This is a genomic window from Kocuria rhizosphaerae, from assembly GCF_044462265.1.
GTDB classification, from domain to species: Bacteria; Actinomycetota; Actinomycetes; order Actinomycetales; family Micrococcaceae; genus Kocuria; species Kocuria rhizosphaerae.
Window position 1 is genome coordinate 1 of sequence record NZ_JBISWL010000142.1, and the last position, 57671, is coordinate 57671.

The following is a 57671-nucleotide window of genomic DNA, read 5'->3' on the forward strand; positions in this document are numbered from 1 at the left end:
GCCGGGGACCGTCCCGGTCCCCGGCCCCTCGTGCACGTCTCAGTCGGTGGAGGGGGCCTTCGCCTCCGCCTCCTCGGCGGACTCGTAGTGGGACTGCTGGAAGCGCTCGCGGGCCTCGGCCACGAGGCGCTCGGCGGTCTCCCGGCCCTCCCAGCCCTCGCCCTTGACCCACTTGTTGGGCTCGAGGTCCTTGTAGCGCTCGAAGAAGTGCTGGATCTCCTTGAGCTTGAACTCGTCGACGTCGTCCAGACCCTGGATGTGGTCGTAGCGCTTGTCCGTGGACACGCACAGGATCTTCGCGTCCCCGCCGGCCTCGTCGTTCATGTTGAACACGGCGATCGGGCGGGACTCCACGAGCACGCCCGGGACGATCGCGAAGTCGAGCAGGACCAGGGCGTCCAGGGGATCGCCGTCCTCGCCCAGGCTGTCCTCGAAGTAGCCGTAGTGCGCCGGGTACTGCATCGACGTGAACAGGACGCGGTCCAGGCGCAGGCGGCCGGTCTCGTGGTCGATCTCGTACTTCACGCGGGACCCGCTGGGGATCTCGATGGTGACGTCCAACTCCATGGTGTTCTCCTCGTGCTGGGGTGGGCTCGTGCCGGGCAGGCCGCGGAGCGCTGGCAGTGGCCGGCGGGGGCCGGGCACGGCCGCCGCCGGCCGCGCGGGTGGGCCGGATCCGGGCACCACGATAGCCGTGGCGCACTGGGCGGCGGTAACCACGGGCCCGCAGCGGGTTCCCGGGCACGGCCCCGGGTCCTCCGGGGTCGCTCTGTGACCGGCCGCGGCGCCCGGCGTCCGGGGGTGTGGTTGCATGAGGGCATGAGCGCAGCACAGAGCACCCCGGACGCGCCGGGAATCGTCCGGTGGGACCTCGCGGCCACGGCCGCCGCCCGGTTCACCCCGGCGGGTCCCGCGATCTCCGCCCGGGCCATGCGCCTCGCGGTGGCGTCCCTGCGCCGCCACGCCGAGTCCTCGGTGGACCACGTCCACCGGATCAGCGGGCTGGACGCGGCCCGGGACCTGCGGGACTCCACGGTCCTGGTGGTGGACCGGGCCGGCTGGTCGAAGGCCAACGCCCAGAGCTTCGAGGTGCTCATGGAGCCCGCGGTCGAGGCCCTCCGCAGGAGGCGGCCCGAGCAGTTCGGCGCGGCCGCCACGGCGCTGGGCGGAACGGCCGCCGCGATGGAGATGGCCGCGGTGCTCGGCTTCCTGTCGGCGAAGGTCCTGGGCCAGTACGACCCGTACGCGGGTCTGGTCTCCGCGGTGGCCGCGCAGCGCCACCCCGGCGGCCGGCTCATGCTCGTGGCCCCCAACATCCTCACCGTGGAGCGGGAGCTCAACGTGGAGCCGGAGGACTTCCGGCTCTGGGTCTGCCTGCACGAGCAGACGCACCGCGTCCAGTTCGCCGCCGCACCCTGGCTGCGCGAGCACATGCTGGCGCAGATCACCGAGCTCGCGGACTCCCTCATGGGGCAGCCCGACACCCTGCGCGCCCGCCTCGCCGAGGCCGTCCGCTCCCTGCCCGGACGGGCGACGGAGGGGCCGAGGCCGCCCCTCGGCGTCGTCGGCCTGCTCATGGGCCGGCGCGAGAAGGAGGTCCTCTCCCACCTGACCGCCGTCATGAGCCTGCTCGAGGGCCACGCGAACTTCGTGATGGACGGTGTGGACGCCTCGGTGGTTCCGTCCGTGAAGACCATCCGCCGCCGCTTCGAGCGGCGTTCCGAGCTGCAGGGGGCGCTGGACCGGTTCGTCCGGCGGCTGCTCGGCATGGACGCCAAGATGCGCCAGTACCGTGACGGGCAACGCTTCGTCGAGCACGTGGTGGGCGCCGTGGGCCTGGGCCGCTTCAACAGGGTCTGGGACGCTCCGGAGAACCTGCCCACGGAGGCCGAGATCCACGACCCGGCGGCGTGGATCGCCCGGGTCCTCGGCGGCGGAGCACCCCCCGCCTGAGGGCCCGCGCCCGCCGCGGCGAGAAATGTGGTACACGTCTCACACCCCCCTCTGACATGCATTTTCATGTACTTTGCGGGGTGTCCGGCCGTGCCCCGGGATTCCGGTCACGACGCGACACGCGATAGGTCGGATCACTTTTGTGTGACAGAATTTTTACGTGAGCACAGAGAACATCGATCAGCAGGTCAAGCTGTACGGCCGCCCCCTGTCGGAGCGCTTCGGCAGCGTGGTCCAGGCCTACGGCATCACCCAGCGGCGCCTGGCCGAGGTCCTCGGCCTGTCCGCCCCCATGCTGTCGCAGCTCAACAGCGGCCGCCGGATCAAGATCGGCAACCCCGCGGTCTACGAGCGCCTGGTCATGCTGGAGCAGCGCATCGGCACCCCGGACATCGAGGAGACGCTCTCGGCGGTCGAGGCGTCCCAGCCGGTGCTGTCGACCACGCAGATCGAGGCGGGCATCCACAGCGAGACCAACGCCGTGGCCGCGCTGGCGCACGTGGTCCCCTCGCACGAGCTCGAGGCCGCCCTGGACCTGCTGGGCGAGACCGCGCCCACCCTCGCGAAGGTCGTGCGACTGGCCGTGCGCGAGGCCCGCAACCAGGCAGGAACTCGCGAGGACGCCCGGCGGTGACCCAGTTCGCCCGTCGCGGCCGGCTGTCCCCGGACGTCGCCGCGGGGCGGCGGCGCGTGCTCGACAGCGTCCGCCGGGACGTCGGTCCCACCGGCTCCGAGCCGCCGCTCGTCCTGGTGGCCTGCAGCGGCGGCCCCGACTCGCTGGCACTGGCGGCCGTCGCGGCGCACTGGGGCCGGCGCGGGACCCTGCGCGTGGGCGGCGTCGTGGTGGACCACGGGCTCCAGCCGGGGTCCGCGGAGGTGGCGCGGCGCACCGCCCACGGGCTCGAGGAGCTCGGCCTGGCGCCCGTGGCCGTCACGGCCGTGGAGGTCCGCCGCGAGGCCGGCGGGCCGGAGATGGCCGCTCGGGACGCCCGGTACGCGGGGATCTCCCGCGTGGTGGAGCGCACCGGCGCGGCCGCCGTGCTGCTCGGGCACACCCTCGACGACCAGGCGGAGTCGGTGCTGCTGGGCCTGGCCCGCGGCTCCGGCACCCGCTCCCTGGCCGGCATGCCCCCGGCGCGGGAGCTGGACGGCGTCACCTACCTCCGTCCTTTCCTGGACCTCTCCCGCGAGCAGACGCTGCGGATCTGCGCCGCCGAGCAGCTCGAGCCGTGGCACGACCCCACCAACGCGGACACGACCCTCATGCGCTCCCGCGTCCGCCACCGGGTGCTGCCGGTGCTCGAGGCCGAGCTGGGGCCCGGGGTGGCCCGCGCCCTGGCCCGTTCCGCGGCCATCCTCGGCCCGGACGCCGACTACCTCGACGACGCCGCGCAGGAGCTGCTGTGCCGCGCCCGGGGCGCCGCTCCGGAGCGCTCCGGAGCGGTGGTCCTCGACCTGGAGACGCTGCGGGCGGCCCACCCCGCGCTGCGCCGCCGCGCGCTCTCCGCCGCGGTGGTCGCGGCCGGCGGGGAGACCCCCGCCCACGAACGGCTCGGCGCGCTCGACGCGTTCGCCTCGGGGCACGGCGCCGCGGGGCCTGTGCAGATGGCGGGTAGGGTGTCCGTGTGGCGCCGCCGCCCGCCGGCCGGCACCCGTGGCACGGGGCACCTGGAGCTCGTCCGCCCGTGTCCTGCGGGTCCGGAGCGCGACGCCGAACGCCCATCCGTTTCCGCATCGCACGAGGAGCGCCGTGAAGGCTGAGGACGTCCAGGGAGACCTCACCGAGGTCCTGTTCACCAAGGAAGAGATCGAGGCGAGGATCGCCGAGCTGGCGGCCGCCGTGGACGCCGACTACCAGGGGCGCGACGTCCTGCTCGTGGGTGTGCTCAAGGGCGCGGTGATGGTCATGGCGGACCTGTGCCGCGCGCTCAAGGGCCAGTACCCCATGGACTGGATGGCGGTGTCCTCCTACGGCTCGGGGACCAAGTCCTCCGGGGTCGTGCGCATCCTCAAGGACCTCGACACCGACCTCACCGGGCGTGACGTGCTCATCGTCGAGGACATCATCGACTCCGGTCTGACCCTGTCGTGGCTGCGCGCGAACCTGGTGTCACGCCACGCCGCCTCCGTGGAGATCTGCACGCTGCTGCGCAAGCCCGAGGCCGCCAAGACCTCGATCGACGTCCGGTACGTCGGGTGGGACATCCCCAACGAGTTCGTCGTCGGCTACGGGCTCGACTACGCCGAGAAGTACCGCAACCTGGACTGCATCGCGACGCTGTCCCCGCACGTCTACCAGTGAGGGCGCCGGCCCGCGCGGAGCCTCCGCCGGGAGCCGGGCCTCCCGCCGGTCCGGCCCCGCTGTCCGCTGACAGGGAACTCCGGGCTCCCTCCGGGTGAGCCCGCGAGCGCGGGCGGTACATTGAAGTCCTGCGTCCTGCGGACCGGCGGCTCCGGGCGGGCTCCGGGCCGGGGCAGCGGACAACCATCCACGGGAGGATCAGCGGCTTGGCCACGGCGAAAAAACCCAACAACTTCTTCAAGGGACCCTGGTTCTGGATCCTGCTGGCCGTCCTCGTCCTCTTCCCCGTCGTGGGGTCCCTCACCACGGGCTCCTCGGGGCGCGTGGACACCAACGTCGGCCTCGAGCTGCTCGCGGACGGCAAGGTCTCCGAGGCGAAGATCTACGACGGCCAGCAGAAGGTCGAGCTCCAGCTCGAGGAGGACCTGTCCCTCGACGGCCAGGAGCTCGGGCGCAGCGTCGAGTTCTACTACGTGACCCCCCGCGGCGACGAGGTCGTCGAGGCCATGAACGCGGCCGACCTCGAAGGGTTCACGGACCAGCCCGTGGAGAACAACTGGTTCACCAACCTCCTGGGCTTCCTCCTGCCGTTCCTGATCATCCTGGCGATCTTCTGGTTCGTCCTCTCCCGCATGCAGGGCGGGGGCTCGCAGGTGATGCGCTTCGGCCGGTCGCGGGCGAAGATGTTCGACAAGGACAATCCCACGGTCACCTTCGCCGACGTCGCCGGCGCGGACGAGGCCGTCCAGGAGCTGGACGAGATCAAGCAGTTCCTCGTGGAGCGGGACCGGTTCACGGCCCTCGGCGCGAAGGTGCCCAAGGGCGTGCTGCTCTACGGCCCCCCGGGCACGGGCAAGACCCTGCTCGCGCGCGCGGTCGCCGGTGAGGCGGGTGTCCCGTTCTTCTCGATCTCCGGCTCGGACTTCGTGGAGATGTTCGTGGGCGTGGGGGCCTCCCGGGTGCGCGACCTCTTCCAGCAGGCCAAGGAGAACGCCCCCGCGATCATCTTCGTGGACGAGATCGACGCCGTGGGCCGCCAGCGCGGCGCCGGCATGGGAGGCGGCAACGACGAGCGCGAGCAGACCCTCAACCAGCTCCTCGTCGAGATGGACGGCTTCGACGCCACGACCAACGTGATCCTCATCGCGGCGACCAACCGCCCCGACGTCCTGGACCCCGCCCTGCTGCGTCCCGGCCGCTTCGACCGCCAGATCGGCGTGGACGCCCCGGACATGAAGGGGCGCCTGCAGATCCTGCGGGTGCACGCCCAGGGCAAGCCGCTCGCCGGCAACGTGGACCTCGCCGCCGTGGCCAAGCGCACCCCGGGCTTCACGGGCGCGGAGCTGGCGAACGTGATGAACGAGGCGGCGCTGCTCACGGCGCGCTCCCATGCCCAGCTCGTCGACGACCGCGCGGTGGACGAGGCCATCGACCGGGTGATCGCCGGCCCGCAGAAGCGCAGCCGGATCATGAAGGAGCTGGAGCGCAAGGTCACGGCCTACCACGAGGGCGGTCACGCGCTCGTGGCGGCCGCGCTGCGCAACACGGACCCGGTCACCAAGATCACGATCCTGCCCCGCGGCCGGGCCCTCGGCTACACCATGGTCATGCCCCTGGACGACAAGTACTCCACGACCCGCAACGAGCTGCTCGACCAGATGGCCTACGCCATGGGCGGGCGCGCCGCCGAGGAGATCGTCTTCCGGGACCCCTCCACCGGGGCGTCCAACGACATCCAGAAGGCCACGGACACGGCCCGCAAGATGGTCACCCAGTACGGCATGAGCGCCCGGGTGGGCTCCATCAAGCTGGGCGGCGACCACTCGGAGCCGTTCCTCGGCAGGGACGCGGCCGGCAGCGGGCGGGAGTACTCCGAGCGCACGGCCGCGATCGTCGACGAGGAGGTGCGGGCGCTGCTGGACCAGGCGCACGACGAGGCCTACGCGATCCTCATGGACAACCGGGACGTGCTCGACCGGCTGGCCCTCGAGCTGCTCGAGCGCGAGACGCTCAACGAGGCCGAGATCGCGGACCTGTTCCGCGACGTCCGCCAGCGCGAGCTCCGGCCGGTGTGGCTGTCCAAGGACACCCGTCCCGTCTCCGAGGTCCCGCCCGTGGTCACCCAGGCCGAACGCGAGGAGGCCCGTCGACTCCACGCCGAGGACCCGTCGAACCTGGCGCCCCAGGACCAGGCGGCCGCGGCCCGGCCCGAGCACCCGCTCGAGGTCCCCGAGCGCGGCCACTCGGAACCGCCGGGGGAGGGCCCCGGCGCCTCGGGCGCGGCCCAGCGCGATCCCCGTGAACCGGGGGAGCGCGGCGCCGGGAGCGCCACGGACTGAGCCCGGCCTAGGATGGAGCGACAGCCGGCCGGAGGAACGGGGACCCGTTCCGTCCCGCAGGACCGCAGACCCCGAAGGAGGCGTGGTGCCCCACGAGGCCCCCACGAACGAGACGAGCACGCACGACCCGTGCCTGGACGCCTTCGAGGCGCCGTACCCGGACCCCGCCCCCGAACTGGCTGCCGGCGCCGGCGCGGTCGACCAGGCCCGCGTCGCCGCGGCGGTGCGGGAGCTGCTCCTGGCCGTCGGTGAGGACCCCGACCGGGACGGCCTGCGAGGCACGCCGGGACGGGTGGCCCGGGCCTTCGCGGAGATGTTCGCGGGCCTGCACCAGGACCCGTCGGAGGTGCTCGGGACGACCTTCGACATCGGCCACTCCGAGATGGTCCTCGTCAAGGACATCCCCTTCTACTCCACGTGCGAGCACCACCTCGTGCCCTTCCACGGCCACGCCCACGTCGGCTACATCCCCGGCCACGACGGGATGGTCACGGGCCTGAGCAAGCTCGCCCGGCTCGTGGACCTCTACGCGCGCCGGCCCCAGGTGCAGGAACGGCTCACCACGCAGATCGTCGAGGCGATCGTGGAGCACCTCGCCCCGGCCGGGGTGATCGTCGTGATCGAGTGCGAGCACCTGTGCATGTCCATGCGCGGGGTGCGCAAGCCCGGGGCGAGGACCGTCACGTCCGCCGTCCGGGGGCAGCTGCGCGAGCCGGCCACCCGCGCCGAGGCCATGAGCCTCATCCTGGGGCGCTGAGCCCGTGCGGACGCCACCGCGCACCGGGCAGGGCCCCACCGGGTGGGGCTCCTTCGAGGCGCTGCCCACCGGCCGGACCCTCGTGATGGGCATCCTCAACGTCACTCCCGACTCCTTCAGCGACGGCGGCCTGCACGCCGGCCACGACGCCGCGATCGACCGGGGCCTGCAGATGATGGCCGAGGGCGCCGACATCGTGGACGTCGGCGGGGAGTCCACCCGTCCGGGCTCGGAACGCCTCGAGCCCGCGGAGGAGCAGCGCCGGATCCTGCCCGTCGTCGAGGCCCTCGCCACCGCGGGCGCCGTGCTCAGCGTGGACACCTACCACCCCGCCACGGCCGAGGCGGCCCTCGACGCCGGGGCGCACATCGTCAACGACGTCTCGGGCCTGTCCGTCTCCCCGGAGATGATCGACCTGGTCGCGCGGCGGCAGGCTCCCTACGTCCTCATGCACGCCCGCGGCACCCCGGCGACCATGGACGCGCTCGCCGACTACGACGACGTCGCCGGTGAGGTCCTGGCCGAGCTCGAGGGCCTGCGCGGCCGGCTCGTGGGCGCGGGGCTCGCGCCCGAGCGGATCGTGCTGGACCCGGGACTGGGCTTCGCCAAGCGGGGCGCCCAGAACTGGGAGCTGCTGCGCGCCCTGCCGCGCTTCACCGCCACCGGCCACCGGGTGCTCGTGGCCGCCTCCCGCAAGCGATTCCTCGGCACGCTCCTCGAGGAGGACGGCACGCCGCGGCCGGCCGGGCAGCGGGACGCCGCGACCGCCGCGGTCAGCGCGCTCGCCGCGCAGGGCGGGGCGTGGGCCGTGCGCGTGCACGACGTCCGCGCCGGCGCCGACGCGGTCGCGGCCGCGCACGCGTGGTGCGGCGTGGAGCCGGCGGTCCTGCGCCCGGGCCAGGCGCGGACCGGGGCACCGACCGGGGCGGTGCCGCGATGAACCGGGTGCCGCGCCCGGACGAGCGGGCAGGACGCCACCACGTCGCACCCACCCCCGACCGCCGGGACCGGATCAACCTGCTCGGCATCGGCGCGGTCGGCTACCACGGCGTCTTCGAGCAGGAGAAGCGCAGCGGGCAGCCGTTCTTCGTGGACCTCGTGATGTACCTGGACCTGGCCGCCGCGGGGGCCGCGGACGACGTCACCCTGACGGCGAACTACGGGGAGGTCGCCGAGGAGGTCCGGGACATCGTCATCGGCCCGAGCGTGAACCTCCTGGAGACCCTCGCCGACCGGATCGCGCGGCGCCTGCTCGAGCGCTTCCCCCTCGAGGCCGTGGAGGTCACGGTGCACAAGCCCAAGGCCCCCATCGAGGTGACGTTCTCCGACGTGTCGGTCACGATCTACCGGGAGCGCTGAGATGGGAACCGTGGCGGTCCTCGCGCTCGGCGCGAACCTCGGGGACCGGGAGGCCACCCTGCGCAGCGCGGCCGCGGACCTGGCGGAGGCCCCGAGGATCACGCTCACCCGCACCTCGCCCATCGTGCGCTCCAGGCCCGTCGGCGGGCCCCCCGGCCAGGACGACTACTTCAACGCGGTCGTGGAGGTGGACACGGAGCTGAGCCCCTTCGGGCTGCTGCGGGCCTGCCAGCAGATCGAGGAGCGCCACCACCGGGTCCGCTCCGAGCGCTGGGGGCCGCGCACCCTGGACATCGACATCGTCGTCTACGGCGGTCTGCGCCTCGACGAGCCCGACCTCACCGTCCCGCACCTGCACGCGGCCACCCGCGCGTTCGTGCTGGTGCCCTGGGCCCTGATGGACCCGGACGCCGTGCTGGAGGGGAGGCCGGTGGCCGAGCTCGCGCGCCGGGCCCCCGACCTCGGCGGCCTCGGCCCCGACACCGTCCCCCTGCTGCCGGCCGGGCCACCCGCGGCCGGCGGCGCGGACTGAGGGGCGGCGCCGTGCACGTGCTCACCGTCCCGGCGCTGCTGATGTGCGCCGCCGCCGCCGGCGCCGTCGGGTGGAGCGCCAACCGGCTGTCCACGGGTGCCGCGGGTCCGCTGCTGGTCCTGCCGTGGGTCTCGCTCGCGGCGTCCGGCGCCGTCGCGCTCGCGGTCCTGGTGCTCGGCCTGCGGGTCAAGAAGTACCAGGAGGGGGTGCGGCCCGAGCGCTTCGACCCCCTCGTCGCGGCCCGCACCGCGGCCGGGGCGCAGGCCGCGGCCTGGGCCGGCGCCATGCTGGGCGGGTGGCACGCCACCATCGCCGTCGAGCAGCTCTCCCTGCTGTCCGTGCGCTCGGAGCACGAGCCGCTGTGGGCGAGTCTGTCCCATGTCGCCTCGGGCGTCGTGCTCGTCGTCGTGGGCTGGGTCGTGGAGGGGTTCTGCAAGCTGCCCCCGGACGATCCCGAGGCCGAGGAGAGCGCCGAGTACCGTAGGCGGCGGGACAAGGAGCTCCCCGAGGGAGAAGGTGGATATGCCCGTGAGATCGGCGAACGAGCCCGCGCGCGGCCCCGCGGCCGGGGCGCGCGGTGACCGCCCGCCCCTGAGCAACCGTGCGATCGACCCGGAGGGCCTGGTCTGGAGCCGGGTCTCCCCGCGCCACGTCACGGTGGTCCTGCTCTCGACGCTGTTCGGCACCCTCTTCTGGACGGCGGCCCTGGGCTGGCCCGCGGTGCTGGCCGCCACGGGCGTGTGGCCCGCCGCGCCGCAGGCCCTGCTTCTCCTCCCGCCCGCCCTCGCCGTGACGCTGGGCACCGTCTCCGCGCTCCTGGCCCCCCGGCGGGTCCGGGCGATCGGCTACGCGGAGCGTGGCGAGGACCTCCTCGTCCGCAGGGGCCTGCTCTACCAGCGGGTCCTCGTCATCCCCTACGGGCGGATGCAGTACGTGGACGTGTCGGTCTCCCCGCTGCAGCGCACCTTCGGGCTGGCGACCGTGAAGCTGCACACGGCCGCCGTGGGCAGCCACGCCGAGATCCCGGGGGTGGACCATGCCGAGGCCTCTCGCCTGCGCGAGCGGCTCACCGCGCGCGGCCAGGCACTCCTGGCGGGCCTGTGAGCGCTGCGCCCGGGCCGGACGGCGCGCCCAGCAGCCCGCCGTGGCGCCGTGTCCACCCCCTGACCCCCGTGGTCAAGGGGTGGCTGGCGATCCTCGTGCTCGCGGGCGCCTTCGTCAACATCGTGCTCGACGACCTCGTGAGCGTCTACCTGGGCGGGGAGCGGCCGTCCCGGGATCTGGACCCGGGGCAGCTGGGCGGGCTGTTCTGGTGGTTACTGGCCGGGCTCGTCATGCTCGTGCTCCTCGCGGCGACGGCCGTGGTGCTCGTCTCGTGGTGGTTCACCCGGTACCAGGTGACCGCCGAGCACGTGCGAGTACGCTCCGGGGTGCTCTTCCGCCAGGAGCGCCAGGCCCGCCTGGACCGGGTCCAGGCCATCGACATCCACCGTCCCTTCCTGCCGAGGCTGCTGGGCCTGGCCCAGCTCACCTTCGAGGTCGCCGACGCGGGCCAGTCCGCGGTGGCCCTGTCCTACCTCACGCACGCCCAGGCCCGAGCCCTGCGCACCGAGCTCCTGGGCCGGCTCGGGCCGGGCACCCGCGGGCCGGCGCCGGCTGCGCCGGCCGGGATGCCGGCCGGGATGCCCGGGACCGGGCCCGTCCGGCGGCCCGCGCCCTGGGCCGCGGCCGGCGACGACGAGCAGCCGGTGCTCGCGGTGCCCGTGGACCGGCTGCTCGGCTCCGTGCTGGCCTCCGGCTCCGCCGTCGTGCTCGCCGTGCTCCTGGCCGCCGCGCCCGTCGCGGTCGTGCTGGACCCCGTCTCCGGGCCGGCGCTGCTGGCCGCCTGGCTCCCCGGCCTGCTCAGCTTCGGGGCCGTCGCCTACCGCCGGTTCGAGCAGGGCTACCGGTTCCGGCTGCTGCGCATCCCGGAGGGCATGCGGGTGCGCTACGGGCTGTTCAGCGTCCGTTCGCAGACGGTGCCGGCGGGCCGGATCCAGGCGGTCGGCGTGGACCACCCGCTGCTGTGGCGCCCGTTCGGGTGGTGCCGGGTGCGGGTCAACGTGGCCGGCTACGGCCCCGGGGCCGGTGAGAACGACGCCATGCGCTCGACCCTGCTCCCGGTCGGCACCCTCGCCGAGGTCCGCACGGTGCTGCGGCTGGCCCTGCCGCGGGCCTCGGAGGCCGACCTCGCGGTGCTGCTGGGAGAGGGCCTGCACGGCATCGGGGCGCACGGCCGCTACACCACGTCCCCGCGTCGGGCCCGGTGGCTGGACCCGCTCGTGCACCGTCGCACGGGCTTCGCCGCCACGGAGCAGCTGCTGGCCGTGCGGTCGGGGCGGCTGACCCGGCGCACGGCCGTGCTGCCCCACGAGAAGACGCAGTCCGTGGCGGTGCACCAGGGTCCGCTCGAGCGCGCCCTGGGTCTGGCCGACGTCCACCTGCACTCGACGCCGGGCCCCGTCCTCGTGGGCGTCCCGCACCTGGACACCGGTGTCGCGCGGGCGCTCGCCGCCGCGCAGTCGGCGCACGCCGCCGGCGCCCGTAGACTGGCCGACGCCCCGCCCCGACCCCAGGAGGACGCATGACGCACCCTTCCGCCCGACCGGGACGCCTCGGGGTGGGCGTCGTCAGCGCGGGAAAGGTCGGCGCCGTCCTGGGCGCCGCCCTGCGCGCGGCCGGCCACGCCGTGGTCGGGGTGAACGCGGTCTCCGAGGCCAGCCGCGACCGCGCCGGGGCCCTCCTGCCGGACGTGCCCGTCCTCGACGTCCCCGCCGTGCTCGAGCGCGCCGAGCTCGTGCTCCTGGCCGTGCCCGACGACGAGCTGCCCGGCCTCGTGCAGGGCCTCGCGGACGCCGGGCTGTGGCAGGCCGGCCAGCTGGTCGTGCACACGGCCGGGCGCTGGGGCACCGGCATCCTCGACCCCGCCCGCGCCGGCGGGGTCATCCCCCTGGCGATCCATCCCGCGATGACCTTCACCGGGATGAGCCTGGACCTCGCACGGCTGAGCGACTGCTCGTTCGGGATCACCGCCCCGGCGCCCGTGCTGCCCATCGCCCAGGCCCTCGTGGTCGAGATGGGGGCCGAGCCCGTGGTCGTCGCCGAGGCGGACCGCCCGCTGTACCACGCGGCGCTGGCCCACGGCTCCAACCACCTCATGACCGTCGCGGGTCAGTCCCTGCAGGTGCTGCGCGACATCGGCGTCGAGCACCCGGACCGCATGGTCGGCCCGCTGCTGCGCGCCACCCTGGACAACGCCCTCGCCGCGGGGGAGTCCGCCCTGACCGGGCCCGTCGCCCGCGGGGACGCCGGGACCGTGAGCGCCCACCGGAACGCCCTGGACGAGTACGCGCACGACCACGGCGGCGACGACGTCCTGCTGGCCTACCTCGACCTGGCCCGGGTCACCGCCCGCCGGGCGCTGGACCGCGGCCTGCTCGACCGCCCCCGCTACGAGGCCGTGCTCGCGGCCCTCGAGCTCACCGACGGGGAGGACGCCCCGTGAGCCCCGCCCCGCTGGTCTGCCGCGGCATCGGCGAGTTCCGCGAGGCGCTGGCCGATCGGCTCGGCGCGGCCTCCGGCGCCGTGTCGCTCGGCCTGGTCCCCACCATGGGCGCCCTGCACGAGGGCCACGGGCACCTCGTGCGGCTCGCCCGGCAGGAGAACGCGGTCGTCGCCGTGTCCGTCTTCGTCAACCCCCTGCAGTTCGGCCCGGACGAGGACTACGAGCGCTACCCGCGCGCGCTGGACGCAGACGTCGAGCTGCTCACCCGCCACGGGGCCGACCTCGTCCTCGCCCCGGCCCTCGAGCAGATGTACCCCGACGGCGAGCCGCTCGTGCGCGTCACCGCCGGCCGGCTCGGCGCCGTGCTCGACGGCGCGAGCCGCCCGGGCCACTTCGACGGGGCCCTGACCGTGGTCAACAAGCTGCTCAACATCGCCCGCCCGCCGGTGCCGGCCCGTTTCCGGGCCTACTTCGGGGAGAAGGACGCCCAGCAGCTGCTCCTGGTGCGGCGGATGGTCGCCGACTTCGACCTGCCCGTCGAGATCCGCCCCGTGCCGATCGTGCGCGACGACGACGGCCTGGCCCTCTCCTCCCGCAACCGCTACCTGGACCCGGCGCAGCGTCGCTCGGCCCTCGTCCTCTCCCGCGCGCTCCGGGAGCTGGCCGCGGGGCAGGTCGGCCTCGAGGCCGCGCGCGCCCGGATCGACGCCGAGGACGGCGTCCGGCTGGACTACCTGGTGGTCGTGGACCCGCGCACGCTGGAGCCCGCCGAGCCCGCACCGGGAGCGCTGGCCCTCGTGGCCGCCCACGTGGGGAGCACCCGGCTGATCGACAACCTGGCGCTCTGATCCTTCGGTCGGCGGCCGTGCGCCCGGTCGCCGACGGAGGGGGATTTGACCCCTCCGGTTATCCTGGACAACTGTGACCAACGCGCAGAACCCCGCCCCGACCGTCCAGGACCAGGCCGCCGAGCGGAGGGCCGCCGAACAGGCGGAGCTCTCCGACCAGATGCAGTTCCGGCTCGCCAAGCGGGCCCGCCTGCTGGACTCGGGGCGGGAGGCCTACCCGGTGGGCGTCGAGCGCACGCACACCCTCGCGCAGGTCCGGGAGGCCCACGGCCACCTGGAGCCGGGTCAGGAGACCGGGGAGGACGTCGGCGTGGCCGGCCGTGTGGTCTTCGTGCGCAACACCGGCAAGCTGTGCTTCGCGACCCTCCAGGAGGGGGACGGCACCCGGTTGCAGGTCATGCTCTCCCTCGCCAAGGTCGGCGAGGAGTCGCTGGGGGAGTGGAAGGCCCTCGTGGACCTCGGCGACTTCGTGGCGGTGCACGGCGAGGTCGTCGCCTCCCGCCGCGGGGAGCTGTCCGTCATGGCCGACGCGTGGTCCATGGCCGCCAAGGCCCTGCGCCCCCTGCCCACGCTGCACCACGAGCTCAGCGAGGAGACCCGCGTGCGGCGGCGCTACCTGGACCTGATCGTGCGGCCCGAGGCGCGCGAGGTCGTCCTCCAGCGGGCCGCCATCATCCGCACGGTGCGTGACGTCCTGGCCTCGCACGGCTACGTGGAGATCGAGACGCCCATGCTGCAGCTCGTGCACGGCGGAGCGACCGCCCGTCCGTTCCGCACGCACCTCAACGCCTTCGACCAGGACATGACCCTGCGCATCGCCACGGAGCTCTACCTCAAGAAGGCCGTGGTCGGAGGGATCGAGCGGGTCTTCGAGATCGGCAAGGTGTTCCGCAACGAGGGCGTCGACTCCTCGCACAGCCCGGAGTTCACCACGCTGGAGGCGTACGAGGCCTACGGGGACCAGTTCACGATGGCGGAGCGGATCCGGGAGGTCGTCCTCGCCTGCGCGGACGCCCTGGGCGTGGACACGGTCGAGACGGAGCGCGGCACGATCGACCTGCGGGGCGAGTGGCGCTGGCTGTCCGTGTACCCGGGGCTGTCCGAGGCCGTGGGGGAGCAGATCACGCCCGGGACCCCGGTGGACGTCCTGCGGCGGGTGGCCGAACGGCACGAGGTGCCGGTGGACCCCGCCTGGGGCGCGGAGACCCTCGTCCTGGAGCTGTTCGGCGAGATCGTGGAGCCCACGCTGATCCAGCCGACGTTCGTGTGCGACTACCCGCCCTCGGCGCAGCCGCTGGCCCGTCCGCACCGGTCCGAGGAGGGGGTGATCGAGGCGTGGGACCTGATCATCGGCGGCATGGAGCGGGGCACGGCCTTCTCCGAGCTGATCGACCCGGTCGTCCAGCGGGAGCGCCTCACCGAGCAGTCCCGCCGTGCCGCGGCGGGGGACGACGAGGCCATGCAGCTGGACGAGGACTTCCTGCGCGCCCTGGAGCACGGCGCCCCGCCCATGGGCGGCCTGGGCCTCGGCCTGGACCGGCTGATCATGCTCTTCACCGATCTGGGGATCCGGGAGACCATCCTCTTCCCTCTCATGAAGCCGGAACAGGACTGATCGCGGCCGCCGCGGTCCCAGCCTCCGCCCAGACCCTTCCGGGAGAATCGCACCCATGGAGTACATCGCCGTCCTGCTGCCCTCGATCTGCGTGGGAATCATCTTCTGGTTCGTGCTGCGGGGGATCCTCCGCGGGGACCGCACGGAGCGCAATGTGCAGTCCCGCTCGCAGGACGACGCGCGGCGCTGGTACGAGGAGCTCAAGGAGCGCGACGGGGACGACCTCCCCTTCGGCCGTCCCTCCCGCAGGGACCGCCGGACCGGACGCTGACCGACCGACCCGCGCCGCGGCAGGTCGGTGGGGCGCCGAAAAGACCCCGCCATATCCATGAATTCGAATCCGGGATCTTCTCGCGTTCTTTCCCCGCGTCTTTGCCGGGGCGTCTTTGCCGGGACGAATTCCTTCCCCACCGGAAGTGGTGACGAATTGCCGTCGATAAATGTAGGATAAACTCATCGGCATCGGGAGCGCGGGTAACCGGCGCAGGACAGTAATTCCGGATCCACGGACCCCGGCCGATACAGGGGGGATTCCGCAGCACCTGTGGGCGCGCCGTTCCGGCGTGCCCCGGACAAGACGAGCGCCGAGAGGCGGAGGAGAGTTCGCACCATGGCCCAGACCGTGAAGATCATTCTCGAGGACGACCTCGACGGCGGTCCCGCAGAGGAGACCGTCCGGTTCGGCCTCGACGGCGCGCAGTACGAGATCGACCTCTCGGACGAGAACGCCGCGCGCCTGCGCGACGCCGTGCGGCCGTTCATCGCCAAGGCGCGGCGTGCCCCGGCGAAGCCGGCGGGCAAGCAGGCGCGCTCGGGCGCGGCCCGTCCCACCGGCAAGTCCAACCCGGACACGGCCGCCATCCGGAAATGGGCCCGTGAGCACGGCCACCCGGTCTCCGACCGGGGCCGGATCCACCAGGACGTCCAGAAGGCGTACTACGAAGCGCACCAGTGATTCCGCACCGCCGGTGATGAATCACGGGGGAGGGGCCTGACGGTCCCTCCCCCTTTCTCGTCGGATCGGTCCGGGGGAAGAACCGGCCGCGGCCGGTCCGCTTCTCGGTGGGACACCTGTGGGCCGGTGCGGGGACAATTCCCGGATTACTTTTTCCTGACCTGGGACTCCGCCGCGGGGGACGGGAATTCCCGGAATGTCCGGATCCTTTTCCGGGGTGCGCAGGGGCCGCCCGGCGTCCCCGTCTCGCCGGTGGCGAACAGGCGCCCACCGGCCCTGTGGGGTGCGTAGCATCGGGTGCAGATCATCGACGGAGGAGTATCCACATGTTCGAGCGTTTCACCGATCGCGCCCGCCGGGTCGTGGTGCTGGCCCAGGAAGAGGCCAGGATGCTCAACCACAACTACATCGGCACCGAGCACCTGCTGCTGGGACTGATCCACGAGGGAGAGGGAGTGGCCGCCAAGGCGCTCGACTCGATGGGCATCACCCTCACCGGAGCCCGGGAGCAGGTCCAGGACATCATCGGCCCGGGCCAGCAGGCGCCGTCCGGGCACATCCCGTTCACACCGCGGGCCAAGAAGGTGCTCGAGCTCTCGCTGCGGGAGGCGCTGCAGCTCGGGCACAACTACATCGGCACCGAGCACATCCTCCTCGGCATCATCCGCGCGGGCGAGGGCGTGGCGGCGCAGGTGCTGACCAAGCTCGGCGCGGAGCCCCAGAAGGTGCGCTCCACGGTGCTGGAGCTGATCTCCGGCTACCAGGGCGGCGGCACCCCCGAGAAGGAGGGCGCTGGCGTGCGCTCGGCGGGGCAGTCCGAGGGCACTCCCGCCGGCTCCGCCGTGCTGGACCAGTTCGGCCGCAACCTCACCGCCGCCGCGCGCGAGGGCAAGCTGGACCCGGTCATCGGCCGCTTCCGCGAGATGGAGCGGGTCATGCAGATCCTCTCCCGCCGCACCAAGAACAACCCCGTGCTGATCGGTGAGCCCGGCGTCGGCAAGACCGCCGTCGTCGAGGGTCTGGCGCAGCAGATCGTGCGCGGGGACGTCCCGGAGACCCTCAAGGACAAGCACCTCTACACCCTGGACCTCGGGTCCCTGGTGGCCGGTTCCCGCTACCGCGGCGACTTCGAGGAACGGCTCAAGAAGGTGCTCAAGGAGATCCGCACCCGCGGGGACATCATCCTGTTCATCGACGAGATCCACACCCTCGTGGGCGCGGGCGCCGCGGAGGGCGCGATCGACGCCGCGTCGATCCTCAAGCCCATGCTGGCCCGGGGCGAGCTCCAGACGATCGGCGCCACGACGCTCGACGAGTACCGCAAGCACATCGAGAAGGACGCGGCGCTGGAGCGGCGGTTCCAGCCCATCCAGGTGGACGAGCCCTCCGAGGCCCACGCCGTCGAGATCCTCAAGGGCCTGCGGGACAAGTACGAGGCGCACCACCGCGTGTCGATCTCCGACGAGGCGCTCGAGGCGGCCGTGCACATGTCGGCGCGCTACGTCTCCGACCGGTTCCTCCCGGACAAGGCCATCGACCTGATCGACGAGGCCGGGGCCCGGCTGCGCATCAAGCGGATGACCGCCCCGCCGGAGATCAAGGAGCTCGACGACCGCATCACCGAGGTGAAGCGGCTCAAGGAGGCCGCGATCGACGGTCAGGACTACGAGAAGGCCGCCTCCCTGCGCGACACCGAGCAGAAGCTCATCACCGAGCGGGAGGCCAAGGACCGGGCCTGGCGCGAGGGTGGCGACGAGCTCGCGGAGGTGACCCCGGAGGTCATCTCCGACGTGCTCTCCGCGTCCACCGGTGTGCCCGTGTACAAGCTCACGGAGGAGGAGACCGGGCGGCTGCTCCACATGGAGGACGAGCTGCACAAGCGCATCATCGGCCAGGACGACGCCATCAAGGCGCTGTCCCGATCCATGCGGCGCACCCGGGCGGGCCTGAAGGACCCCAAGCGGCCGGGCGGGTCGTTCATCTTCGCCGGCCCCACCGGGGTGGGCAAGACCGAGCTCGCGAAGGCGCTGGCCGAGTTCCTGTTCGGGGACGAGGACGCCCTCATCACCCTGGACATGTCCGAGTACCAGGAGAAGCACACCGTCTCGCGGCTCTTCGGCGCCCCTCCGGGCTACGTGGGCTACGAGGAGGGCGGACAGCTCACGGAGAAGGTGCGCCGGAAGCCGTTCTCCGTCGTGCTCTTCGACGAGGTCGAGAAGGCGCACCAGGACCTGTTCAACTCCCTGCTGCAGATCCTCGAGGACGGCCGGCTGACCGACTCGCAGGGCCGGGTCGTGGACTTCAAGAACACCGTGATCATCATGACCACGAACCTGGGCACCAAGGACATCTCCCGGGCCGTGCCCGTGGGATTCCAGGCCGGGGTGGACGCCGCGTCCAGCTACGAGCGGATGCAGGCCAAGGTGCAGGACGAGCTCAAGGAGCACTTCCGCCCCGAGTTCCTCAACCGCGTGGACGAGATCATCGTCTTCCCGCAGCTGACCGAGGCCGAGATCGTGCAGATCGTGGACCTGTTCGTCGCCCGGCTGCAGGAGCGGCTGCGGGACCAGGACATGTCGATCGAGCTGTCGGACACGGCGAAGGTGTGGGTGAGCCGCAAGGGCTACGACCCGGCGATGGGCGCCCGTCCCCTGCGCCGGACCATGCAGCGGGAGATCGAGGACAAGCTGTCCGAGAAGATCCTCTTCGGCGAGATCAGCGCCGGTGAGAAGATCTCGGTGGACACGGAGGGCGAGGGCGACCAGCAGGTGCTCGTGTTCTCCTCGACCCCGATGTCCGATCTGACGAGCGACGGCATGGCCGACCCGATGGCCGGGTTCGAGGACGTCGTCCGCGGGGAGCACGACCGCGGCTCGGAGGGCTGACGCCGGGCGGTCCCGGCTGCCGGGGAGACACCGAAGGACCCGCCGCGCTCCGCGCGGCGGGTCCTTCCGCATTCCCGGGGCCCGTCCTCGTCCCCAGAAGTGGGGGCTGTCGCATGCCGCCCCGGAACCGGGCCTTCGCGTTCGCGAGCGTACACTTGCGGCGTGACCGACCTTCTCCTGCGCCCCGCGCGCACCTCCGACGTCCCAGCGATCAAGGAGCTGGTGGCGCCGCTGGCCAGGGCCGGAGTGCTGATCAACAAGGACACGGTCGCCTACTACGAGGGCATCCAGGAGTTCCTGGTCGTCGAGGCGCCCGACGACGACGGCGGTCCGTCCCGGCTCGTCGGCTGCGGCGCCCTGCATGTCATGTGGGAGGACCTGGGCGAGGTGCGGACCCTCGCCACCTCGGAGGCGTGGCGCGGTTGCGGGGTGGGGCGCATGCTCCTGGCCGGTCTCGTCGAGCGGGCCCGGGCCGTGGGGATCTCCCGCGTGTTCTGCCTGACGTTCGAGGTCGAGTTCTTCAGCCGGCAGGGCTTCGAGGTGATGCCCAACCAGGAGCAGCTGGACCCGGACGTGTTCGCCGAGCTGCTGCGCTCCCACGACGAAGGGGTGGCCGAGTACCTCGACCTCGCGCGGGTCAAACCGAACACCCTGGGCAACACCAGGATGATCCTCCAGCTCAGCCCGGAAGACTGACCCCCGCGGGCCCCTCCACCGCGAGCCCGTCGCTCAGCAGCCCCTCGAGGGCGCGCCGACGCTGCTCCTCGGGGGCGTCCAGCCCGTGCAGGGCGTCCAGCGCGCGCAGGGCCCCCGGGTCGAGGACCGTGGTGAGGTCCGGGGCGCCGACGGTGACGTCCACCGGGCCGGTGAGGTGCCGTGACGGCACGGGCGCGGCCCCGGCCCGGAGCACCGCCATGATCGCCCCGCGCACCTGCCGGTCGGTGCCGTGCCACGTCTGGCCCGGCGGGGCCTCCTCGGGAGCGGGCCGGCCCGCCGCGACCCAGGCGCACGCGTTCCGCACGGGGCACCGCTCGCAACGAGGAGCGCGGGCCGTGCAGATCAGCGCCCCGAGCTCCATCACGGCCTGGTTCCACCGCACGGACAGGGCGTCGTCGGCGGGCATCAGCTCCTCGGCCAGCCGGGTCTCCGCGGCGGTCAGCGACCGGGAGGGCAGGGCCCGGCCCGTCACGACCCGTGCGTGGACGCGGCGGATGTTGGTGTCCACCACGGTGCGGCGGTCCCCGAAGGCGAACACGGCGATCGCGGCCGCCGTGTAGGCGCCCACGCCGGGCAGGTCCAGCAGCTCGTCGTGCCGGGCCGGGACCGCCCCGCCGTGGCGTCCGGTGATCTCGGCGGCAGTCGCGTGCAGGCGCAGCGCACGCCGCGGGTAGCCGAGCCGTCCCCACGCCCGGACCGCCTCGCCGGCGGTCGCGGCGGCGAGGTCCTCCGGGCGGGGCCAGCGCTGCATCCAGGCCCGCCACACGGGCAGCACGCGCACCACGGGGGTCTGCTGGAGCATGAACTCGCTGACCATGACCTCCCACGGTGTGCGCTCCGGGCGGCGCCACGGCAGGTCCCGGGCGGCGTCGTCGAACCACCGGGTCACGGACTCGTGGAAGGCGGGCACGTCGAGGCCCGGGACGGGGCCGGCGGGAACGGAGCTCATCGTGCTCCACTGTAGCCTTGGGGGCATGGTGCAGAAGGGTGCGGGCGGTACGCCGCGGGGCGGTTCTCACGACGGGGACGACCGGCGGCCCCCGCGGCGGGAGAGCCCGGAGGTGTACCGGCGCCGCCGGATCATGGCCGCCCTGGCCGCCGGCGTCCTGCTCGTCCTCGTGGCCGTGGGCGTGGTCCAGGCGGTGGCGTCCATGCTGGGCTCCGACGAGCCCGAGCCCACCCCCGCGGCGGCCTCGCCGGCACCGTCCGCCGCCCCGACCACGCCGGAGCCCTTCGCGGACTTCACGCCCCGCCCGGACCCGGACGCGTCGGCCACCGCGTCGTCCACCGCGTCGGCGTCGGCACGGCCGGAGGAGCCGGTCGAGGAGTGCGGGTCCGAGCTGCTCGTCCGCGCGTCCACGGACCGGGACACCTACACCCAGGACGCCGAGCCCGTCCTGGTGCTCACGCTGGAGAACACGGGAGAGGACCCGTGCCGGGTCGATGCGGGCACGTCGCAGATGGTCTACGAGGTCAGCTCGGGCTCGGACTCCGTCTTCGACAGCCGGCACTGCCAGGCAGGGTCCGAGGACCGCGAGGTGACCGTCGAGCCGGAACAGGAGCTCAGTGCCCGGCTGACGTGGAACGGCGCGCGCAGCGCCGAGGGCTGCCCGGCGGACGGGGAACAGGCGATGCCCGGGTACTACCGCCTGGTGGTCTCCCTGGGGGAGCGCTCGAGCGAGCCGGCCCCCTTCGTCCTGGAGTGAGGCCCTCCGGCGGTGTCGCCGTCCTGCGGTCCGGACCGGCCCGCGGCGCCGGTCGCGCTCACATGAAGCGTTCGAGCAGACTGGTCTCGGCCATGCGGGACAGGGACTCGCGCACCGTGCGCGCCCGCTGCTCGCCGATGCCCTCCACCGCCTTGAGATCCTCGAGATTGGCCGCCATGAGGGACTGCAGGCCGTCGAACTGGCGGACCAGACGGTTCGCCACGGCCCGCGGCATCGACTTGATGCCCTCGAGCAACCGGTAGCCGTGGGGGTGCAGCTCGGTCTCGAGACTGCTGTGGGGCTCGATCAGGCCCACCGAGACCGCGATGCGCTGCAGGTCGATGAGTTCCGCGGGCGTGAGCTCCGCGAGCCGCTCCAGTCCGCCCTGGATGCCCTGCGCCGGTGTGTCGTCCGGCAGGTAGTCGCGCAGGACGACATCGGGCCCGGGGCCGGTGCCCGCGGTGAGCTCCTCGAGCTGCAGGGCGATGAGCCGGCCGTCCACGCCCAGCTCGAGCACGTACCAGCCGATCTCCGAGGAGATCCTCCGCACCATCTCCATGCGCTGCATGGTCAAGGCCACGTCCCGCACGGTCACGGACGCCTCGATCTCGAGGGACGACAGGTTGCCGAGCACCTGCTCCATGCGGTGGCTGTAGTGCTCCAGGGTCTGCAGGGCCTGGTTGGCGCGGGCCATGATCGACTGGGAGCCCTCGATCGCGTAGCGGGTGCCGCCCACGTAGATGGTGATGACGCTCATGGACTGGCTCACGGAGATGACGGGCACGTCCGTCTCCTTGGCGGTGCGCTCCGCGGAGCGGTGCCGGGTGCCCGACTCCATGGTCGTGATCGAGGGGTCCGGGACGAGCTGGACACCCGCCTTGAGGATGCGGGTGGCATCCCGGTCGCAGATGATCGCGCCGTCCATCTTGGCCAGCTCGCGCAGTTTGGGCGCGGAGAAATCGGTGTTGATGTCGAAGCCGCCGGAACAGATGGATTCCACGGAACGGTCGAACCCCAGGACCAGCAGCCCACCGGTGCGCCCGCGCAGGATCCGCTCGAGACCCGTGCGCAGCTCGGTGCCCGGCGCGATGCGGGCCAGCGTCTTGCGCAGTGCGTCCTCAGGGGTCTTCGCCACGGTCACATCATACGGCCGCCGCGGTCTGCCGCCTCGGCGCCGGACCGGCGGAGGACCGGGGGAAGAGCAGCTCCATGGCGTCGCCGATGGTGGTCACCTCCCGGACGGTGAAGCCGGGTGGTACGGGTCCGGGGCCGGTCGAGCTCGCGGGCACGACGGCGTGCGTGAAGCCCAGGCGGGCCACTTCCTGGATGCGGCGCCCGATTCCCGGGACGGGACGCACCTCCCCGGCCAGGCCGACCTCCCCGAAGCAGACGAGGCGTTGCGGCAGCGGGCGGTCCTGGGCCGCGGAGGCCAGCGCCATGGCCACGGCCAGGTCCGTGGACGGCTCGGTGAGCTTCACCCCGCCGACCGTGGAGACGTAGCAGTCCAGCCCGGCCAGGTTCACTCCGGCCCGCCGCTGCAGCACGGCCAGCAGCATGGCCACCCGGGACGAGTCGAGGCCGGCCGTGGCGCGGCGGGGCTGGGCCGTGGAGGAACGGTCCAGCAGCGCCTGGACCTCGGCGAGCAGCGGGCGGCGGCCCTCGAGGGTCACGGTCAGGCACGTCCCGGACACGGGCATGGCCGTGCGCGAGACGAAGAGCCCGGACGGATCCTCGACGCTCGTGATCCCGGTCTCGGTCAGGTCGAAGCAGCCGACCTCGTCCGTGGGCCCGTAGCGGTTCTTCACCGCGCGGAGCAACCGGATCCGGGAGTGCTTCTCGCCCTCGAACTGGCACACGACGTCCACCAGGTGCTCGAGCAGGCGGGGTCCGGCGATCGAGCCGTCCTTGGTCACGTGGCCCACGAGCAGGGTGGTCATGTTCCGCTTCTTGGCGGCGGCGATCAGGGAGGCGGCCACTTCGCGGACCTGGGTGACGCCGCCCGCGGAGCCCTCGACCTCGGCGCTGCCCAGGGTCTGCACGGAGTCGACGACGAGCAGACGGGGCGAGACCTTCTCGACGTGCCCGAGAGCGGTGGCGAGGTCCGTCTCGGCGGTGAGGTAGAGGGTGGGAGCCACGGCGCCGATCCGGTCGGCGCGCAGCTTCACCTGAGCCGCGGACTCCTCGCCCGTGACGTAGAGGACGTCGCGGGGGCCCTCCGCGGCACCTTCGGCGAACCGCGCCGCGACGTCGAGCAGGAGGGTCGACTTCCCGACCCCCGGCTCTCCCGCCATCAGCACGACCGCCCCCGGCACCAGGCCACCGCCCAGCACCCGGTCCAGCTCGGGCACGCCGGTCGGCGCCGAGGTCGCCACCGTGGCGTCCACCTGCGCGATCGGCCGGGCCGGCTCGGCGGCCGAGCGTGCGGCCGTGGTGCGGGTCCGATGCTCCCCGATCTCCTCGACGGTGCCCCAGGCCTGGCACTCCCCGCACCGGCCCACCCACTTGGCGGTGCTCCAGCCGCACTCGGTGCAGCGGTAGGCGGGGGAGTTGCGGCGGGTGCGGGTGCTCATGCCGTCCAGGCTAGCGGCCGCCCCGGACGTCGTACGGATCGCTGGGGCAGGGGATGCGGACGTCGGCTCCACCGGGCTCAAGACGTGGTGCGGAGACCGTGCAGCGAGCGCAGCACTGCGCCGGGCGACCCCGTCCCGGCGGCGCGGGGAGGGCACCTGACCGTACCCAGGATCCCTGCCGCAGAGCCGTCCACGTCCGCCGCGAGCCGGCCGGCCTTGTACTTCCGGATCCGGGCCGGGGGTCTCGTGGACGCCGACCTCCGCGACGGCCAGGGGTGGTGTTCCTGTGACTGACACCACGTCTTACGGTGTCGGAGCTGGTGGGGATCATGGAGCATGACCACCACCGTTGAGGGTCCGCGGGAGCCGGAGGAGCCTTTCCCGGGGGATCCCCTGTCGGGGGAGTTGTTGCCGGAGGATCCGTTCCTGGCGGTCCTGGAGCAGGACTACGCGCAGGCGGCGGTGGAGCTGCTGGGCCAGGCGAGGGCGGAGGCGGAGGCGGCGGGCCGGCAGGTGCGGGTGATCCACCGGATGTGGGTGCTGCAGGAGGCCGCCCACGCCCGCCATCGGGCCGCTCGGGCCCGGTGGCTGAATGCCCGCGCCCGCCGGCTCGGGCGCCGTTTGCCGGAGCTGGAGAACCGGACGCTGCTGGAGGTGGCCGAGGAGATCGGTCCGGGGCTGAACCTGCCGGCGGTGACCGCGATCCGGCGGGTGGAGCAGGCGATCATCCTGGTCGTGTCCCTGCCGGATGTCCTGGCCGCCCTGGAGGCCGGGACGATCGGGGTGCGTCAGGCCGAGGTCATCGCCGAGCTGTGGCGGGAGCTGGTGGGTGGGCAGCTGAGCCGGGCCCCGGATCCGGGGCCGCCGGTGGGGGCCGTGCGCGAGGTCGTGGGGCAGCTGCTGGAGCGGGCGCCGGTGAGCACGGTGGCCCAGTTGAAGGCCGCGGCCCGGCGGCTGCGCGACGGCCTGCCCGGTGGCACCGGGGCCGCCCGGCACCGGGCGGCGCTGGGCCGGCGCCGGGTGTGGGTGGAGGCCGAGGAGGACGGGATGGCCCGGTTGTGCGCGATCCTGGACGCGGCCACCGCCCACGCGGCCCATCACCGGTTGAGCGTCATCGCCGCCCGGGTGCACCCCCAGGACTCCCCGGAGCCGGTCCCCGCCCCGGCCGGCACCCGGCCCCCGATCCCGGCCGGCACCCGGCCCCCGATCCCGGCCGGCCCCGGTCCGGACCTGGGCTCGGGCCCCGGCGGCGGCTGGGGCGAGGACCTGGACGAGGGCGCGGGGGCGCGGACCGCGGGGCAGCTGCGCGCCGACGTGCTGGCGGACCTCCTGCTGGCCGGGGAGCCGGCGCAGATGCCCGAGCACCTGCGCGGGATCCGCGGCCACGTGACGCTCACCGTGCCCGCCCTGGCCCTGCTCGCCCACACCACCCCCGCACCCCACCCCGGAGCCCCGGCCGGAGAACCGGCGCCCGGGGCATCCGCACCCGGGGGCGCCGATCCCACCGGGCTCCCCGGCACCACGAACTCCGGCACCACGAACTCCGGCCCCCCGACGTCCGGTACGGAGGGGTCCAGCACGGCGGACTCCGGCCCCCCGAAGTCCGGCCCCCCGAACTCCGGCACGGCGGGGTCCGGCACGGCGGGGTCCCAGGGCGCGGTCTCCGGCGGCGCGGTCTCCGGTGGTGCGGATTCGGGTGGTGCGGGGGCGTGGCCGGCGGGTCTGCCGGTGGCCACCGGCTGTGCGGAGCTGGCCGGGCACGGGCCGATCCCGATGGAGGTGGCCGCGCGGATCGCCGCCACCGCCCCGACCTGGACCCGGGTCCTCACCCACCCCGTCACCGGCACCGTCCTGGAGCACGACCGCACCACCTACACCGTGCCCGCCGACCTCCGGCGCCGGCTGCGCCTGCGCGACGGCACCTGCCGCTTCCCCGGCTGCCGCCGCGCCGCCGAAAGCTGCGACCTCGACCACACCATCGCCTGGGCCCAGGGCGGGACCACCGACGCGGGCAACCTCGCCCACCTGTGCCGGGCCCACCACCTGCTCAAGCACCGCCACGGCCCCCTCGGACGCTGGCGCGTCGTCCACCGCGACCCGGCCACACCCGAAGGCGTCCTGGAGTGGACCTCCCCGGCCGGACGCATCCACGTCACCTACCCCCAGCACCACCACCACCCCCTGCTGAGCCCGGTGAGGATCCACGACCCGCTCTCCCCCGACCGGTTCAGCGAGGACCCGCCCCCGCCGGAGGACCTGCCACCCCTGCCCCCCGGCCCGCTGCCCCTGGACGAACCACCACCCTTCTGAACCGACCAGCCGGCGGCACGGCCCGGTCCGCCGTCGCGGGTGATGGGGCCGGGACGCGGTCTCGTCCTTCGGCCCTGCGGCCCGCGGCGTCGATGTGTTCCCCCACGGGTGGCCGACAGCGACTCGTTCGCGGACCGGCTCGCAGGTTCAGACCCGGTCCCCGTCCTCCAGACGCGGCAGCTGGGCGAGCGCCTCCTCGTGCGTCATCCCGGCCGCCTCCAGCAGGTCGACGACCATCGGCCGCATGTCCAGCACCAGAGCCTCGCCCTCCATGGTTCGGACGCCCATCGTCCGGGGGTGCAGGCGGCGGGCCACATCGGCCAGCTCATTGCGGGTCTGGCGCAGGTAGCTCTCACGGGATCCGGGCGCCGAGACGGCCAGCGCGTTGCCGAGAGTGGTGACTGCGTCCGCCAGGTTGTCGAGGGCCTCGGTCAGGGAGTCCACGGCCCGGTCGGAGAGCGTCACGTGGCTGAGCACCGAGGCGAGCCGACGCGTGAGGACCCGGGCGTTGCGCACCGCGAGGTCCAGGTACCGGGTGGAGTGCCCGATCTCCTCGATCTCCGCGCGACTGCCGCGGTAGAGGGGAGAGACGCTGGCGATCTCGAGGGACGCCTTGAGCCCTGTCGTCACGGAGTCCACGAGCGGCTGCGTCTGACGGGAGCGCACGAGTGCGTGCCACGCCGCGGTGGAGTCGTGGTTCTCCACGGCACGCCCGGCCTCGCTCAGCACCGCGGAGAACTCGTCGACGAGCGCCCTGAGGTCGTCCCGCGGCTGGCGCCGCGGATCCGTGGGGACGAAATAGGCCATCGCGAGCGCGCACAGACCGCCCACCACGGCGTCCGAGGACCGGGCGAACACGCCGTCCGTGGAGGGCGGCAGAAGCACCACGAGCACCGCCTGCAATCCCATCTGCGTGGTGAACAGTGCCCCGTTGTCCAGGAAGCGGGCGAGCAGGATCGAGGTCATGAGCACGACGGCGGCCTGCCACACCCCGGCGCCGAGGACGTGGATGAGGCCGTCGCCCACGGCTATGCCGAGCGTGACCCCGATCGAGACCTCGAGGACCCTCCGGTACCGCAGACCGCCCTTCGCGAAGCCCAGGGACACCAGGGCAGCGGTGGCGGCGAAGATCGGTCCGTGGTGGCCCAGCAGCTGCTCGGCGATCACGTAGGCGCCGACGGCGGCGACCGTCATCTGGAAGCTCTGCAGGATCCCGGTGCGCACGCGGGTCAGGCCCACCCGGCTGCGGCTGCCCAACGCACGGGCCGCGGCTCGCGCGCGGTTGCCTGGCTGCATGGGATCATCCTAGGCGAGTCCCGCACGAAGCCCCTCCGCGGTGCGGACCGGCGGTCCGGGCCGGTGTCACGGCCGGAGCGGGCGGGGCGGCCCCGGCGGCCCGGGACGGCCGGGGCTCCGATGTGAGATCCGCTACTCCGCCGCCGCCGGCCCGGTCGTGTTCACCCTGCGTTCACCTCGGCGGGTCAATCTGGCTACCTGCGGTCCCTAGCGTCTCTGTCCGAGAGGTTCGCGACCGCACCGCAGATCCACCTCTTGTGCCGGCCCGGGGACTCCCCGGCCCGCGTTGGACCACGGCCCGTCGACGGGCCGCCACAGTGAATTTCGAAGGGGCTTACAAGTGAAGGTTTCCCACCTCGGCCGTTCCGCCGCCGTCCTGGCCATCGGCACGCTCGCGCTCACCGCGTGCGGTTCCGACAATGCCACCGGAGAGGGCTCCGGCACGGAGAACGGCTCCGGTTCGGGCGTCTCCGGCACCCTGACCGGCAGCGGTTCGTCGGCCCAGAACGCCGCCATGACCGCGTGGATCAACGGCTTCCAGGAGGCCAACCCCGAGGCCACGGTGCAGTACTCCCCGGACGGGTCCGGGGCCGGGCGCGAGGCATTCGTGGCCGGCGGCACGAACTTCGCCGGCTCGGACGCCTACCTCGACGACGAGGAGTACGAGGCCTCCAAGGAGGTCTGCGGCCCCGAGGGCGCGTTCCACGTCCCGGCCTACATCTCCCCGATCGCCATCGCCTTCAACCTGCCCGGCGTCGACACGGTGAACATGGACGGCGAGACCGTCGCCAAGGTCTTCACCGGCGAGATCAGCACCTGGAACGACCCGGCGATCGCCGAGCAGAACCCCGAGGCCGACCTGCCGGACACCCCGATCACCGTGGTGCACCGCAACGACGAGTCCGGCACCACCGAGAACTTCCAGGAGTACCTCGCCGCGGCCGCGCCCGAGGTGTGGACCGAGGAGGTCTCCGGCAACTGGCCGTCCCAGTGGGCCGCGGAGAACAACAAGGGCAACGCCGGTGTCGTCCAGTCGACGAGCTCGACCGAAGGCGCGATCACCTACGCCGACGCCTCCGTGGTGGGCGATCTGGGCACGGTGGCGGTGAAGGTCGGCGAGGAGTACGTCGAGTACTCCCCGGAGGCCGCGTCGGCGGCCGTGGAGGCCTCGACCCCGGTCGAGGGCCGCGCGGAGTACGACATGGCCATGGACCTGGCCCGTGACACCACCGAGTCGGGTTCCTACCCGGTCGTCCTCGTCTCGTACGAGATCTTCTGCCCGCAGTACGACTCCCAGGAGACCGCCGACCTGGCGAAGGCCTTCGGCGAGTACGTGATCAGCGAGGAGGGCCAGCAGACGGCCGCCGAGGCGGCCGGATCCGCTCCGATGTCCGAGGAGCTGCGCACCCGGGCGCAGGAGGCGATCGACCAGATCACCGTGGCCGGCTGATCAGGATCCGCTGATCCCGTCCGGCGCGGGAAGGGGCTCTCGAGCCCCCTCCCGCGCCGGACGGGACATTTCTGTGTGTGGCGCCTGTAGCGTGAGGCGCGTCACCGGACCACCGCGCCGGGCCTGATCCCGTCCGGCGCGGCTCGTTCCAGGCAATCGAAGGGGCCCACGACATGTCCACGAACGTCACCACCCGGAAGTCCGCCGGGCTCACCACGGACGCCTCGGCCGGCGGCCGGGCCGGGGACTCCGTCTTCTCCGGGCTCAGCCTCGGGGCGGGGGTGCTGATCCTCGCGTCGCTCGCGGCCGTCGCACTGTTCCTCCTGATGGAGGCCCTGCCCACGTTCCAGGCTCCGGCGGAGGAGATCACGGGCGGGGCCGGCTTCTGGTCCTACATCTGGCCCATGGTCCTCGGCACGGTCGTCGCGGCGGTGATCGCCCTCGTGATCGCCACGCCGATCGGAGTGCTCGTGGCCCTGTACATCTCGCACTACGCGCCGGCACGGATCGCCAAGCCCGTCGGCTACGTGATCGACCTGCTGGCGGCCATCCCCTCGGTCATCTACGGCGCCTGGGGCACGACGGTCCTGGCTTCCGCCCTGGTGCCGTTCTACGCCTGGGCCTCCACGAACCTCGGCTTCATCCCCATATTCAGCGGGCCCGCCTCCCAAACCGGCAAGACCATGCTCACGGTGGGGATCGTCCTGGCCATCATGATCCTCCCGATCATCACGGCGATGTCCCGGGAGATCTTCATCCAGACGCCCAAGCTCCACGAGGAGGCCGCCCTGGCCCTGGGCGCGACCCGGTGGGAGATGATCCGGATGACGGTGCTGCCGTTCGCCCGCCCCGGGATCATCTCCTCGGTGATGCTGGCCCTCGGCCGGGCGCTGGGCGAGACCATGGCCGTGGCCCTCGTCCTGTCGGGCGGCCCGCTCACCGCGTCCCTCATCCGCTCCGGCAACCAGACGATCGCCGCGGAGATCGCGCTCAACTTCCCGGAGGCCTACGGCCTGCGGCTCTCCGAGCTGATCGCGGCCGGCCTGATCCTGTTCCTCATCACCCTCGTGGTGAACATGATCGCCCGCGCCATCATCGCCCGCTACAAGGAATTCTCGGGAGCCAACTGATGCCGACCGCAGCCCTCCGTCCACAGACCTCCGCACCGGGCCCGTCGAGCCGGCGGCCCACCCTGACCCGCAACCAGAAGCCCGCGTGGCTGGTTCCCGTGATCGCCGGCGCCGCCGTCGTCGTGGGCGCGGCCCTGGCCGCCCTGATCGGATTCTCCACGGCCCTGTGGGCCGTCCTGGCTGCGGGCCTTTTCCTGGTGGCCGCCCCGGTCGCCGTGACCGCGGTCGAGGGCGGGCGCAAGGGCGCCGACTCCCTCATGACCTACCTCGTGCACACGGCCTTCGTCCTCGCCGTGGTCCCGCTCGTCTCGGTGATCTGGACCGTGCTCGCCAACGGGCTCCCGGGCATGACCTCCAACCTGCTGCTGACCTCCATGAACGGGGTGACCGGTGCCACGGACAACGCCGCGGCGGCCGGTGAGGGGCCCGTGCTGGGCGGGGCCTACCACGCGATCGTCGGGACCGTGTCGATCACCTTCTGGGCCACGCTCATGTCGGTGCCGATCGGACTGCTCACCGCGATCTACCTCGTGGAGTACTCGCGGGGCGGCTGGCTCGGCAGGGCGATCACGTTCTTCGTGGACGTCATGACCGGGATCCCCTCGATCGTGGCGGGTCTCTTCGCGGCCGCGCTCTTCGGGCTGCTCCTGGGCCCGTCCGCCCGGTTCGGCTTCGTGGCGGCCGTGGCGCTGACGGTGCTGATGATCCCCACGGTCGTGAAGAACACCGAGGAGATGCTCAAGATCGTCCCCAACGAGCTGCGCGAGGCCTCCTACGCCCTGGGCGTGCGCAAGTGGCGGACGATCCTCAAGGTCGTGATCCCCACGGCGATCTCCGGGATCGCCTCCGGGGTCACGCTGGCGATCGCCCGCGTGATCGGCGAGACCGCGCCGCTGCTCGTGACCGCGGGATTCGCGACCTCCATCAACTGGAACTCGTTCTCCGGATGGATGACGACCCTGCCGACGTTCATCTACTACCAGATCCTCACGCCGACGTCCCCGACCAACCCTGATCCCTCCCAGCAGCGCGCGTGGGCGGCCGCGCTGATCCTCATCCTCATCGTGATGCTGCTCAACCTGCTCGCCCGGCTGGTGGCCCGGGCCTTCGCCCCGAAGACCGGGGGCCGCTGAGCAGGGCCCCGGCTCATCCCGCACCGACTCCCCGCAAGCACCCGCGCGTGCACGCCCGCGAGAAAGAAGCAAGGAACCCAACATGTCCAAGCGAATCGACGTCGAGAACCTCAACGTCTACTACGGCGACTTCCTGGCGGTCGAGGACGTCAGCATGGGGATCGACGCCCGGTCGGTGACCGCGTTCATCGGCCCGTCCGGCTGCGGCAAGTCCACCTTCCTGCGCACCCTCAACCGGATGCACGAGGTCATCCCCGGCGCCCGGGCGGAGGGCAAGGTCCTCCTCGACGACGAGGACCTCTACGGCCCCGGCGTGGACCCCGTGGTGGTGCGCTCGATGATCGGGATGGTCTTCCAGCGGCCCAACCCCTTCCCCACCATGTCCATCCGGGACAACGTGCTCGCGGGCGTGAAGCTCAACAGCAAGCGCATCTCCCGCTCGGACGCCGACGCGCTGGTGGAGAGCTCCCTGAAGGGCGCGAACCTCTGGAACGAGGTCAAGGACCGGCTGGACAAGCCGGGCTCGAGCCTCTCCGGCGGGCAGCAGCAGCGCCTCTGCATCGCCCGTGCCATCGCCGTCAAGCCCGAGGTCATCCTGATGGACGAGCCGGCCTCCGCGCTCGACCCGATCTCCACGCTGGCGATCGAGGACCTGATCAACGAGCTGAAGCAGGACTACACGGTGGTCATCGTGACCCACAACATGCAGCAGGCCGCCCGCATCTCGGACCGCACGGCGTTCTTCAACATCGCGGGCACCGGCAAGCCCGGCAAGCTCATCGAGTACGGTGCCACCTCGGAGATCTTCAGCAACCCCCGGGAGAAGCAGACCGAGGACTACGTGTCCGGCCGCTTCGGCTGAGCAGTCCCTCCGCACGACGACGGGCGCACCCGCTGCCGGCGGCGCGTCCGGGCCGGGCCCCCGGGCCCGGGCTACAGCAGGGGGGAGATCGCCAGCAGCAGCGTCGCGGAGATCAGTCCGCACGCCGGCACGGTGAGCGCCCACACGCCGAGGACGCGCAGGACGACCCGCATGTGCACGGTGTGGAAGCGTTGCTGCCGTCCGGCCCCCAGGATCGCCGCGGCGGTGGTCTGGGACGTGGACATCGCCACGGGGACGAGGGTCCCGCCCAGGAAGAGGAGGGTTCCGGCGACGCCCTGGGCCACCGCGCCGCGGAAGGGGTCGATGGTCACCATGCGCGAGGAGAGGGTGTAGGCGATCCGCCATCCGCCACCCAGGGTGCCCAGGGCCAGTCCCGCCGCGACCAGCGCCAGGATCCACGGGGCCGTGCGCCCGGCCGCCACCGGCGCCCCGGCGCAGAGCAGCAGGGTGGCGTAGATCCACGCGGCCCGGCGGCCGTGGTGGATGCCGTGGCCGAAGGCGATGGCCGCGGCACCGGTGGCCTGGACCAGCTGGGAACGGAAGGTCGTGGTCGCCGGCTCGGAGTGGCGCAGGACGTGCAGGAGGAGCAGCACCAGCGTCCAGGCGACGGCGTAGGCCACCAGCGGCGCCACCAGGAGGGGGACCCCGATCTGGGCGAGCACCCCGGACACGGGCGGATCGTGCGCGTACAGGTCCACGGCGCGGGCCCCCAGCAGCGCGCCGAGCAGCCCGCCCGCCAGCGCCGTGGTCGACGACGACGGCATGCCGAACCACCACGTCAGCAGGTTCCACCCGATGGTGCTCAGCAGCGAGCACACCAGCACGGCGGAGCCCACCACGTTCAGAGGCACGGGTGCCGAGGTGAGCACCCAGTCGGTGAGCAGCCAGCCGGCCGCGAAGACCCCTGCCGCGTTCATGAGCGCGGTGAACACCAGCCCGACCTTCGGGGTCAGTGCCCTCGAGCGCACGGGCAGCGCCAGGGCGTTGGGCGCGTCGTGGAAACCGTTCACCACGGTGTGGGCGGCGGCCAGGAGAAGGCCCAGGACCGTGAGCAGCACCAGCACCGCGGCTCAGGACTCCGCCACGACGATGCGGCCCACCTCGGTGGAGACGCGCGTGAGGGCCCGGGCCGCCGCCGCGAACCGCTCGACGGCGCGCTCGCGGCGCAGGGCGGCGAGGGCCTTGTGGTTCTCCAGCAGGTGGGCCATGTGCAGCTGGTAGATGCGCTCGGACTGCTTGCCGAGCCGGAGCATCTCGTACCAGTAGTCGTCGAGGCCCTCGAAGCTGCTGAGGTTCCGCATGGCCCGCGTGGTCAGCTCGGACATCCGCACGATCACCGCCAGCTGGTCGGTGGCGTAGGAGGGCGGCCGGGAGAGCCCGTAGGCGACGTGGGCCTCCGCGAGGGCCAGCAGCTCCTCCGCGGCCTTGTTGAGCCAGTGCCCCAGCACGTACACGTCCTGGCGGGGAATGGGGATCACGAACGTGGAGCGGACGGTCGTCATGACCGAGAAGTAGAGGTCCGTCGAGCGCGCCTCGCACTCGCGCACCGCGTCGAGCGTCGCGCTGTCGGCCTCCGGGGCACCGAGCATCTCGGCGAGCAGCCGCACGGACTCGGTGACCTGCGCCGACATGTCGGCCAGCAGGTCGAGGACGAGCCCGTCCTCGGGGAAGATGCGAAGCGCCATCTGTTGACCATCCTGGGCGTCGGGACGAGCTCCGCGGAGCACGGCGAGTTCACGGCGGCGGGCACGGGCCGCCCCCTGGCGCACGCACGGCGCCGGATCAGGACACGGAGGGCGGTGCCGGACCGGGAGCGCCTCTCGGCGGAAGGCCGCTCGTAGCGGCTTTGAGATGGAGCCCGGGGCTGCCGCGGCCCGGCACCTGCGTCCATGGTAGTCGACGTCTCCCGGAGGCCAAGTCCGGGGCCGGGCACCGTGCCCGGGGACGCGACGGGACGGCCGGGGGCTCCGGGAGGTGCGGGAGCTCAGTCCAGGTGGCCGTGGCGCCAGGCCAGGGCCGCGGCCTCGAGCTCCTCGGCAGTGCGCTCGAGGCGCTGGGTGAGGGCCACGGTGCCCGCCCCGGGATGCCCGCCAGGAGCGACGGCGGGCATCCGGCCGGTGTCGGCGGTGCGGATCCGGCCCAGGGCGATCACCCGGCAGAACGCCGCGAACCGGTCCAGGGCGATGTCGAACTCCCCGTTGAACGCCCCCGACAGGATCGCGTCCGCCATCGTGGTGATCTCCTCCGCCCCGGGAGGCTCGGCCACGCCGGCGACCACGTGGGAGACCTGGGCGGTGCCGCGGCCCGCCGCGAAGTACCGGCCCATGCGCACCGGGTCCTTGCGGACCGCGGCCCGCAGGGCGTAGAGCCGCCACAGCGCGCCGGGCAGGGACACCGCGGGGGCCTCGGCCCACATCTCGGCGATGCCCTCGAGCCCCTGCTCGTCGGTCAGCTCGATGAGCCGCCGGCTGATCTCGGGATCGTCGCTGGCCCGCCCGCGGACCACGAGGGCGTGGGCCGACAGGTGCGCGGCCTCCGACACCCGGGCCGGGTCGGGCCCGCCCTCGTGGTCCTCGAACTGCTCCGGCGAGAACTTCACCGGTTTGTGGTGGCGGGGCGCTTCGCTCATGGCTCCAGGGTACGGTGGCGGCTCCCCGGGGGCCACGGTCCCCTCACCAGTCCTGGGACGAGGCGTGCACGGCCGCGTCCCGCCACTGCTGGTCGGTGCGTTCGAAGCCGTCCTGGGCGAGGGCCCGCCACAGCCGCAGCGCCAGCGGCGGGTCCTGCTCCTCGAGCTCCGCGAGGGTCTCCGGGACGAGCACGCCGGCGGTGACGTCCGTGAGCGCGCTGAGGGTCTCCCGCTGCTTGCCGCCGGTGCCCAGGGCCAGCTCGCCGAAGCTCGTCCCGGGACCGAGGACCTGCAGCTCGACCCGTTCCCCCGCGGGCGCCTGCACGGACATCGAGACGTCGCCGCGGACGATCAGGTGGATCCCCGCGAAGTTCTGCCCCGCGCGCAGGATGTTCTCGCCCGCACGCCACGCCCGTTCCACGGTGAGGGCGCCCAGGGCGCGGGCGTCGGCCGGCTCCAGCCGCGAGAGCAGCTCGGACTCCGCGGGCTCGACCCGGGACGGCGTGCAGGCCGGTCCGCCGTGCTCCCGGAGCAGTGCGTCCTCCACCCGCTTGACGGCCGCGGCGCGGCTCGGGAAGACCTCGAGCGGAGGATCGCCCGGGAAGGAGCCGGTGAGCTCCGGGTCGGTGGCCACCACCACGACCGTTCGCCCGGCCGCGTGGAGCTCCTCCCGGGTGCGGGCCAGCAGCGGCACCGTGTAGTGGGCCGCCACGTCCACCCGGCGCAGGTCCACGACCACGTGGGAGGCCTCCAGCGCGACCTCCCGCACCGTGCGCACCGCGGTCTCGGTCCCGCTGAACATGAGGTCGCCCTGGAGCTCGACGACGACGGCGTCGCGCCCGTGCTCCACCAGGACCGCCTCGGCCTCGGCGTTGCGGCGGACCAGTGAGGGGCACTGGTCGATGGGGTAGACGGCGCGCACCGTGGAGCGTGCCACGCGCGCCGTGTGGGCGAAGTGCAGCCCGAGGTCCTGGGAGAGCCGCTCGCACGCGAGCACGCCGCGGACGCTGTTGCCGTGCCGGTCCAGGGCGGGGGAGAACGTGGCCACGGCCAGCTCCCCGGGCAGGACGGCGACGATGCCGCCACCGACCCCGGACTTGGCGGGCAGGCCCACGCGCACCATCCACTCGCCGGCGTCGTCGTACATGCCGCAGGAGCTCATCAGGGACAGCACCCTGGAGACGGTGCTGCCGGAGAAGACCTCCTCGCCCGTGAGGGGGTTGGTCCCGCCGTTGGCGAGGGTGGCGCCCATGAGCGCGAGGTCGCGGCAGGTCACGAGCACCGAGCACTGGGCGAAGTAGTCCTCGAGGGCCTGGGCGGGGTCCTCCTCGATGATCCCCGCGGAGGCCAGGAGGTAGCCGAGCGCGCGGTTGCGGTCCCCGGCGGCGCGTTCCTGGGCGAGGACCTCGGGGCTGATGGCCAGGTCCCGGCCGGCGCACCGGGAGTAGGCGTCCCGGATCCGGTCCCGGCGCAGGTCGTGCTCGCTGTCCGGGACGAGCCACGTGGCGGCGATGGCGCCGGCGTTGATCATCGGGTTGGCGGGGCGCCCGGTGCCGGGCTGGAGGGAGATCTCGTTGAAGGCGTCCCCGCTGGGCTCCACGTCGATCTTGGCGTGCACGGCCTCCGCCCCCAGGTCCTCGACGGCCAGCGCGTAGGTGAAGGCCTTGGAGATCGACTGGATGCTGAACTCGTGGCGCGTGCTGCCGGCCTCGTACACGTGGCCGTCGGCGGTGGCGATGACAACCCCGAACAGCTCGGGGTCGGCGTCCGCGAGCGCGGGGACGGACGACGACGGCGCCCCGCCCCGCTCCTCCCGCAGCTGCTCGACCACCTCCCGGAGGCGGTCGGTGACGGCGGAGGGGCCGAAGAGCTTCGTCTCGGCCCGATCCTCCTCCTCGGTGCTGGGATGCGGCACGGTGTGTCCTCCGGTCGGCGTGGCGGGGCTCAGAGCCACTGTAGGCGCCGGGGCGCCGTTCCGGCGCGGTCCCCGGACCCGTGCGGTAGAGTGGTGCCCGCTCCGGACCGGTCGTGCCCGCCGGGGAGCACGGGCCTCTAGCTCAGTTGGTAGAGCAGTGGACTTTTAATCCATGGGTCGTGGGTTCGAGCCCCACGGGGCCCACCGCCGTCGAGGCCGCCGGCCCCGGGATGCCGGGGGCCGGCGGCCTCTCCCGTGCGGCCTCCGGCCTGCCGCCGGGCCACGGAGGGGGAGATCGTGAAGAAGGATTCCGTGCCGGTGCCCGTAGCGGCCGATGCCGTGGACCGGCAGCAACCCCTCGGCCCGGTGTTCGACGCCCACCTGCACATCATCGACCCGGCGTTCCCCCTGGTGGAGAACGACGGCTACCTTCCGCCGGCGTTCACGGTGGAGCAGTACCTGCGGCGGACAGCCGGACTGGGCATCGCCGGCGGCGCGGTCGTGGCCGGGTCGTTCCAGGGCTTCGACCGGACCTGGCTCGTGGCGGCGCTCGAGCGCCTCGGGCCGGGCTGGGCCGGGGTCGCGCAGCTTCCCGGGAGCGTCACCGACCAGGAGATCCTCGCGCTCGACGCCGCGGGGGTGCGGGCGGTGCGGTTCAACGTCCGCCGCGGAGGCTCCGTGACCCCGGAGCAGCTGGACCGGCTCGCCCGGCGGGTGCACGAGGTGGCCGGGTGGCACGCCGAGCTCTACATCGACTCCCGGGACCTCCCCCAGCTGTCCGGAACTCTCGCACGCCTGCCGGCGGTCAGCATCGACCACCTCGGGCTCCACGAGGACGGACTCCCGGACCTGCTCCCGCTCGTCGAGCGCGGGGTCAAGGTCAAGGCCACCGGGTTCGGCCGCGTCCGGCTCGACCCGGCCCGGGCCGTGGCCGCCGTCCTGGCCGTCGATCCCACGGCGCTGATGGTCGGCACCGATCTGCCCTCCACCCGCGCGGCGCGCCCCTTCGCGGACGCGGACCTGGACCTCGTCCGGCGCGTGGTCCCGCCGGAGCACCTCCACGGCGTGCTCTGGGGCAACGCGGCCGCCTTCTACGGGCGGCAGGGACCCCGCGGCCCCTCGACCCCGTGACGGCCGGTCCCGTGGCGGCCGGCCCGGTGACGGGGGGGCATCCCCGAGCGTGCGCCCGCGCCGGGGCCGGCGGGACGACGGGGACGGACGGGGCGTCCGCCTCGCTGGGCCCGGCGGTGCCTGCCGGGGTGCGGAACGCTACTGGTCGAGCATGCGGAGGGCCTCGTCGATCCGGTCGCGCAGCACCCGCGCCTGGGCGACCGTCCAGGCCTCGTGGCCGATGTGCAGGATCGGGCCGTCCGGGTGGGCGTAGGTGCCGACCGGTGTGCTGATGACCTCCCAGGTCTCCAGGAGCGCCACGGGCGCCGGTCCCGCCACGGACCAGGCGGGCAGCTCCCGGGAGTTCGTGACGGTCTCCGGGTCGGTCAGCTCCTGGCGGGTGGCCCAGCGGGGTCGGGGGACGAGAGCGGTGTTCTCGTGCATGGGGGTGCCTTCCAATGGGGGGAAATGGGGGCACTGTCTATGTTTATGCATGTCAGAGCCGTTGTCTGCCTCCGGCGTCGGTGTGTTGCGCCGGATTTGACACAGGCCGGGTTCCGGGTGCACGTCATGCGGCGACTCCGGGGGCGGTGCCGGTCGACGTGTTGGTAGCATCGATCAGCTCCGGAATTCCACCCGGAACGGCAGACCCCACGCCCTCCCGCCCTCCCCGGGGACGGTCGTCCTGCGCCACGCCCCGCTCTCCTCGGAGGGTCCGGGCCGCAACCGAAAGAAGTCCCATGAACGACCTGCCTGCCGCCGGAGCCCTCCCGGATCCCGGCGTCCCCACCGTGGTGGACCTCGCCGCGGGCTCCGCCCACATCACCCCCGTCCCCGTGGCCGGCGTCGCCCGCTACGCCCTCGACCTGCCGACGGCGCCCCTCACCGACGGCGACCTCCAGGACCTGACGATCGCCCTGCACGGGGTGCACTCCGGGGCCGCGATCCTCGTGGACGTGGACGAGTACGCCGGTGGCAGCCGGCAGCTGGACGACTACGCCGGGACCGAGTAGCGCCCGAAGGAATCCGCAGGGCCGAGCCCCCACCCGCCCGGGTGGGGGCTCGGCCCTGTGCCGCAGCTGCTGCGGGGCGCCGTCCCGGGGCTGTGGCCCCGCGAGCTGCTCGGAGGGCGTGGGCACGGACTCCGGACCCGGCTGGGCCGGTGCGGGTGCCGTGGATCCGGTCACGGCGTCCGTCGGCCACGCCGCGGGCGACGAGGTGGCCGTGGAGCGGGCCCCCGGTGCGGGGGTCAGCGCACCACCGTGCGGTGGCCGGCGTCGATCCGCCGCGTCCAGCCGCGGGTGTCCAGGTGCTCCAGCAGCGGGACCGCCACGCGCCGGGTGGTGCCGAGGGCCTGGCGCGCCTGACTCGTGGTGAAGGGCTGCGGCAGGCCGGCGAGCTCGCGCATCGCCAGCGCGGGAGCAGTGGGCAGCAGCACCACGCCGTCCCGCAGCCGCAGCAGGCGCCCGCTGCGCTCGCCGGCGGCGAGTTCCCGGGCGCCCAGGCGGAGCCCCGTCAGCTCGTCGGCCTCGGGCGCGCGGAACGGCTCGGCCCCGAGCCGCCGCTCCAGCGCGGCCACGGCGCTCTCGGCCGCGCCGAGGTGCCCTCGGTGCTGCGGGGAGCGGATCCTGCCGGCCTCCTGCTCGAGTCCCGCGCCGTGGACCACGGCGTCCACGAGCCCGGCGTCCGGCAGCGCGAGCAGGTCGACGGCGGCGCCCCGGGAGAGGCCCGCCGCCAGCGGGTCGCGCGCGTGCAGCTCCTCCACGGCCGTGCGCAGCCGCTGCTGCCAGGACTCGAGGAGCGGTGCGTGCACCCACCAGTCGCCGAGCACGCGCACGTCGGCGGGCGGAGCGGTCGTGCCGTGCTCGTCGGCGTCGTCGGCCGGCAGCAGGCCGAGCCGGGTCAGCAGCTGCCGCTGCACGGCGCCGCGGCGGGCCACCTCGACGAGGACGTCGCCGCCCGGGTCCATCCGGGCGAGGCGGTCCGCCCGGCGGGCGGCGTCACCGCGCCGGTCCAGGGCCGGCGGATCGGCGTCGAGCACGAGCGCCCCGCCGAGCACCGACCGGCTGCCGGGGTGGCGCAGCACCAGCCGGTCCCCGAGGACGAGGGGCAGGGGCCGGTCGAGGGTGAGCCGGGCGTGGTCGTCGTCGAACGGGCGCAGGCGGGCGGGCACGGCCGCGGTGCCGGCGTGGACGAGGAGCTGCTCGGGTGCGTCGGGGAACGCGGCGCCCGAGGCGCGGCGGACGTCGAGGACACCGGTGACCGGCCACGTCCCGGGCGTGACCAGCGCGTCCCCGCGCCGGACGTCGTGCGCCGGGACGCCGCGGAGGTTCAGCGCCACGCGGGTGACCGGCTCCAGGGAGGCCTGCCGCGTGTTGCGGCTCTGCAGCCCCCGGACGACCACCGGCCGCGCCCCCTCGTGGCCCAGCAGGCTCAGCCGGTCGCCCTGGGCGATCGTCCCGGTGGCGAGCGTGCCGGTCACCACGGTGCCGGAGCCGGCGATCGTGAAGGCCCGGTCCACCCACAGCCGCAGCCGTCCCGTGGCGGGCGCGGCGGACCGGGCCAGGACGTCGTCGAGCGCGGTGCGGAGCTCGTCCAGGCCCGTGCCCTCGACGGCGGACACGGTGACGGCCGGCGCGTCCCGCAGTCCCGTCCCGGACAGCTCCGCGCGCGCCTGTGCCAGTACGCCCTCCGCGCGCCCGGGCGCCCGGTCGGCCCGGGTGAGCACCAGGACGCCGTGCTCGATGCCGAGGGCGGCGACGGCGTCCCGGTGGTCACCGGACTGAGCCTGCCACCCCTCGTCGACGGCGACGACGAAGCACACGACGGGGGCCGGACCGAGCCCGGCCAGCATGTTGCCGAGGAACCGCTCGTGACCCGGCACGTCCACGAAGGCGACGTCGCGTCCCGAGGGCAGCGTCGTCCAGGCGTAGCCGAGGTCGATGGTCAGGCCCCGGCGGCGCTCCTCCTCCCACCGGTCGGGCTCCATCCCGGTGAGGGCGCGCACCAGGGTGCTCTTGCCGTGGTCGACGTGGCCGGCCGTGGCGACGACGTGACCGGTCATCGGGCCGGGGCCGCGTCGTCGGCGACCGCGTCGAGGGCCGCGCGCACGGCGGCGAGCAGCCGGTCGTCCTCCCGCTCCGGCACGCAGCGCAGGTCGAGCAGGCAGGCGTGGTCGTGGACCCGGGGGAGCACCGCGGGGTCCCCGGTGCGCAGCACCGGGGCCACCGCCTCGGGCAGCCGCACGGCCCAGCCCGGCAGGGGCACGCCGGGGGCTCCGCCACCGCCGACCCGGCCGTCGTGGGCGACCACGGGTGCGCCGACGGCCGCCGCGAGCCGTTCGGCGCGGCGCCGGAGCTCGTCCGGGTCCGCGTGCAGCGCGTGCACGACGGGTGGGGTGCCGCCGGTCAGCGTCGCCTCGAGCGCCGCCAGGGTCAGCTTGTCGGCCCGCACCGCGCGGGCCAGCGGTTGGGCGGCGATCCGGGCGAGGACCTCCGGCCGGCCGAGCAGCAGGCCCGCCTGCGGGCCGCCCAGCAGCTTGTCCCCGCTGGCGATGACGACGTCGGCGCCGTCCGCGAGCGCGGTCGCGGCATCCGGCTCCGCGGGCAGCAGCGGGTCCGGGGCGAGCAGTCCGCTGCCGAGGTCGGCCACGAGCGGCACCCCGTGCTCCCGGGCCAGGGGCCGGAGCCCGCTCAGGCCGACGGCCGAGACGAAGCCCTCCACCCGGAAGTTGCTCGGGTGCACCTTGAGCAGGCACCCGGTCTCCGGGCCGACGACGTCCTCGTAGTCCCGCAGGTGCGTCCGGTTAGTCGTGCCCACCTCGCGCAGCCGGGCGCCCGTGGACTCGATGAGCTCCGGCAGCCGGAAGCCGGCCCCGATCTCGACGAGCTCGCCGCGGCTGACGACGACCTCCCGGCCCGCCGCCAGCGCCGTGGTGGCCAGCACCAGCGCGGCGGCGCCGTTGTTGACGACCAGCGCGTCCTCCGCGGCCGGGCACGCGGCCAGCAGCGCCGCCCGGGCGGCGGCGCCGCGCCGGGACCGGCTGCCGGTCCGCAGGTCGAGTTCCACGTCGACGTACCCGGCGGCCGAGACCAGCGCCTCGACGGCGGCGGGGGAGAGGGGCGCCCGCCCCAGGTTGGTGTGGACGACCACCCCGGTGGCGTTGAGCACCGGCCTCAGCGTCGTCGCGGAGCGGGCCGCGAGCGCGGCCAGGACCTCCGGCTCCACGTCACCGGGACCGATGTCGCCGCGGCGGGCCCGGTCCTGGACCTCGCGCACCAGCGACCGGACGACCCCGTCGCTCAGGCGGCCGCGGGCCCGGCGGACGGGCGGCAGGCCCAGGAGCTGGTCCGTGCGCGGGATCAGACGACGCGGGTCGTCCTGGGCCACAGTTCCTCCTCGTCGCGCGGGGCGCGTGGCAGAAGTTGGCGGAGGCGGACGGGAATCGAACCCGCCAGGCCGAGGTGCTCGGCCTCACCGGTTTTGAAGACCGGGGGGCCCACCAGGACCCGGACGCCTCCACCGGCAATGTAGCACCGCCACCAGTAGGCTGGCACCGTGGACCTCACCAAGACCTCGACCAGCGGCTCCGGCGCCACCGGGGCGCTCCGCCTCACCGGCTTCGCCCACGGCGGCGGATGCGCCTGCAAGATCCCTCCGGGCGAGCTCGAGGACGCCGTGCGCGGTCTCACCGGGCAGTCCGGGGCCGGGGTGCTGGTCGGCCTCGACGACGGCGACGACGCCGCGGCCGTCCTGGTCCGCGAGGATCTCGCGGTGCTCTCGACCGCCGACTTCTTCACCCCGGTCGTCGACGACGCCTACGACTGGGGCCGGATCGCCGCCGCGAACGCGCTGTCGGACGTGTACGCCATGGGCGGGCGCCCGGTCATGGCGATCAACCTCGTCGGCTGGCCCCGGGACGAGCTCCCGATGGAGCTGCTGACCGAGGTGCTCCGCGGCGGTCTGGCGGTCGCCGCCGAGGCGGGGTGCCCCGTGATCGGGGGGCACTCCATCGACGACCCGGAACCGAAGTACGGCATGGCGGTCACCGGTGTGGCCGACCCGGAGCGGCTGCTGCGCAACGACGCCGCCGAGGCCGGGCTCCCGCTGACGCTGACCAAGCCGATCGGCGTGGGGCTGCTGAACAACCGGCACAAGCAGACCGGCGAGGTCTTCGCCGAGGCCGTCGCCACGATGACGCGGCTGAACCGGGAGGCGGCCGACGCCGCGCTGGCCGCCGGCGTCCGGGCGGCCACGGACGTCACCGGCTTCGGCCTGCTCGGCCACATGCACAAGATGTGCCGCGCCTCCGGGGTGGGCGCGGTGCTCGACCGCACGGCCGTGCCGCTCGTCGAGGGCGCCGCGCAGGCGCTGCGGGACGGCTTCGTCTCCGGCGGGACCCGGCGCAACCTCGACTGGGTGCGCCCGCACCTGCGGCCGGGGCCGGGGGTCACCGAGGACGACCTGCTCGTGCTGGCCGACGCGCAGACCTCGGGCGGGCTGCTGATCGTCGGCGAGGTGCCGGGGTACCCCGTGGTCGGCCACACGGTCGCCGGATCCGGCGTCGCGGTGCGCTGAGCCCCTCTCGGGGACGACGCCGAGCCCTCTGCCGGGGCGACGGCGCTCAGCCTGCGGTGGTGATCGCGTCGTCGGTGATCCCGGCGGCCCGGCGCGCGGCCAGCCGCGCCTTCTGCGGCTCGATCGTGTAGCGGGGGTCCTCGGCCGAGTGGAGCCCGGCCTCCATCACGCCGAACCGGGTCAGCGCCGAGGAGGCCAGCAGCGCCAGCCCCGAGACCGCGGCGACGGCCCGGTGCCGTCCGCCCAGCAGCGCGCCGAGCCCGCCGGCGACCGCCAGCCGCTCGCTCCACGCCAGCATGGCCCCGGCCTGGCCGTGGTGCAGCGGCTCGGCCGCCACCGGGTCCATCCGGCGCTCCATCAGCTTCGTGGCGACCAGCTCCCCCGCCACGCCGAGCACGGCGAGCCGCCGGGCGGGACCGGCCTCGCCGACCGAGGTCGTGACCATCGCCAGACCGCCCGAGGCGAGGCTCGCCGAGCTCACGAAGACGAACGCCAGGTCCTCGCGGGCGGCGTTCCACGTGGGCGTCGCGGTGTCGGAGAGCAGGGCGGCGGTGTAGGCGGCGAGCGGACCGGCGAAGACCGCGGCCTCGACGCCGGCCGGCCCCTCGACGGCGCGCAGCACCGGGCGCAGCGGGCCCAGCGGCAGGCGGGAGCCGGTCATCCGGTCGACCTCGGCCGCGACCGCGATCCCCGTGCCCGCTCCGAAGGCGCTGAGGATCCACGTCCCCATGCTCATCGGCGAGGTCGGTTTGAACGTGCGCAGCATGTGCAGGAAGCGCTCCGGGCGCCCGAGGTCCGCGACCAGGGCAGCCCCGCCGAGACCGAGCGCGGTCACCGAGCCCAGCCGGGCGTTGCGGCGCAGCTCGTCGCGGCCGGTGAGCTGGGCGCCGAGCGCGAGCAACGCCGAGCCGCCGGCCACGCCGCCCAGGAAGAGGTACGCGGCGACCTCGTGGCCCCAGGGAGCCGGCTTGACCACCGGCCGGCCGTAGTAGGAGGTGAACTCGGCCTCCGGGACCATCGGCGCCTCACGCCCGCCGTTGCCGCCCTCACCGGCGCCCCGGCGGCGTCCGCCGTCCCTGCGCCGACGGCGGGGCGGCTCGGGCGGACGGTAGCCGTCGAACTCGGACAGGCTCACGAACGGCCTCCTGCGAAGGCCACGGCGACGGCGGCGAGCATGCCCGCCGCGGCCAGGCCGGCCCGCTGGTACATCCGGGGCAGGTCCGCGGTCGGCACCCGAGGATCGGGGGGCAGCCCGTAGACCTCCGGCTCGTCGAGCAGCAGGAACACCGACCCGGTGCCGCCGACGCCGTCCAGCTCGTTGGCGCCGTAGAGCCTCGCCTCGGTGCGCCCCTGGGCGTGCAGCTCGGCGACCCGGTGCCGGGCCTGGTCGACCATGTCCTCGTGCTCGCCGTACTTGATCGACGTCGTCGGACACGTCTGCGCGCACGCGGGCGTCTGGTCGTCGGTCATGCGGTCGTAGCACAGGGTGCACTTCTGGGCGACGCCCACGTTCGGCACCTCCGGCGCCGCCCCCGGCTGCTCGCCCCGCTTCGTCCGGGGCGCGGCGGTGCCGTCGGTGCGCCGCTCGATCACGCCGAACGGGCAGCCGGCCACGCACGTGCCGCACCCGTTGCACACGTCGTCCTGCACCACCACCGTGCCGTGCTCGGTGCGGAACAGCGCCCCGGTGGGGCAGACGTCGAGGCACCCGGCGTGGGTGCAGTGCTTGCAGACGTCGGAGGACATGAGCCAGCGGAACTCCGGGGTGTCCGGCGGAGCGGTGTCCTCGGCGGCCGTCCGCGGCTCGGGCGGGCCGACGCGAGGCATGCCCAGGCTCACGAGCTTGCGCCCGGACTCGCGGGCCTCCTCGATGCGCTCGCCGTCCTGCTCGACGAACGCCACGTGCCGCCAGGTGCTGGCGCCCAGGGAGCCGGTGTTGTCGTAGGAGGACTCGAGCAGCCGGAGGTCCCCGTCCTGCGGATTGTCGTTCCACTCCTTGCAAGCCACCTCACAGGCCTTGCACCCGATGCAGATCGAGGTGTCCGTGAAGAAGCCCTTCCGCTCGTGCCGGTGCTCCCAGTTCGCGTCGGCCGTGGGATCGGTCGGTCCGGCCAGCTGGCCCATCTAGGTCTCCCTCGTCGGGTCGGTGGTCGCGTCGGTGGTCGGGTCGGCGCCCGGGGTGCCCCCGGGCCGGTCGATCCGGGTGTTGCCGGTCTCCACGGTGGCACCCGCACGCTGCTGGTACTCCAGGACCAGGTCGAGCAGCTCGGAGCCCCGGGGGCGGCGGCCCGGGCGGATGTGGCAGGAGCCGACCTTGGAGTCCTGGATCTGCACGTTGGGCTCGAGCGTGAGGCCCAGCAGGTCGTTGGCGGAGTCGCCGCCGACCACGGCGTCGTCGCCCACGCCCCAGTGGTAGGGGAGCCCGATCTGGTGCACGGTGTGCCCGCGCACCACGAGCGGGGTCATCCGGTCGGTGACGAGCACCCGGGCCTCGATTGCCGCCCGCGGCGAGACGATCGTGGCCCAGCCGTACGGTTCCAGCCCGCACTCGGCGGCGAGCTCGGGGGAGACCTCGCAGAACATCTCCGGCTGCAGCTCCGAGAGGTACGGCAGCCAGCGGCTCATGCCGCCGGCGGTGTGGTGCTCGGTCAGCCGGTAGGTGGTGAAGACGTAGGGGTACACGGCCGCCCCCGGCTCGCCGGCGCTCGGGGCGCTGAGATTGTCCTGGCGGGCGAACAGCACCCGGGAGGGGTTGCGCTGCTGGCCGTACAGGGCGTTGGCGACCGGCGACTCCTGCGGCTCGTAGTGCGTGGGCAGCGGTCCGTCCAGCACGCCCTTGGGCGCGTACAGCCACCCCTTGCCGTCGCTCTGCATGATGAACGGGTCGTCGCCGGCCAGCGCTGCCGCGCCCCCGGCGCCGGGCTCGGGACGGGTGCCCGGGGCGAGGTGGAGCGGGAAGTCGGGCACGTCGTCCCCGACCCACCGGTTCGCCTCCTCGTCCCACCAGACGTACTTCTTGCGCTCGCTCCACGGCCTGCCCTCGGGGTCGGCCGAGGCGCGGTTGTAGAGGATCCGGCGGTTGGCCGGCCACGCCCAGCCCCAGTCCGGGGCGCTGGGCCCCTGTTCCTGGCCCGGCGTGCGGGCGGCCGCGTGGTTGACGCCGTCGGCGTAGACCCCGGTGTAGATCCAGCAGCCCCCTGAGGTCGAACCGTCCGCGCGCATCTCGGTGTACGAGGACAGCGGCCTGCCGGCGTCCGGGCCGGTGAGGTGGCGGCCGTTGATCTCGGCGAGCACCGCCTCGGGGTCCGGCTCGCCGTGCTCGTCCACGGGGTAGTCCCAGGTGAGGTCGAGCAGCGGGCGGTCGCGCTCGTCGGTGGAACCGGCGAGCCGCTCCCGGATCCGCCGGCCCAGCTCGTGGAAGAACTGCAGCTCGCTCTGGCACTCGCCCGGCGGTGCGACGGCCTGGTGCCGCCACTGCAGCAGCCGCTGGGTCTGGGTGAACGTGCCGGACTTCTCCACGTGCGTGGCCGCGGGAAGGAAGAACACCTCGGTCTCGATGTCCTCGGTGCGCAGCTCGCCCGAGGCGATCTCGGGCCCGTCCTTCCACCAGGTCGCCGACTCGATGAGGTTGAGGTCGCGCACCACCAGCCACTTGAGGTGGGACATGGCCATGCGCTGCATCCGGCCGTTGGAGGAGCCCACCGCGGGGTTCTGGCCGAGCAGGAAGTAGCCCTCCACCTCGTCGTCGAGCATGCTCGTCAGCGTCTGGTAGGTGCCGTGGGCACCGGTGAGGCGCGGGAGGTGGTCGTAGGCCCAGTTGTTGTCCGCCGTGGCCGCGTCCCCCCACCAGGCCTTGAGCAGGCTCGTCGTGTAGGCGTCGGCCTCGGCCCAGTAGCCCTTCTGCTCCTTCGTCGCGATCGCGGCCAGGTAGTCCTCGAACGTGTCGTGGGTGCCGGCCACCGGCATCGGCAGGTAGCCGGGCAGCAGGTTGAACAGCGTCGGGATGTCGGTCGAGCCCTGGATGCTGGCGTGACCGCGCAGGGCCATGATCCCTCCGCCGGGACGGCCCATGTTGCCCAGCAGCAGCTGCAGGATCGCGGCGGTGCGGATGTACTGCGCGCCCAGGCTGTGCTGGGTCCAGCCGACGGCGTAGGCGATGCACGTGGTCCGCTCGCGCCCGGAGTTCTCCGTGACGGAGCGGGCCAGGTACGCGAAGTCCTCGGGGGAGATGCCGCATACCTCCCGCACCATGTCGGGGGTGTAGCGCGCGAAGTGCCGCTTGAGGATCTGGAACACCGTGCGCGGGTGCTGCAGGGTCTCGTCGCGCTCCACGCGGGCGTTCTCCATCGGGGCGCCGCCGCTGCCCAGCTGCTGGCCGGCGGCCTCGGTCACGCCCTCGACGCCGTGCTCGGAGTCGCCCGCGGGTCCCTCCACCCGGTCGCCGCCGCGCTCCTCGTAGGCCCACGAGGACATGTCGTACTGGCCGGTCTCCGGGTCGAACCCGGAGAAGAGCCCGTCGAGGTCCTCGGCGTCGCGGTAGTCCTCGTCCACGATCGTGGCCGCGTTGGTGTAGGCGCGGACGTACTCCTCGAACCACAGGTCATGGGTGAGCACGTGGTTGATCAGGGCCCCGAGCAGGACGATGTCCGAGCCGGCCCGGATCGGGACGTGCTTGTCGGCGACCGCCGAGGTGCGGGTGAAGCGCGGGTCGACGTGGATCACCCGGGCACCACGGGCTTTGGCCTCGGTCACCCACTGGTAGCCCACGGGGTGGCACTCGGCCATGTTGGAGCCCTGGATGACGATGCAGTCGGCGTTGGCCATGTCCTGCAGGGACTGCGTGGCGCCGCCACGCCCGAACGAGGCTCCCAGACTGGGAACCGTGGAGGAGTGTCAAATACGGGCCTGGTTCTCGATCTGGATCGCTCCGGCGGCCGTGAAGAGCTTCTTGATCAGGTAGTTCTCTTCGTTGTCCAGCGTCGCTCCGCCCAGCGAGGCGATGCCCATCGTGCGGCGCAGCGGGCGGCCCTGGTCGTCCTCCTGCTGCCAGGTGCGACGGCGCGTCTCGAGGAAGCGGTCGGTGACCATCTCGACGGCGGTCTCGAGGTCGAGGCGCTGCCATTCGGTGGCGCGCGGGGCGCGGTAGAGCACCTCGGTCTGCCGGCCGGGCGCGTTCACCAGCTGCTCACTGGCCGCACCCTTGGGGCACAGCCGCCCCCGGGAGATCGGCGAGTCCGGATCGCCCTCGATCTGGACGACCTTCTCGTCCTTGACGTAGACCCGCTGGCCGCAGCCCACCGCGCAGTACGGGCACACGCTCCGCACCACGCGGTCCGCCGTGGTCGTCCGGGCGGTGGTCCCGCGGGTCCGTTGGGAGGTCACGGCCGGACCGCGACCCAGCAGGTCGCCCGACCGCAGCTGCCGGACGACCGGCCACTCCAGGAAGCTCACTCGTGCCATGCCCGGAGCATAGCGTGTCGGAGGTCACGGTGACAGGAGCACACCGGCCGGTGTCGCCGGCCGGTCCCGGGCACCGTCCACTCCCGCCGGGGCACGGCGTCGCCGGGCCCCGGCGGGGCCGTGCCCGGCGGCACTAGACTTCTCGGCAGGCCCGCCGGGCGAGCCCCGCCCGGACGGCGACGGAGGAAGAGGTCCCTGATGGTCGAGCCGGTTCCCACGAGCGCGATGTCCGACGCCGCCCCCGGCGTCTCCGAGCAGTACGAGGCGGTCCGGGACCACCTCATGGAGCTGCGGGAGGACTACGACCGGGCGCGGCGGGAGTTCCGCTGGCCGCGGATGGAGCACTTCAACTTCGCCCTGGACTGGTTCGACCACGTCGCCCGCGACCCCGGGCGGGGAGCCCGGGACGCGCTGCGGATCGTGGCCGAGGACGGCACCGAGCTGCGCCGGACCTTCCGCGAGCTCTCCGCGTCCTCCGACCGGGTCGCCGGCTGGATGCGCGGTCTGGGGGTCGGGCGCGGGGACCGCGTCCTGCTGATGCTCGGCAACCGGCTCGAGCTGTGGGAGGCCCAGCTGGCGGGCATGAAGCTGGGCGCGCCCCTGATCCCGACCGCCGTCATGATGCCGCCCGCGGACCTGCAGGACCGGGTCCGCCGGGGGCGGGTGCGCTGGGTCGTCGCCGACGCCGCCGACGCGCTGAAGTTCGCGGACGTCGACGGCGACTACGGCCTCGTCGTCGTCGGCGACGACGAGGCGCTCGCCGCGGTCCGGGAACGGCTGCCGGGCCGGCCGGTGCACGCCTGGGCGGAGGCGGCCGCGGCCGGGGCCGGGTTCGTGCCGGAGGGCGTCACGCGCTCGCGCGACCCGCTGCTGCTCTACTTCACCTCCGGGACCACGTCGCAGGCCAAGCTCGTGGAGCACACCCACTACTCCTACTCCTACGGGCACCTGTCGACGCTCTACTGGACGGGCCTGCGCCCCGGCGACGTCCACCTGAACATCGCCTCGCCCGGCTGGGGCAAGCACTCCTGGTCGAACTTCTTCGCGCCGTGGATCGCCGAGGCCTGCGTTTTCGTGCACCGGCAGGAGCGCTTCGACGCCGTCGCCCTCCTGGAGCAGATGGACCGCGCCGGGGTGACGAGCTTCTGCGCCCCGCCCACCGTGTGGCGGATGCTCATCCAGGCGGACCTCGGCCGGCTGCGCCACCCGCCGCGCTCGGCGGTCTCCGCCGGTGAGCCGCTCAACCCCGAGGTGATCCGGCGGGTGGAGGAGGCGTGGGGCGTGATCGTCCGGGACGGCTACGGACAGACGGAGACGACGCTGCAGATCGCCAACACCCCCGGCCAGCCCGTGGTGCCGGGGGCGATGGGCCGGCCGCTGCCCGGCTTCGTCGTCGAACTCCTCGACCCCCGCACGGGCGCGCCGGCCGAGGAGGGGGAGATCTGTCTCGAGGTCCACGACGACCCGCCGGGGATCATGGCCGGCTACATCGACGAGCCGGAGCGGACGTCCGAGGTCGTCCAGGACGGCTGGTACCACACGCGGGACATCGCCCGGCGGGACGAGCACGGGGTCTACTTCTACGTGGGACGCACCGACGACGTCTTCAAGGCCTCCGACTACCGGATCTCCCCGTTCGAGCTGGAGTCGGTGCTCATCGAGCACCCCGCGGTGGCCGAGGCCGCCGTCGTGCCGGCGCCCGACCCGGTCCGGCACGCCGTCCCGAAGGCCTATCTGGTCCTCGCGGCCGGCGCCGAGCCCACCCGGGAGCTGGCCGGTGAGATCCTCCGTTTCGCTCGGGAGAACCTCGCCCCCTACAAGCGGGTGCGCAAGGTCGAGTTCACGGACCTGCCGAAGACGGTCTCGGGGAAGATCCGCCGCGTGGTCCTGCGCGAGCGGGAGGAGGCGGGGAAGGGCCTCCGGCCGGGCGCCGACGGGGCGGCCGGCGGGGTGGGGGTCGAGTACTCGGAGGCCGACTTCCCGGACCTGCGGGGCTGAGATCGGTCCCGCGGCGCGCAATCTTGCGTAATGCATGGACCGGCACGGGGGTCCGCAGGGGACACGGCGACCCGGCCGTGTCCCCACTTCGTGCGACGTTGACCATGGCAAATTGCCAACTGGTCAGTAGGAACGCGCGGGGAACCGGCCTCTGACCAGCGAAAATACATGAAAATGCGTTGATGTCCCCCGTTCCGCGCGAGGTCGCCGCGTCCGTGACAGGTCCGGGAATCCCTGCCACCATGGTGTCAATTGGTTCACCCGATGGGGTCCGAACCAACGGATCCGCCGGGGGGCGGATCCACCGCGGTTCATCGGGGGATGGGCCGCATGCACGCAGGCATCGGGGGGTGCCGGTGCAGCACGGTTCATCGGGGGGTGAACCGCATGGGAGCACCGCTGGGGGGCGGTACTCCCGCCAGGCGAGTCTCTGCTCGCCACCGGCCGTCAGGCCGGTCGATGCGCCCGCTGCGGGGGCCATCCGTTCTTGCGGATGGTGCAGCGGGCGCATCGCTCTGTCCGGGCCCGTCCTGGCCGACCACGGCCGCCCGGCGTCCCGCGCCGTCGGTGCGCCCTGGAAGACTGGGCACCATGACGACCTCCCCGGCACACGACACGCACGCCCCCTCGACCACCCAGGACCCGGCGCTGCGCGAGGACGCCCTCGGCCTGCTCCGGGCCCTGACCGGCCGGACCGACGCCGGGTTCCACCCCGGCCAGTTCGAGGCGATCGAGGCCCTCGTGGCGCACGGCCGGCGGGCCCTGGTGGTCCAGCGCACCGGCTGGGGCAAGTCCGCCGTCTACTTCCTCTCCGCCCTGCTGCTGCGCGCACGGGGGCGGGGTCCCACACTGATCGTCTCCCCGCTGCTGGCCCTCATGCGCGACCAGGTGGCCGCCGCGGCCCGGGCGGGCGTGCGGGCCGCGGCCATCAACTCCGCCAACGCCACGGAGTGGGGGCAGATCGCCGCGCAGCTCGAGGCGGACGAGATCGACGTGTTGCTGGTCTCCCCGGAGCGGCTCAACAACCCCGTGTTCCGCGAGCAGCAGCTGCCGCAGCTCGTGGCCCGGCTCGGGCTGCTCGTGGTGGACGAGGCGCACTGCATCTCCGACTGGGGCCACGACTTCCGGCCCGACTACCGGCGCATCCGCGACCTCATCGCACGCCTCCCGGACCGGGTCCCGGTCCTCGCGACCACCGCGACCGCCAACGAGCGCGTGGTCGCCGACGTCGAGGAGCAGCTGGGCGTGCGGCCCGGCGGCGCGGGCACGGGGGAGGTGTTCACGCTGCGCGGTCCGCTCTCGCGGGCGTCGCTGCGGCTGGGCGTGCTGCGCCTGCCCTCGGCCGCGGCCCGGCTGGCGTGGCTGCTCGGGCACATCGGCTCCCTGCCGGGCAGCGGCATCGTCTACACGCTGACCGTCGGCGCCGCCGAGGACACCGCGCAGGCCCTCGCCGACGCCGGGATCGCGGTCCGGGCCTACACGGGGCGCACCGACCAGGGCGAGCGCGAGGAGCTCGAGGCCGCCCTCAAGGAGAACCGCGTGAAGGCCCTGGTGGCGACCTCCGCCCTGGGCATGGGCTTCGACAAGCCGGACCTCGGCTTCGTGGTCCACCTGGGGGCGCCGTCCTCGCCCGTGGCCTACTACCAGCAGGTGGGCCGCGCGGGACGCGCCACGGACAACGCCGACGTCCTGCTGCTGCCCGGGACCGAGGACCAGCAGATCTGGGAGTACTTCGCCACCGCCTCGATGCCCACCGAGCAGAAGGCCGCCGCCGTGCTGGGCGAGCTCGGGGCGGCCGGCGGCCCCCTGTCCGTCGCGGTGCTGGAGTCCCGGGTGGACATCCGGCGCAGCCCGCTCGAGCTGCTGCTCAAGGTCCTCGCCGTGGAGGGGGCCGTGGAGCGGGTGCAGGGCGGCTGGCAGGCCACCGGCGTGCCGTGGCGCTACGACGCCGAGCGCTACGGCCGGATCTCCGCCGCCCGGGTGGACGAGCAGCGGGCCATGCTCGACTACGAACGGACCACCGGGTGCCGGATGGAGTTCCTCGCCCGGCAGCTGGACGACCCCACGGCCGCCCCGTGCGGTCGGTGCGACACGTGTGCCGGTCGGTGGTTCCCCGCCGACGTCGACGAGGCGGCGACCGACTCCGCGGGCGCGGCGCTGGCGCGCGTGGGCGTCGTCGTGGAGCCCCGGGCCCAGTGGCCCACCGGCATGCCGCGGCTGGGCGTCGACGTCAAGGGCCGCATCCCGGAGGGCGAGCGGTACGCCGAGGGGCGGGCCCTGGCCCGTCTCACGGATCTCGGCTGGGGAAACCGGCTGCGCGAGGTGTTCCGTACCGCGGAGGACGGGACGCCCGTGGACGGGCCCCTGGACCCGGACCTCGGCCGGGCGTGCGTGCAGGTGCTGGCGGAGTGGCGCTGGGCGGAACGGCCCGCCGCCGTGGTCTCCGTCCCGTCCCGCTCCCGGCCGCAGCTCGTGCGCTCGCTCGCGGAGGGCATGGCCGGCCTCGGGCACCTGCCCTACCTCGGGGAGCTCGACGTCCCCGAGGGGTTCCCGGCCGGCGGGCACGGCGGCAACAGCGCCTACCGGCTGGCCGCCGTGTGGGAGAAGTTCCGGACCACCCCGCGCATGGAGGAGGAGCTCGCGCGGCTCGCGGGGCGGCCCGTGCTGCTCGTCGACGACCTGGTGGACAGCCGCTGGACCATCGCCGTGGCCGCGCGCTCGCTGCGGCGGGCCGGGGCCGGGCCCGTGCTGCCCTTCGTCCTGGCCGCGCAGGGCTGACACGGCGGCCGGACCGGCCCGCGGAGGGCCCGGGCCTGTACGCTTTCGTGCGTGTCTTCCCCCGCGTCCCCCCTCGTCGACGTCGTCGTCCCCGTGCACAGCACCACCCGGCCCGTGGGCCGCGCGGTCGCCTCCGTGGTGGCCGGGGGACTGCCCGTCGCCGCGCCGGACGCGGCCCCGCGGGCCGGCGCCGTGCGCATCACCGTCGTCTGCCACAACATCGGGGCGGAGCCGATCCGGGACTGTCTCCGGCCGGAGCACCGCTCCCTCGTGGAGCTGGTCGAGTGGGCCGACGACACCACCAACCCCGCCGGCGCCCGGAACCTGGGGCTGGAGCGCTCCACGGGCCGGTACGTGTCCTTCCTCGACAGCGACGACGCCCTGGCCCCCGGCGCCCTGGCCGCGTGGGTGCGCACGGCCGAGCGCCACGGCTCCGACGCCGTGCTGCCACCGCTGGTCCGGGACACCGGCCGGCCCGTGCGCACCCCCGTCCCGCGGCCCCTGCGACGGGCCGACCTCGACCCGGTCCGGGACCGGCTGGCCTACCGCACGCACGCCTTCGGTCTCCTGCGCCGTGCGGCGCTGCTGCGTGTCGGGGCGCGCTTCGACGGGGGGCACGCGACCGGTGAGGACCAGGAGTTCGTGGCCCGCACCTGGTTCGGCGGCGGCCGCCTGGACCTGGCGCCGCGGGCGGCCGCCTATGTCCTGCACGAGGGCGCGGCCGACCGGATCAGCGGGGCCGCCCGCCCGCTCGCGGCCGACCTCGCCGCGGCCTGCGGCCTGCTGGGCGGGTCCTGGTTCGCCGGTCTCGAGGAGGCGCGGCGCACCGCGATCGCCGCCAAGGTCCTGCGCGTGCAGTTCTTCGCGGCCGTCCAGGCCCGGTCCGGGCAGTGGTCCCCGGAGGACGCCCGGGCCTGCCGGGAGTTCACGGCGCTCGTCGGCTCCGTGGCCGCGCCCGCCCTCGAGGTGCTCTCCCGGGCCGACCGGGACGTCCTGGAGCTCGCCGTGCGGCCGGACGCCTCCGCCGCAGGGATCGCCGCGGCCTCCGCCCGGCGCCGGCGGTTCGGCCGGCCCGCGACGCTCCTGACCCGGGACCCGCGCCGGCTCCTGCACCGCGAGGCGCCTCCGAGATTCATGGCGGCATCGCTCATGGTGTGAGAATGGTGCGCAACCCGTCGTCCGACCCCCCGCCTGACGAGAGAACTTCATGAGCCGACCCCTGTCTGCCGCCCTGACCCCCCGGGCCGCGCGCACCTCCGCTCCCCCCACGGACGGGGCTCCGGACGCCCACCGCTTCCGGCCCGAGGTCCAGGGGCTGCGCACCGTGGCGGTGCTGCTGGTGGCGGTGTACCACGTGTGGCTCGGGGGAGTGTCCGGCGGGGTGGACGTGTTCCTGTTCATCTCCGCGTTCCTGATGACCCTCTCCTACGTACGGCGGCTCGAGGCGGGCCGTGGGGCCCAGCTGGGCCGGTACTGGGCCAGGACGTTCTCCCGGCTGCTGCCGCCCGTCGTCGTCACCGTCCTGGGCACCCTCGTGGCGGTGCGCCTGTTCTTCCCCTCCGACCGGTGGTACGCGGCCATCGAGGAGGCCGCGGCCACGGCGGTGTACGCCCAGAACTGGGTCCTGGCCGTCAACGCCGTGGACTACTACGCGGCGGACACCTCCCTCGCGAGCCCCTTCCAGCACTTCTGGTCCCTGTCCGTGCAGGGCCAGGTCTTCCTGCTCTGGCCGCTCCTGCTGGGACTGTGCGGCGTGCTGGCCAGACGCCTGCGGCAGCCGGTCACGAGGGTGGCCGCCGTCGTGTTCGGCGTCGTCCTGGTGGCCTCCTTCGCCTTCGCCGTGGTCACCACGCGCGAGGCGCAGGCCTTCGCCTACTTCGACACCCGGGCCCGGCTGTGGGAGTTCGCCCTCGGTTCCCTGCTCGCGCTGGCCGTGCTGCGCGGGGTCCGCCTGCCGCGGGCGCTGCGCCTCGTCATGGGCTGGACGGGCCTCGTGGCCGTCGCCGTGTGCGGGCTGGTGCTGGACGTCCAGGGGTCCTTCCCCGGCTGGGCCGCCCTGTGGCCGCTGACCGGCGCGGGACTGGTCGTCCTGGCCGGGCAGACGGGGCACCGCCGGGGCGCCGACGCCCTGCTGAGCCGGCCGCCGCTGCTCGTGCTCGGCCGGGCCTCCTACGCCGTGTACCTCGTGCACTGGCCCGTGCTGGTCACCTACCTGGTGCTGACGGACCGGGAGAAGGCGACCCTGCTGCACGGCGTGTTCCTCCTCCTCGGCAGCATCGTGCTGGGCGTGCTGGTGCAGCGGTTCGTGGAGCAGCCGCTGGCGGTCGGTGCGGGTTCGGACGCCACGACCGCGCGCCGGGCCGGACTCGCCGGCCTGTGCGTGCTCCTGGTCCTGCTCCCCGCCGCCGGTGCCCGGATCGCCCTGGACCGGCAGGCGCGGGAGGCCGCGGAGCGGGCCGCCGTGGAGAACCCCGGTGCGGCGGTGCTGGCCGGGGGCGGCTCCTGGGAGCGGGACCCGCAGGTCCCCACCATCCCGAACCCGCTGGTCCGCGAGGGTCAGTGGTCGGCCCTGCCGGAGGGGTGCGACTCCGCGACCGAGGAGTGGTTCGAGGGCTACAAGGTGGCCTGCTCCGCCCTGCCGGTGGACCCCGGCGCCGAGGTGGACGCCATGGTCATCGGCAACTCCCACGCCGAGCAGTGGCTGCCGGCGTTCCAGGAGATCGCCGAGAGCCGCGGCTGGAACCTGCTCTCGGTGATCCGCGGGGCGTGCCGCTATCAGCCCGTGGACACCACGGACGACGCCGAGTGCCAGGAGCTGATCCGGCTGACCGACCGGTACATCGCCGACCACGACGTCGACGTCGTGTTCACGACCTCCACGGTGACCGCCGCCGGAGGGCCCGGTGAGCAGATCGCCCCCGGTTTCGAACGGGTCCTGGCGGACTTCCGATCGCGCGGCATCACGGTGGTCGGGATCCGCGACAACCCCCGCTTCCCGTTCAACATGGTCACGTGCATCGACCAGGAGGGCCCGGACGCCGAGCGCTGCAACCCGCCGCGGGAGCAGAAGCTCGCCCCGCGGAACCCGGCCGAGCCGCTGACCGCCCGCCACGAGAACTTCGTGAGCCTGGACATGAGCGACTGGATCTGCCCCGACGGCACGTGCCCGTCCCGGATCGGCAACCGCTGGGTCTACATGGACGACAACCACATGCCCCGCGACTACGTGCTGACGATGGTCCCGTACGCCGTCGAGCAGTTCGAGCAGCGGGCCCCGGAGTCCGTCGCCCCGTGACCGGGCCCGGGTCCGTGGCCCGGTGCGCCGGCCGGGTGCCGCTCAGCGGCGGCGGAAGCGGCCGGCGACGGCGCCCGCCACGGGCCGCAGGTCCCGGGCGCTCAGCGCCGCCCACACCACGAGGAACACCGCGGTCACCCCCAGCGTCGGCAGGACCCGGAAACCGGGGCCCAGCAGGAGCAGGCCGCCGAGCACCATCGTGTAGCCGGCCGTGATCCTCAGCAGCAGGCCGCCCCACCGCATCCGGTCCAGCCGCCAGACCACGAGCAGGGGCAGGACCGCGCTGACGAGCGAGCCCACGAGGTAGCCCAGGGCAGAAGCCGCGATCCCCAGCCGCGGGCCCAGCAGCAGCATCGTGGTCACCCCGAGGAGCAGCCCGCAGCCGTTGGCCGCGGCCAGCACCTTGATGCCCCACCGCTCCGTGCCGTTGAGGCGGGCGTTGGCCGCGTTGAAGCTCGTCGCGGAGACCGCGAAGAACAGGAGCACCAGGAGCGGCTCCGCGGCCCGGTACTCCTCCCCGAAGATCAGCAGCACCGGCTCCGCCCACAGGATGCCCACGCCGAAGACGGGCAGGAACACCGTGACCATGGTCCGCAGGATGCCGTCCACGGCCCGCGTCAGCCCG

Annotated in this window: 48 protein-coding genes and 2 tRNA genes (1 of these 50 running past the window's edge); 33 read left to right on the forward strand and 17 right to left on the reverse strand. The window is 73.8% G+C overall.

The window, feature by feature from the left end:
- Positions 1-39 precede the first annotated feature (39 nt).
- Positions 40-567: an inorganic diphosphatase gene (locus ACH9EU_RS16400; protein ID WP_396414974.1), complete on the reverse strand. Its 528-nt coding sequence runs from the start codon at positions 565-567 to the stop codon at positions 40-42.
- Positions 568-819: 252 nt separating this feature from the next.
- Between ACH9EU_RS16400 and ACH9EU_RS16405 the strand changes: the two genes are divergently transcribed.
- The 19 genes from ACH9EU_RS16405 to ACH9EU_RS16495 all read left to right on the forward strand — a co-directional run bounded on the left by ACH9EU_RS16405 (position 820) and on the right by ACH9EU_RS16495 (position 19785).
- The gene (locus tag ACH9EU_RS16405) at positions 820-1953 is read left to right on the forward strand and encodes a zinc-dependent metalloprotease (RefSeq protein WP_396414975.1); all 1134 of its coding nucleotides are present in this window, start codon (positions 820-822) and stop codon (positions 1951-1953) included.
- Positions 1954-2113: 160 nt separating this feature from the next.
- A complete protein-coding gene (locus ACH9EU_RS16410; protein ID WP_396414976.1) occupies positions 2114-2587 on the forward strand; it encodes a DNA-binding protein in 474 nt (157 codons plus the stop codon).
- Entirely contained in the window at positions 2584-3714 is a 1131-nt protein-coding gene (tilS, locus tag ACH9EU_RS16415) for a tRNA lysidine(34) synthetase TilS (protein WP_396414977.1), read from the forward strand. The genes ACH9EU_RS16410 and tilS overlap by 4 nt, the downstream gene beginning before the upstream one ends.
- Positions 3704-4255, forward strand: coding sequence for a hypoxanthine phosphoribosyltransferase (gene hpt, locus ACH9EU_RS16420; RefSeq protein WP_396414978.1), 552 nt, complete (start codon positions 3704-3706; stop codon positions 4253-4255). Before tilS ends, hpt begins: the two co-directional genes overlap by 11 nt.
- 206 nt (positions 4256-4461) lie before the next feature.
- Positions 4462-6594, forward strand: a complete 2133-nt coding sequence (gene ftsH / locus ACH9EU_RS16425; RefSeq protein ID WP_396414979.1) for an ATP-dependent zinc metalloprotease FtsH — start codon at positions 4462-4464, stop codon at positions 6592-6594.
- Between the two features lie 175 nt (positions 6595-6769).
- On the forward strand, positions 6770-7351 hold the full coding sequence (folE, locus tag ACH9EU_RS16430; protein WP_396415031.1) for a GTP cyclohydrolase I FolE: 582 nt from the start codon (positions 6770-6772) through the stop codon (positions 7349-7351).
- 4 nt (positions 7352-7355) lie between these two features.
- Positions 7356-8291 (forward strand): dihydropteroate synthase, encoded by a 936-nt coding sequence (gene folP, locus ACH9EU_RS16435; RefSeq protein ID WP_396414980.1) that lies wholly within the window; start codon positions 7356-7358, stop codon positions 8289-8291.
- Positions 8288-8710, forward strand: coding sequence for a dihydroneopterin aldolase (gene folB / locus ACH9EU_RS16440; RefSeq protein ID WP_396414981.1), 423 nt, complete (start codon positions 8288-8290; stop codon positions 8708-8710). Before folP ends, folB begins: the two co-directional genes overlap by 4 nt.
- 1 nt (position 8711) lies before the next feature.
- The gene (folK, locus tag ACH9EU_RS16445) at positions 8712-9242 is read left to right on the forward strand and encodes a 2-amino-4-hydroxy-6-hydroxymethyldihydropteridine diphosphokinase (RefSeq protein ID WP_396414982.1); all 531 of its coding nucleotides are present in this window, start codon (positions 8712-8714) and stop codon (positions 9240-9242) included.
- 11 nt (positions 9243-9253) lie between these two features.
- Positions 9254-9823: a DUF3180 family protein gene (locus ACH9EU_RS16450; RefSeq protein ID WP_396414983.1), complete on the forward strand. Its 570-nt coding sequence runs from the start codon at positions 9254-9256 to the stop codon at positions 9821-9823.
- A 10-nt stretch (positions 9824-9833) separates the two neighbouring features.
- Positions 9834-10346: a PH domain-containing protein gene (locus ACH9EU_RS16455; protein WP_396415032.1), complete on the forward strand. Its 513-nt coding sequence runs from the start codon at positions 9834-9836 to the stop codon at positions 10344-10346.
- Positions 10343-11869, forward strand: coding sequence for a PH domain-containing protein (locus ACH9EU_RS16460; protein ID WP_396414984.1), 1527 nt, complete (start codon positions 10343-10345; stop codon positions 11867-11869). The genes ACH9EU_RS16455 and ACH9EU_RS16460 overlap by 4 nt, the downstream gene beginning before the upstream one ends.
- On the forward strand, positions 11866-12786 hold the full coding sequence (locus ACH9EU_RS16465; RefSeq protein WP_396414985.1) for a DUF2520 domain-containing protein: 921 nt from the start codon (positions 11866-11868) through the stop codon (positions 12784-12786). Before ACH9EU_RS16460 ends, ACH9EU_RS16465 begins: the two co-directional genes overlap by 4 nt.
- On the forward strand, positions 12783-13634 hold the full coding sequence (gene panC / locus ACH9EU_RS16470; RefSeq protein WP_396414986.1) for a pantoate--beta-alanine ligase: 852 nt from the start codon (positions 12783-12785) through the stop codon (positions 13632-13634). Before ACH9EU_RS16465 ends, panC begins: the two co-directional genes overlap by 4 nt.
- A gap of 73 nt (positions 13635-13707) precedes the next feature.
- Positions 13708-15249 (forward strand): lysine--tRNA ligase, encoded by a 1542-nt coding sequence (gene lysS, locus ACH9EU_RS16475; RefSeq protein ID WP_396414987.1) that lies wholly within the window; start codon positions 13708-13710, stop codon positions 15247-15249.
- A gap of 55 nt (positions 15250-15304) precedes the next feature.
- Positions 15305-15520 carry a hypothetical protein gene (locus ACH9EU_RS16480; protein WP_396414988.1) on the forward strand — a complete coding sequence of 72 codons (216 nt, stop codon included), beginning with the start codon at positions 15305-15307 and terminating at the stop codon, positions 15518-15520.
- Positions 15521-15859: 339 nt separating this feature from the next.
- Entirely contained in the window at positions 15860-16204 is a 345-nt protein-coding gene (locus tag ACH9EU_RS16485; protein WP_396414989.1) for an Lsr2 dimerization domain-containing protein, read from the forward strand.
- 326 nt (positions 16205-16530) lie between these two features.
- Complete coding sequence (locus ACH9EU_RS16490) at positions 16531-19089, forward strand: AAA family ATPase (RefSeq protein WP_396414990.1); 2559 nt, start codon at positions 16531-16533, stop codon at positions 19087-19089.
- A 162-nt stretch (positions 19090-19251) separates the two neighbouring features.
- Positions 19252-19785 carry an amino-acid N-acetyltransferase gene (locus ACH9EU_RS16495; RefSeq protein ID WP_396414991.1) on the forward strand — a complete coding sequence of 178 codons (534 nt, stop codon included), beginning with the start codon at positions 19252-19254 and terminating at the stop codon, positions 19783-19785.
- Here the strand turns inward: ACH9EU_RS16495 and ACH9EU_RS16500 are convergent.
- A complete protein-coding gene (locus ACH9EU_RS16500) occupies positions 19769-20755 on the reverse strand; it encodes an A/G-specific adenine glycosylase (RefSeq protein ID WP_396414992.1) in 987 nt (328 codons plus the stop codon). The two genes, ACH9EU_RS16495 and ACH9EU_RS16500, sit on opposite strands and share 17 nt — an antisense overlap.
- A 25-nt stretch (positions 20756-20780) precedes the next feature.
- On the opposite strand from ACH9EU_RS16500, the gene ACH9EU_RS16505 reads away from it, so the two are divergent.
- Positions 20781-21512 carry a hypothetical protein gene (locus tag ACH9EU_RS16505; RefSeq protein WP_396414993.1) on the forward strand — a complete coding sequence of 244 codons (732 nt, stop codon included), beginning with the start codon at positions 20781-20783 and terminating at the stop codon, positions 21510-21512.
- A gap of 58 nt (positions 21513-21570) precedes the next feature.
- On the opposite strand, the gene disA is transcribed toward ACH9EU_RS16505, so the two are convergent.
- Both disA and radA read right to left on the reverse strand, forming a co-directional pair.
- Entirely contained in the window at positions 21571-22647 is a 1077-nt protein-coding gene (gene disA / locus ACH9EU_RS16510) for a DNA integrity scanning diadenylate cyclase DisA (RefSeq protein WP_396414994.1), read from the reverse strand.
- Between the two features lie 7 nt (positions 22648-22654).
- A complete protein-coding gene (gene radA / locus ACH9EU_RS16515) occupies positions 22655-24082 on the reverse strand; it encodes a DNA repair protein RadA (protein ID WP_396414995.1) in 1428 nt (475 codons plus the stop codon).
- Between the two features lie 336 nt (positions 24083-24418).
- Between radA and ACH9EU_RS16520 the strand changes: the two genes are divergently transcribed.
- Positions 24419-26392, forward strand: a complete 1974-nt coding sequence (locus ACH9EU_RS16520; RefSeq protein ID WP_396414996.1) for an HNH endonuclease signature motif containing protein — start codon at positions 24419-24421, stop codon at positions 26390-26392.
- A 147-nt stretch (positions 26393-26539) separates the two neighbouring features.
- On the opposite strand, the gene ACH9EU_RS16525 is transcribed toward ACH9EU_RS16520, so the two are convergent.
- Positions 26540-27688, reverse strand: a complete 1149-nt coding sequence (locus ACH9EU_RS16525) for an FUSC family protein (protein ID WP_396414997.1) — start codon at positions 27686-27688, stop codon at positions 26540-26542.
- Between the two features lie 340 nt (positions 27689-28028).
- Between ACH9EU_RS16525 and pstS the strand changes: the two genes are divergently transcribed.
- From pstS to pstB, 4 genes are all read left to right on the forward strand, one after another.
- Positions 28029-29138: a phosphate ABC transporter substrate-binding protein PstS gene (gene pstS / locus ACH9EU_RS16530; RefSeq protein ID WP_396414998.1), complete on the forward strand. Its 1110-nt coding sequence runs from the start codon at positions 28029-28031 to the stop codon at positions 29136-29138.
- A gap of 173 nt (positions 29139-29311) precedes the next feature.
- Positions 29312-30268, forward strand: coding sequence for a phosphate ABC transporter permease subunit PstC (pstC, locus tag ACH9EU_RS16535; protein WP_396414999.1), 957 nt, complete (start codon positions 29312-29314; stop codon positions 30266-30268).
- Positions 30268-31401 carry a phosphate ABC transporter permease PstA gene (gene pstA, locus ACH9EU_RS16540; protein ID WP_396415000.1) on the forward strand — a complete coding sequence of 378 codons (1134 nt, stop codon included), beginning with the start codon at positions 30268-30270 and terminating at the stop codon, positions 31399-31401. Before pstC ends, pstA begins: the two co-directional genes overlap by 1 nt.
- A gap of 82 nt (positions 31402-31483) precedes the next feature.
- Positions 31484-32263 (forward strand): phosphate ABC transporter ATP-binding protein PstB, encoded by a 780-nt coding sequence (pstB, locus tag ACH9EU_RS16545; protein WP_396415001.1) that lies wholly within the window; start codon positions 31484-31486, stop codon positions 32261-32263.
- A 71-nt stretch (positions 32264-32334) separates the two neighbouring features.
- Here the strand turns inward: pstB and ACH9EU_RS16550 are convergent, their stop codons facing one another.
- From ACH9EU_RS16550 to glsA, 4 genes are all read right to left on the reverse strand, one after another.
- Positions 32335-33348, reverse strand: coding sequence for an inorganic phosphate transporter (locus ACH9EU_RS16550; RefSeq protein ID WP_396415002.1), 1014 nt, complete (start codon positions 33346-33348; stop codon positions 32335-32337).
- 6 nt (positions 33349-33354) lie between these two features.
- Positions 33355-33969, reverse strand: a complete 615-nt coding sequence (locus ACH9EU_RS16555) for a DUF47 domain-containing protein (protein ID WP_396415003.1) — start codon at positions 33967-33969, stop codon at positions 33355-33357.
- Positions 33970-34268: 299 nt separating this feature from the next.
- Positions 34269-34913, reverse strand: coding sequence for a hypothetical protein (locus tag ACH9EU_RS16560; RefSeq protein WP_396415004.1), 645 nt, complete (start codon positions 34911-34913; stop codon positions 34269-34271).
- Between the two features lie 43 nt (positions 34914-34956).
- Positions 34957-36828 carry a glutaminase A gene (gene glsA / locus ACH9EU_RS16565; RefSeq protein ID WP_396415005.1) on the reverse strand — a complete coding sequence of 624 codons (1872 nt, stop codon included), beginning with the start codon at positions 36826-36828 and terminating at the stop codon, positions 34957-34959.
- Between the two features lie 131 nt (positions 36829-36959).
- On the opposite strand from glsA, the gene ACH9EU_RS16570 reads away from it, so the two are divergent.
- A tRNA-Lys gene (locus ACH9EU_RS16570) sits at positions 36960-37032 on the forward strand.
- Positions 37033-37125: 93 nt separating this feature from the next.
- Positions 37126-37959, forward strand: coding sequence for an amidohydrolase family protein (locus ACH9EU_RS16575; protein ID WP_396415006.1), 834 nt, complete (start codon positions 37126-37128; stop codon positions 37957-37959).
- 138 nt (positions 37960-38097) lie between these two features.
- Here the strand turns inward: ACH9EU_RS16575 and ACH9EU_RS16580 are convergent, their stop codons facing one another.
- Positions 38098-38382, reverse strand: coding sequence for a hypothetical protein (locus ACH9EU_RS16580; protein WP_396415007.1), 285 nt, complete (start codon positions 38380-38382; stop codon positions 38098-38100).
- Positions 38383-38678: 296 nt separating this feature from the next.
- On the opposite strand from ACH9EU_RS16580, the gene ACH9EU_RS16585 reads away from it, so the two are divergent.
- The gene (locus ACH9EU_RS16585) at positions 38679-38951 is read left to right on the forward strand and encodes a hypothetical protein (protein WP_396415008.1); all 273 of its coding nucleotides are present in this window, start codon (positions 38679-38681) and stop codon (positions 38949-38951) included.
- A gap of 236 nt (positions 38952-39187) precedes the next feature.
- Here the strand turns inward: ACH9EU_RS16585 and selB are convergent, their stop codons facing one another.
- From selB to ACH9EU_RS16600, 3 genes are all read right to left on the reverse strand, one after another.
- Positions 39188-41002 carry a selenocysteine-specific translation elongation factor gene (gene selB, locus ACH9EU_RS16590; RefSeq protein ID WP_396415009.1) on the reverse strand — a complete coding sequence of 605 codons (1815 nt, stop codon included), beginning with the start codon at positions 41000-41002 and terminating at the stop codon, positions 39188-39190.
- Positions 40999-42327, reverse strand: coding sequence for an L-seryl-tRNA(Sec) selenium transferase (gene selA, locus ACH9EU_RS16595; protein WP_396415010.1), 1329 nt, complete (start codon positions 42325-42327; stop codon positions 40999-41001). Before selA ends, selB begins: the two co-directional genes overlap by 4 nt.
- 36 nt (positions 42328-42363) lie before the next feature.
- Positions 42364-42458 (reverse strand) — tRNA-Sec (locus ACH9EU_RS16600).
- A gap of 37 nt (positions 42459-42495) precedes the next feature.
- Between ACH9EU_RS16600 and selD the strand changes: the two genes are divergently transcribed.
- Positions 42496-43515, forward strand: a complete 1020-nt coding sequence (selD, locus tag ACH9EU_RS16605) for a selenide, water dikinase SelD (protein WP_396415011.1) — start codon at positions 42496-42498, stop codon at positions 43513-43515.
- Positions 43516-43561: 46 nt separating this feature from the next.
- On the opposite strand, the gene nrfD is transcribed toward selD, so the two are convergent.
- Genes nrfD through fdh form a run of 3 tightly spaced genes read right to left on the reverse strand, consistent with a single transcriptional unit; the run spans position 43562 to position 48975 of the window.
- Positions 43562-44650: an NrfD/PsrC family molybdoenzyme membrane anchor subunit gene (gene nrfD / locus ACH9EU_RS16610; protein ID WP_396415012.1), complete on the reverse strand. Its 1089-nt coding sequence runs from the start codon at positions 44648-44650 to the stop codon at positions 43562-43564.
- Positions 44647-45639, reverse strand: a complete 993-nt coding sequence (locus ACH9EU_RS16615; RefSeq protein WP_396415013.1) for a 4Fe-4S dicluster domain-containing protein — start codon at positions 45637-45639, stop codon at positions 44647-44649. Before ACH9EU_RS16615 ends, nrfD begins: the two co-directional genes overlap by 4 nt.
- A complete protein-coding gene (gene fdh, locus ACH9EU_RS16620; RefSeq protein WP_396415014.1) occupies positions 45640-48975 on the reverse strand; it encodes a formate dehydrogenase in 3336 nt (1111 codons plus the stop codon).
- A gap of 198 nt (positions 48976-49173) precedes the next feature.
- Between fdh and ACH9EU_RS16625 the strand changes: the two genes are divergently transcribed.
- The 4 genes from ACH9EU_RS16625 (at position 49174) to ACH9EU_RS16640 (ending at position 57046) form a co-directional block, all read left to right on the forward strand.
- Positions 49174-50973, forward strand: a complete 1800-nt coding sequence (locus tag ACH9EU_RS16625) for an AMP-binding protein (RefSeq protein WP_396415015.1) — start codon at positions 49174-49176, stop codon at positions 50971-50973.
- 591 nt (positions 50974-51564) lie between these two features.
- Positions 51565-53751: a RecQ family ATP-dependent DNA helicase gene (locus ACH9EU_RS16630; RefSeq protein ID WP_396415016.1), complete on the forward strand. Its 2187-nt coding sequence runs from the start codon at positions 51565-51567 to the stop codon at positions 53749-53751.
- 51 nt (positions 53752-53802) lie between these two features.
- Positions 53803-54909 carry a glycosyltransferase gene (locus ACH9EU_RS16635; RefSeq protein ID WP_396415017.1) on the forward strand — a complete coding sequence of 369 codons (1107 nt, stop codon included), beginning with the start codon at positions 53803-53805 and terminating at the stop codon, positions 54907-54909.
- Between the two features lie 49 nt (positions 54910-54958).
- A complete protein-coding gene (locus tag ACH9EU_RS16640; RefSeq protein WP_396415018.1) occupies positions 54959-57046 on the forward strand; it encodes an SGNH hydrolase domain-containing protein in 2088 nt (695 codons plus the stop codon).
- A 42-nt stretch (positions 57047-57088) separates the two neighbouring features.
- On the opposite strand, the gene ACH9EU_RS16645 is transcribed toward ACH9EU_RS16640, so the two are convergent.
- Positions 57089-57671, reverse strand: partial view of a lipopolysaccharide biosynthesis protein gene (locus ACH9EU_RS16645; protein WP_396415019.1) — the 3' portion only. 878 nt of this gene lie beyond the right edge of the window; the window shows 583 of its 1461 coding nt (coding positions 879-1461); the start codon falls outside the window, past its right edge; its stop codon occupies positions 57089-57091.

Excerpts from the sequence above, each read along its gene's own strand:
- radA (WP_396414995.1), bottom strand. The coding sequence starts at position 24,082 with ATGAGCACCCGCACCCGCCGCAACTCCCCCGCCTACCGCTGCACCGAG.
- selB (WP_396415009.1), bottom strand. The coding sequence starts at position 41,002 with ATGACCGGTCACGTCGTCGCCACGGCCGGCCACGTCGACCACGGCAAG.
- ACH9EU_RS16640 (WP_396415018.1), top strand. The coding sequence starts at position 54,959 with ATGAGCCGACCCCTGTCTGCCGCCCTGACCCCCCGGGCCGCGCGCACC.
- folK (WP_396414982.1), top strand. The coding sequence starts at position 8,712 with ATGGGAACCGTGGCGGTCCTCGCGCTCGGCGCGAACCTCGGGGACCGG.
- ACH9EU_RS16615 (WP_396415013.1), bottom strand. The coding sequence starts at position 45,639 with ATGGGCCAGCTGGCCGGACCGACCGATCCCACGGCCGACGCGAACTGG.
- ACH9EU_RS16625 (WP_396415015.1), top strand. The coding sequence starts at position 49,174 with ATGGTCGAGCCGGTTCCCACGAGCGCGATGTCCGACGCCGCCCCCGGC.
- ACH9EU_RS16560 (WP_396415004.1), bottom strand. The coding sequence starts at position 34,913 with ATGAGCGAAGCGCCCCGCCACCACAAACCGGTGAAGTTCTCGCCGGAG.
- ACH9EU_RS16405 (WP_396414975.1), top strand. The coding sequence starts at position 820 with ATGAGCGCAGCACAGAGCACCCCGGACGCGCCGGGAATCGTCCGGTGG.
- pstB (WP_396415001.1), top strand. The coding sequence starts at position 31,484 with ATGTCCAAGCGAATCGACGTCGAGAACCTCAACGTCTACTACGGCGAC.
- ACH9EU_RS16580 (WP_396415007.1), bottom strand. The coding sequence starts at position 38,382 with ATGCACGAGAACACCGCTCTCGTCCCCCGACCCCGCTGGGCCACCCGC.
- ACH9EU_RS16505 (WP_396414993.1), top strand. The coding sequence starts at position 20,781 with ATGGTGCAGAAGGGTGCGGGCGGTACGCCGCGGGGCGGTTCTCACGAC.
- ACH9EU_RS16500 (WP_396414992.1), bottom strand. The coding sequence starts at position 20,755 with ATGAGCTCCGTTCCCGCCGGCCCCGTCCCGGGCCTCGACGTGCCCGCC.
- ACH9EU_RS16525 (WP_396414997.1), bottom strand. The coding sequence starts at position 27,688 with ATGCAGCCAGGCAACCGCGCGCGAGCCGCGGCCCGTGCGTTGGGCAGC.
- ACH9EU_RS16630 (WP_396415016.1), top strand. The coding sequence starts at position 51,565 with ATGACGACCTCCCCGGCACACGACACGCACGCCCCCTCGACCACCCAG.
- folB (WP_396414981.1), top strand. The coding sequence starts at position 8,288 with ATGAACCGGGTGCCGCGCCCGGACGAGCGGGCAGGACGCCACCACGTC.
- ACH9EU_RS16520 (WP_396414996.1), top strand. The coding sequence starts at position 24,419 with ATGACCACCACCGTTGAGGGTCCGCGGGAGCCGGAGGAGCCTTTCCCG.
- ACH9EU_RS16555 (WP_396415003.1), bottom strand. The coding sequence starts at position 33,969 with ATGGCGCTTCGCATCTTCCCCGAGGACGGGCTCGTCCTCGACCTGCTG.
- pstC (WP_396414999.1), top strand. The coding sequence starts at position 29,312 with ATGTCCACGAACGTCACCACCCGGAAGTCCGCCGGGCTCACCACGGAC.
- pstA (WP_396415000.1), top strand. The coding sequence starts at position 30,268 with ATGCCGACCGCAGCCCTCCGTCCACAGACCTCCGCACCGGGCCCGTCG.
- ACH9EU_RS16465 (WP_396414985.1), top strand. The coding sequence starts at position 11,866 with ATGACGCACCCTTCCGCCCGACCGGGACGCCTCGGGGTGGGCGTCGTC.
- ACH9EU_RS16400 (WP_396414974.1), bottom strand. The coding sequence starts at position 567 with ATGGAGTTGGACGTCACCATCGAGATCCCCAGCGGGTCCCGCGTGAAG.
- ACH9EU_RS16485 (WP_396414989.1), top strand. The coding sequence starts at position 15,860 with ATGGCCCAGACCGTGAAGATCATTCTCGAGGACGACCTCGACGGCGGT.
- ACH9EU_RS16480 (WP_396414988.1), top strand. The coding sequence starts at position 15,305 with ATGGAGTACATCGCCGTCCTGCTGCCCTCGATCTGCGTGGGAATCATC.
- ACH9EU_RS16585 (WP_396415008.1), top strand. The coding sequence starts at position 38,679 with ATGAACGACCTGCCTGCCGCCGGAGCCCTCCCGGATCCCGGCGTCCCC.
- ACH9EU_RS16490 (WP_396414990.1), top strand. The coding sequence starts at position 16,531 with ATGTTCGAGCGTTTCACCGATCGCGCCCGCCGGGTCGTGGTGCTGGCC.